Origin of the sequence: Mycobacterium talmoniae (genome assembly GCF_001854525.1) — a bacterium.
GTDB classification, from domain to species: Bacteria; Actinomycetota; Actinomycetes; order Mycobacteriales; family Mycobacteriaceae; genus Mycobacterium; species Mycobacterium talmoniae.
The window spans coordinates 1-49,760 of record NZ_MLQM01000017.1 but is presented as its reverse complement, the minus strand read 5'-3'; the positions used below and the strand labels follow the sequence as shown (position 1 = coordinate 49,760).

Genomic DNA, 49,760 nt, shown 5'->3' with positions numbered 1-49,760 from the left:
ACACCCCCCCCCCCCCCCACCCCCCCCCCACACACACGCCGCCGACAGCGACAGTGGTATAAAAAGACCGGAGCGAGGGGCCCCCCCCCCCCGGGTCCCCCCCCCCCCCCCCTCGGCGCGTTCGACGATCTCGACTATTCCCGCCGCTCCGTCCACTCGGACAACGTCGCCCGTGGCCAGCACTTGGGTACCGTTAGCCACATTCATCACGCACGGAATTCCCAGTTCCCTCGCCACGACCGCGGCATGGCTCATCATGCCCCCGATGTCAACGACCAGCGCCTGGGAGAGAAACATCAAAGAAACCCAGCTGGGATCGGTCGTGTGCGCCACCAGGATTTCGCCGTCCTGCACGTCCACGTCGCTGGGATCGAACACGACGCGGGCCTTGCCGACGACAACGCCGGGCGAGGCACCGACACCGGAGAGCGTTGACGCGTCGGCCGCGGAGACCTCCTTGCGCCTGGTCGCGATTGGTTGCCCAGTCCATGATGAGGGGACATCGAGGGACTGGTAACGCGCACGTAAACTACGCCGCTCGGCGACCCGCGCCCGCAGGTCGTCGTGAAGGTCGCCGGTTATTTCCTCACGGGTGAGGTAGAACGTGTCGTCCGCCTCGTCGAGACGACCTTGCGCCACCAATTCCGCACCGATATGACGGGCGGCGGCGCGGACGACATCGACACCCTGCAGGTAAGCGACCTTGCCAACACCGCGCAACGGTACGAAACGGCGGGCGAGCCGCAGTATCAGGCGTGCCTTGACCCGTCCGATCGCTCCCACCGAACCGAGCAGGCACGCCTCTGCTTCCTCGCGGGCCGCCGCATCCGCGGCGTGGCCCATGCCCGGCGCCCGGTCGTCACCCATCGCCCGGTACTGCTCGATCAGCCGGACCACGGGGGTGGGGTCCTCACGCCAGGATCTCGCCGACAGCTCGCCCTCGCCGGGGCCGTGATAGCCGTGGCGCGCCAAGAATTCTTCCAGCGACAGCCGGTTTCGAGAGACGTCCCACAGATCCTGTAGGACCACGCTCTCCTCATGTTCGCGATGGCCGCGCAGCAACACCGAGGCGTCGACTCCGGCTGCCGACGCCAGCGCGGTCAACTGCTCGAAAACCGGTTGGATGACGCCAGCGGCCATCAGGGATTGCTGCGCGAGCGCTTCGGCGAACCGTTCCACCCCCGCGTTGATCCGATCCTGCGCCTCGGCCACCGACACTGCGGGGGTGGTCGCGATCGCGGAGGTCCACCAGACATCGGTTTCGGCGCGCAGTCGCTCCATGTTCTTCGCTGCCCGAGCCAGCATGCGCGGATACCGCAGCACAATGAACGGGAGCCGCCGCATCGACGGTCGGCTGACAAACGTCGGCGGGACAAAGCCGAAGAAGTCGCGGGAGAGCGCTTCACCTGACTGGCCGGGAATAAGGTCGCCGATATCGCACAGGAAGTCCACCCGCACGGCCATCCGCCCATAGAAGACGTTCGTGATTCGCTCAGCCGGGTCCGCCGGGATATGCCGACGGCGCCTCGCGAGCACACCCATCGCATAAAAAGGCATACGCAGGCCGATCTCGCTCGCCGGAATCCAGGCGCTGGCGCACAGCGGGGTCATGACCCCCGGGACCGCCTCGGCGAGGTTGATGGAACTCCACGACGCCTCGTTCGGTGACACCGAGTGCAGGGCGTTGGGCGGCTCTCCAACGACAGTCTGCGCTGACACGTCGGTCTCGGAGAGTGGCATCCGGTTCTCCTGGGTCATGATCGGTTTAGTCGCCAGCAACCGTTTCGGGGCAGGTATCGCCTGCACAACAGGCCGTGCGATGGCGCCTGTCCGGCACCGCTTGCATGCGGTCAGTATGCGTCCTGCACCACAGCCACGGATCGGGTCGGATACGCAGACCGCTACGTAGATACGGAGCGCCGGGTTGGCTAGCGGTCGCGGTTGCCGGTGATCCATCCCGCTTCGCCGCTGGGCTGCGGGAGATCCAACAGCTGCGCGAGGACCTGGGCCGCCGGGTTGTTCCAGGGCATCGCGTGGCCTTCGGGCAGGAACCCGTGGCTGATCATGAGGTTCCCGACCCGCACGATCAGGCAGGCGCCGCGCAGTGCGGCCCAGGCCTCGAACCATTCCAGGTCGCGGACGGTATGACCGGTGAGCTCCTCGAATCGCGCGACCGTTGCATCGCGCCCCGGGAACCCGGTCAGCCTCGGGATACCCAACCCCGATGAGTAGACCTCGTCGAAAAACAGCCAATAACCCAGGTCGACCTCGCGCCGACCGAGCGTTGCCATCTCCCAGTCGAAGACGCCGGTGACCTCCTGATCCGGGCCGAACATCAGGTTCCCGAAGCGGCCGTCACCCCACGACACCACGAGCGGACCGTCATCGGTGGGCTTCGTCGCCTCCAGCTTTTCAAACGCCGCATCGATCGTCGGGCTCCGCTGGTCACCGGCCGCCCACTGGTAGAAGCGACGCCAGTACGCGAGTTCCTCGTCGAGGACTGTATCGCCGCCGAGGTCGGTGTGGCGCAAGAACCCCAGCCCGTGATCGAGCGGGTCGATGGACTGGATACCGGCGATCGCGCGCAGTCCGGCGTCCCACATCGTCGCGCGCTGCTGGTCGGACAGCTCGACCACGAACCCGGCGGTGGTGAACGGCGGATCGTCGGCCGGTACCTCACCGTGTACCCGATCCACCAGCAGGAACTCCGTACCCAGCACGTCACCCGTTGTCTCATGTGCGACGACGTTCGGGACAGGAACGTCGGTTGCAGTGGCGAGAACCGACATGACCCGAGCTTCGCGGGCCATGTCGTAGTCCGGAAAGACTCCCTCCCCCTCCGGCGGAACCCGAACAACGAACCCGCGCTTCGCGCGCGCGTCGCCATCATCGACGACAGCCTCGAACAGCACCGTCTGACTCGACATCCCGCTCGCTTCGGGGATGACCAGGTCGGTGACGTCGACGGGACCGTCAACGCTGAGGACGCCCGGCAGCCAGTCCGAGAGTCGCCGCCGGGCCTCTGCCAGGTCGAAGGTGTTCTTCAGGGCCATGCGTTGCTCCTCGGGCTGTTTCGCCGCGCTCGCGTCGCGGCATCGGGTCAGGCTCGGAACCGGGTGCGGTCGACCGTCCCTCGACGGGTCGGCCGATGGAGCCGAGTTGCCAACCATCGGCTAGACAATTTTAATCATATTTCAATTTTTACGTCTACCGGACCACCCATGGCTCGATCACAGCAGCTACCGCGCAAGCTCGGCATCGCGTGGGTATCCGGCGCGACCGCCGGCAGCCACCGCGTCGCCGGCCTCAACTCCGGCGCCCTCACGGTGTTCGACGGACCCTCGCGGTAGTGGAGCCGACCTGGTCGGCCATCCACACCATGATCTGGCTACGTGAGGTGAAGCCCAGCTTCGTCAGAATGTTCTCGACATGCGTCTCAGCGGTACGTTTGGATATCACCAGGGTGTCTGCGATGTCCTTGTTGCTCATACTCTGCGCCACGAGTGCGGCGACCTGCTTCTCGCGTGTGGTCAAGATATCCTGCGGGTCACCGCCACGGGCGCGCCCGACCGCGGCCAAGTCCTCCCGTACAGGCTTCTCATTGCTGGAGTATTGAATCGCATCATGCAGGCTACGTGACCGTCCGCGCGCCCACGCATCGTCGCGCGCTGCTTCACCGAGAGACTCGGAGATGGCGGCAACCGCATCCTCATGGTGGACGAACAATCCGCGCAGCGCCGAAGTAGATGTCTGGATGCGGGCCCACACACCATCGGCCGCGCCCAACAGTTCAGCGGCACGCTCGGGCTCCGAGGCGGCAGCGATCCACGCGAGTCCCTCAAAACACAGGCCGATGCCCACCGGATCGTCGATACGATGGCTGATGCCGAGGGCACGCTGATACAGCGTCATTGCCGTAGGGACGTCGCCGCGGCACCAGTGGGTGAAGCCGGCAATCCAGGTCGAGTATCCCCGCGCCCAACTCTCGCCGACGGGTTCGGTGATTTGCAAACACTGTTCGTGGCACGTGAGCGCACGGCCGAAGTCACCGACGAAGCCGTGGGCGAGCTGCAGCAGGTAGAGCGTTTGCACCACTTCGAGGGTGTTCTCCTCGTTGCGGAACCCGTCAAGCGCCTCGTCGAACAGCTCGATGGCGCGCACGAAGTCACCGGAGAAGAGCGCTACAAAGCCCGCGGTCTGGGTGAACAGACTCTCAACTGCACCTCCGACCTCGTCGGCGACCCGCTGCCCCTCAACCAGCAAGCGTAGTGAGCCGGCCAGGTCACCGCTGGCGGCTGACCACCAACCAGCGGTGCGCAGCGCGAGCGCACGCAGTGGTGTCGACTCCGGCACCAACGGCAGTAACCGGTGGAACCACATCAAACCCGGGTAGAACAGACCCTCGGCAAGGCCGAACTCGTGCAGGTCGACGCCCATCCGCAGGCCGGTCTCGGCTTCGCCGGGCTCATCGAAGCAATAGCCCAGAGCCGTCTGCAAATTGCTGGTCTCTCTCCGCAGCTTGTGGATCCAGTCGACCTGACGCGGGCTGATCCAGTCCTCACGCGCCAAGTGCGCCAAGCGCGCATACCAATCCCGGTGGCGGCGGCGGAACTTGCCCAGCTGGCCGGTTTCCTCGAGTCGGCGCAACCCGCGATAGCGGATCGGCGGCAGCAGCCGGAACCTGGTGTACATGTCGTACCTCTGCGCGACCAGAACCGATTTATCAACCAACGCGGCGAAAACGTCGGCGAGCGGCTCATCCAGACTCACACCGGCGCACACCCAATCGGCAGCGTCGAAGTCGAACCCACCGGAAAACGCGGAGACCGCGGCCCAGACATCACGCTCCGCCTCGGAACACAGCTCGTAGCTCCACTCGATGCACGCTGCCATGGTGCGCTGCCGATCGGGTGCGGTTCGGCTTCCCCGGGTCAAGATGGCCCAACGGCCAGTGAGGTTGTCGGCCAACTCTGCCGGCGACATGGTACGTAGGCGCACCGCGGCCAGCTCGATCGCTAGCGGGATACCCTCAAGCTTCGAGCAAATTTTTGCCACCGCCGCACTGTTGACGTCGGACAGCTCGAAGTCGGGGTGAACGGCCCTGGCTCGATCGATGAACAGCCCAACCGCCTCAAACGCGTGTAGTCCCGATGGTGGCCCACTGGCCTCTCGCGGCGGGACGCTCAGGGGCAAGACGGCATAAATAGTCTCGCCGGTGATGCGCAGCGGCTCACGACTGGTAGCCAGGATGCGCAGCCGCGCACATCGAGACAGCAATATGTCGGCGAGTCGCGCTACGGCGTCGACAACGTTCTCACAGTTGTCGAGGACCAGCAGCACCTCCCGCTCGCGAAGGTAGTCGGCGAGTGAGTCGACAGCAGCGCGCTGCGTACGGCCCTGCAGACCGAGAACGGTCACAACGGTCTGCGCCGTCAGCGCAGGGTCACCCACAGCAGCTAAGGAAACGACGTGGACACCGTCGGCGAACACACGGCGTAAGCCGGACGCGACACGCAATGCCAGACGGGTTTTACCGACCCCGCCGAAGCCGGTGAGCGTCACCAGTCGAGCATCACCGAGGAGTTGCCGGATCTTGCCCCGGTCGCGTCGCCGGCCAACAAAACTGGTCGTCTCTAGCGGGAGTCCGGCGGAGGCGTCGGCGCCGACTCCAAGTGTGACCCTGCCCATGGCACCCTCCATCATGGCGTAGATTCGCATGAGCGATCCACCAGCCCCTGCCATCGCCGCATAGCTGCGTTCATCAGACCACTGACTCGACCACCCCGCCCGGCAGCCGATTTCCGGCGAGGTCGGCGGGGATGGTGGTCGGCGGCGGCCAGTGTTGGGTCGCCGACGGCGATGGTGACGGTGCGGTAGCGGCGTGTAGTGCGCATGAATTTCTTGATGCTCCACCCGGTGTGGGTCTCGATGTAGTGGCTGATGGCCATCGCAGCGAACACGATCGTCAGGTGCGCGTCGATGGATTCGCGGGTTCGGTGGTAGATCGGTCGGGCGGCTAGGTTGTGCTTGGACATCCGAAACGCCTTCTCGATGCGCCACAGCCGGTGGTAGGCCTCGATGATGAAGGTGGCGGGCTTGCTGGTCACGTTGGTGGTGGTATAGCCCTTCCAGCCGGCCAGCGGGGGTCTTGGCCTCCAGCGTGCGGTTCATCGATTTCGGCGTCAGTCTCGAAGAACAGGGTCGAGACGTCGGACAACACGAGGCTGGTGGGGCCGAGTTGCGCGTGGGCGGCGCACGCGCTCGAAATACCCTGCCGGAAACTGGGTTTGGCGAACATCGGAAGCCGGCGATTCAACGTCGGGTAGGTCACCGGGGTGATTCCGGCTTCCTCGATCGCCCGCAGCGAGTCGACTTTGCTGGTCGGTTCGATGATCCGGGCTGCCACCAACTGGCGGAACACCTCATCGCCGCCGGTGGCCTGGTCGAAACCGAGCGCGTCATAGACATCTGAGAGGGCTTCCCACGGGTGGGGCGCGGGAGGAGGTGATCGGCAACGGCTCAGCATCGACCGGGGTGTCCCGGTCCGAGATCACGCTGGTCTTGGCCTGTGGCGATCTTCTGCGCCCGGCCGCCTTCAGCGCCGCGACACCGACCTCATCATGGGCCGATCCCAGGTGTTCGATCTTGCAGGCACCACGCCGCGACGACCACACGATCTGCACCGCCGTGGCCCCCGAAGGCGGTCTTCACGGTGCGAACATAGGCCATCCTGGCCGCCTACGGGCCAAAATTATTGCGCAAATTCCGCTTCACCGCCAACCAACACCCCAGGTCACAGCCCTATGGGGTTGCGAACGACGGTCAGCGCGACCGGGATCCACAGTTGTTCAGAGCGTGCCCGGTGGCGCGCTGATGCCGTCGAAGGTGAGGTCGATCACCGCGTCGACTTGAGCTTCGAGGTCGTCGTTATCGTCACGCATCGAACGGTCGAGGGCCAACCAGAAGGCGGCGCCGAACATCGACTGGACAGCGACTTCGACGTCGAAGTCCCGGTGTTCCCACCGATCGAGGTTAAGGCGGGTGGCGTCGATGGCGGCGTCGATCAACGGCCGGATCTGGTCGGCGTAAAACCGGCGCGCATGATCGCGGTCGCCGAAGAGGATCACCCCGAGGGCACCGAACGATTCCACGAACATCTGCAGTAGTGCAGCGAAGAAGTCACGCGTCGACTCACGCTGCGTTGCTCCGCCCGGGTCCGAGGGCAAGGTACGGACGGCATCGATCCGGTCACTCAGCAACTCGTGAACAGGCGCCATGATCGCCTCCTCGAAAAGCTTCTCCTTGGAGTCGAAGTGCTTGTAAATCAACGCGCTGTTGACTCCGGCAGCGTCGGCGACAGACTGGATTCGAGCGCCGGCGAGGCCCTTGCTAAGGAACTCCGACCGCGCCACCTCCAGTATCTGGCTGCGGCGCTGGTCGCCGGTCAGTCGGGGAGGCGGAGCGCTTGACACGAGTGGTACCGTACCCGAGGAATTAGTCAGTAACTAGTTACCGATGTACTCGGGAGGCGCGGTGCCAGAGCAAAGTCCCGGCCGAGCCGATCACGGGTCGGAGTGTGCGATGAGTGGGGCCGTTGACTCCCGGCTTTCTGCGCTAGAGCCCGCGTGGTGCCAGAAGATGTTGCGGTCGCACGGCTTCGGGTCGGTAGTCCTGACGACGGTCCACGCGGAGGCGATGTCGGTCAGCGGAGCGGTAGCGGATATGGCCCGGTTGAGGCTTGGCTACGATCCGCGCCACCCATCAGGTCCGTCCAGCGTGATCGCGAAGATCAGCGCCCGCGAGGGGGTGCGTTTGGCGCTCGATCAGGCGCTGGGGATGCAGGAGCGCGAGATCCGCTTCTATGCCGAGCATGCCGATCAGGTGCGGTTGCGCAGCCCACGCTGCGTCGGCGTCGGCGACGGCACGAGCACGCCGCTGTTGCTCGAAGACCTCGGTGGACTGCGAGCCGGGGATCAGGCCGCGGGTCTGGCGAAGGAGGATGCCGATCGGCTGATGGATGTTCTTGCTGAGCAGCACGCGGCATTCTGGGAGTCGCCGATGTGCGAGGAGTCGTGGCTGGCATCACCCACTGACGAGGCCTACGCCAGTATGGTCGCGCAAGTGGTGAACACCGGCGTCGACGTCTTGGCTGACCGCTACGCCGACCGCGCCCCTGTCGAGGCGATCAAAGCGGTCGAAGCACTCGCACCCCGGTGGCGCCAGGTGATCGACGCATGCGCCGCGGGGCCACGCACCGTCGTCCACAACGACTGCCGTTTGGACAACATCTTCTTCGACGACGACGGCACACCGATCTTCGTCGACTGGCAGTCCGTCGGCGTCAGTCGAGGCATACACGACGTCGCCAATCTTCTGGCCGGAAGCATGAATATCGAGGAGCTTCGCCAGCACTGGGAGAGCCTGCTGAGTCGGTACCACCGGCGACTCTGCGCGCTCGGCGTCACCGACTACGGCTGGCAACAGTGCGTAGCCCACTACCGGCAGTCGATCCTGTTTCCGCTTGGGCAGGGAATCGCCCTTGTGGGCGCGCTGAACCGTCACGACGGTCGAGGTTTGACCGATCCGGCGCTGCTTCGCCCGCTCCTGCACTGTCACGATCTGAACGCCTTCGACACCATCGACCAGCATCCCCGAACAATGGAGACATCGTGCTAGAGACCTGCGTGGGCCTGTGGACCAACCGCTACTTCCCCGCCGCAGTCCTCGCAGAGCAGAGCAAAGTCTTGCAGGACAGCGGAGTCGTCGACGGCGTGCTGGTTCCGGATCAGCTGGCGGGTTTTCTTCCCCGTCAATTGTGGAGGGAGGAAAACACACCCATCGCGTCGATTGTGCGAGACCCGGACTCCGCAATGGATGCGTTCATGGTCGCACCGTACATATACGCGGCGGCCCCGCGGCTGAACATGCACCTGACCACCGACAGCATCCGGCGCGCTCCCTCGGAGCTGATCCAATCGATGCTGACGCTGGCGCATATCACCGAAGGCCACGCCAACTTCCAAATCGGCGGGGGCGAGGTGAAGCAGACTCGGCCCTTCGGTCACCCGTACAAGCAGGGCATGTCCCGGATGCGAGACCTGATGCAGATCTATCGTCGCGCCGTGGAAACCGACGGCCCGTTCGACTATGCGGGCGAGCGGTGGACGTTCGAGAACGCGTTCCTCGGCAATGCCAACGAACATCTGCCGACGCTGTGGGGTCTCGGCGGCGGGCCCAGGCTCACCGACTGCTCCACCTCGTTCGCGGACGGCATGGCCTTCACCCTACCGGGCGCGTTCTCCAACCCCGATCAAGTCGCCGAGGCTGTCGGCTCGATCCGCAAGGAGGTGGAGCAGAAGGGACGAGACCCCGAGGCGTTCCGAATCGGCCTGTGGGCAGCGATATTGTTACACCCCGATCAGAGTGTCCTGGAAAAGGCCTTCGATAACCCGCTGATCAAGTTCTTCAGCGCCGCCAACGGCCGGGTGGAATCGCGTCAGTGGCAGGCGGAGGGGCTCCCGCTGCCCTTCCCGCAGGGCTGGGCCTACTACAAGGATCTGCTGCCGAACGACACCCCAGACGATCTGGTCGACACCATTCTTGCCGCGACCACCCGGGAGCACGTCGAACGCTCCTGGTTCGCGGGGAGCCCGGCCGACGTGGCAGCCCAAATGCGACCGTACCTGGAAGCCGGGATCGACTGGGTCCTGCCCTTCGACTACCTACCTGTCGTCGGTGACCCGGCCGACGCGCCGGCCGCCGTCGGATGGATGGTCGACCTGTGCCGCGAGCTCAAGTCGGCGTCGAAATGACCACTCCCGCCCGGACCGCCGACCTCAGCACATACCTCATCTCCGGGGCCGTAAGCGCCCAGCCGAAAGACCGACAATTCGATACCGAGTACCGCACGGTCGCCGAAGGCATCCAGGACGGCGTGGACGCCGACCGTCTCGGATTCCACCGCGCCTTCTTATCCGAGCGCTACGACATTAAACACGCCGACGTGATCCTCAGCGGCATCGCCGCCCGCACCTCCACAATTCTGCTGGCCACCGGAACCATCGACCCCCAGACCCGCCAGGTGTGGAATGTCGCGGCTTTCGGAGCGACCATGCAGTCTTGTTATGGCCCCCGCACGATGATCTGCCTGGGACTCGGCGACGACATGATCTTCAAACGCATGGGGGTTCGCAAAGCCAAGTACCGCGAAATGATCGAGTACGCCAGCTTGTATCGCGCCCTGTGGCGCGGCGAATCGGTTTCCTATGCCGGGCAGTCCGGATCCTTCGAGAACTTCTCCTTCTCCGAAACCTACGACGGGCCGCCCCCGGAGCTGTGGCTTGGCTCGTTCGCCAACCTCAAAGGTGCGGAGGCCATCGCCGCCGGCTTCGACGGCGTCGTGCTCCCCCCGGTATTCACCCCCCGCGCCACCGAAGCCGCCGTAGCGCGAATCCGTGCGGCCTGCGAACGGATCGACCGCGACCCCGCCACCGTGCGGATCTGCCAGTCGGTGATCACCGCGCCCGAGCTGTCCGAGGAGGAGTTCCGCCAACTCGCGCACGGACGCGCAACGTCGTACTTCGTCTACCCCGGATACGGCGAGAACCTCGCCCGCGTGAACGGGTGGGACGAGAAGGTGGTTCTCGACGTCCGCAACCACCCCATCTTCACCGGGCTGGCGAAGGTCGCGGACATGGAGCTCCACCGCCACCAGATGATGGACGCCGCCGCGCTTATCCCAGACGAATGGATGCTCGACTCCTGCGCCTTCGGAACAGCAGAAGAATGCGCTGCCAACCTCCAACGCTTCGCCGACGCCGGCGCCGACGAGATCACCACTTACGGGTCAACCCCAGCCCAAAACGCCACGCTTCTCGCGGTGTGGAAAGACCGCGCCAACCGGGCGGCCTCCATCTCACGACCCTTGTAGCATCTTGCGGCATATCGGCAGCCACAACGTCCGAGGGAGACGGGCGGCAATCGACACGAAAACCCGTGCGGGTAACAGCGGCACGACAGTACGCCGCCCGTCGGCAAGGGCATCCAGGCCGGCCGTCGCGCACTGCCGCGGGGTCGCGGTGAGGAACGCGGGTTGGCGTTTTGCTTGTTCCGCGCCGTCAGCGATTTCGGAGAACTCGGTGGAGACGCTGGCCGGGCACATCACGGTCACGGTGACCCCGAACGGCTTGAGCTCGCAGTGCAGGGCTTGGGCGATCGAGGTGACCGCAGCCTTGGTCGCGGCATAGGCCGCGAAGTTCGGCATTGGTTGATTCCCGGTCATCGAGGATACGAAGAGCACCGCTCCAGCGCGTCGCTCGACCATCGCCGGCGTCAGCGAGTGGGCCAACGCGAAGGTGGCCTCCACGTTGGTCCGCATCATCAGGGTGATGCGGTCTCGGTCGTTGGCGAGAAACGGTCCGACCATTCCAAATCCGGCGCACAGCACCAGCACGTCGAGCGTAAGCCCCAGCTCGCCCAGCTCGCCCAGCATCCGAGCGCGGTCGTCCCGGTCGGCCAGATCGCACGGTAGGGCCCACGCGCGAATTCCGTACTGCTCGCGCACTTCCGCAGCCAGCTTCTCCAGACGCTCACGGCGGCGGGCGACCACGACAATGTCGTGCCCGCGCGTAGCGAGCTCGCGGGCCAGCTCCTTTCCAATACCCGAGGAAGCCCCCGTGACCAGTGCGGCGTGGCCGGTCCGGGGTACAGGAATCGCCATCGTCTAGTCCAATACATCCGCAGCACCGGTAGCCTGAACGAGATCGGCCGTGCCCCGCATCAGACGCGCCCACATTGCGTCCCCCCGCTCAGTTCGCTCCAGCGTCAGCGACATCGCGACACCGAGCAGGAACGGATAGAGCGCACCGCGACGATAACCCTCCCAGCAGTCGTCCAGCGAGAAGCCCTCAACCCCGGCGGCCAGCAGACCCTCGTGGTAGCTGCGGAGCAGCTCACGCTCGTGAGCACGACGCTCAGCCGGGCTGACGCAGGCGCCCAAGAAGATCGCTACATCGACCAACGGTGGCGCGAGTCGCGCAGCCTGCCAGTCGATGATGGAGACCGGCGGAGCGGCCGGATCGACGCCGAACATCACGTTGTCCAGCCGGAAATCACCGTGAGCCACCACGAATGGGCGCTTCCACGTCTTCGCGGTGTAGTGCACGGCTTTCGGCGCCAGCTGCCGGACCAGCTCGACGTGCTCCAGCTCAAGGTGGTCCGCGAAGCGCTCCAGGAAAGGCTCAAGCGCGGCGGGCACGGCAGCGAAGAGCATCTCGGTGCGCGCGACGTCGGCTATCCATTTGCGGCCGAGCAATTCCGGTTGGTCCCAACTTGAAGACTGCAGCTTGACCAACTCCATCACCGCGAGCCGAGCTTGGTCCGGTGTGCAGCCGGCGACCATGTCGCCCACCATCGAACCGGGTGACAAGTTGTCGATCACCAGGGTGAACCGGCCGGTTTGCGGCTCCAAACCGCCCCAATGCATGCGCGGGACCTGAACCGCCACGAGCGGCGCAATCTCCTGGTAGAAGCGGACCTCGGCCTCGTACACACCCATCGCGGCGCCCAGCTGGCGACTGCTGGCGTCCTGGGACGGCAGCTTCACGATCAACGACGGCGGACCGCCTTCAGCATCGTATTCCAGGTCGGCCCGCGCGACCAGGCCGAGTTGGCCGGTGCCCACCAGTTCGGTCTTCGCCGACGTCACGCTGACACCCGCACCGATCGTGCCGCCTTCGCGGAGCGCACCTGTAAACCACTCCGGCGTTAGATCCCCCACGGTGTCGACAATGTGTGTCATGCTGGCCTCCTTTCGGCCGAGTTGGCGTGTGAAACCCACAGCGGGATGACCGTTTCCGGGTCGCATTGTTCATCGACAATCCATTTCACCATCCGGCGCATCGGCTCGATGGCGTCTTGTGGCAGCGTTACGTCCGGGTCGGCGGCATAGCCGAGCGACACCAGCCGCTGTGCTCCGTGCAGCGCGAGCGCGTCACGCAGCGTCGTCTTCAGCGACTCCGGGTAGATCCCGATCGTCTGGGTGTACGCGTTGACGTACGCGACCGCGTCGGCCGGGTCCTCGATCGGGACTAGGTTGGCTACCCGGCCGGATAGTGAACGGTGGAAATCCACCGGTTCGTCCAGCTGCGAACAGATGACCGCGCCCTCACCGTCACGCCCGCCGTAGACCCGATACCACTCCGGGCTGGCGCGCAACGCGTCCAGGCTGCCACGCAGCTCCGGGTCAAAGGTCTTGGCTGGTGTGCTCAGCATCTCGGGTAAACGTTGCAACTGCTGATAGACGGCCTCGCCGAGCGCGTTGAGGCGGTCCAGGCCCTCCGGCGCGAGCCCGCAAGCCACGTACACCACACGAGCGTTGACGCAACCGAGCTGATTGAGCGCCCCGATGTCGGTGGCCAGCCGCAGTGCCACCTCCTGGAGGGTCTGTTCCGACTCGAACGCTTCCGGCCCGATGATGGTGGCGCTGCGTTTCGGGTCCAGCGAAATCAGCTCAAGCCCGGGTTGGACATAGCGCAGCACATGGGTGACCGACGCGAACCCGCCCCAGGCGATAATCTTCTCGATATTGGTTGGCTGATACAGCGCCGTCTCTACCTGCGTGTCGCCGCCCTTCCAATACGCCACTGAAACATGCCGGGTGATCGGATGACCAGGCGCCATCTCGGCCATGGTCTGCGCAATGGCCAGCGCGGTGAGCGGGTCGTTGGACGGCGTTTTGATCACCGCGTCCGACCGCGCCACCGCGTTGCGCACGATGGACAGCGCCGCGATGAGCGGGCTGTTGCCGGCGATGACGTGCACAGTGCGAGCACCCATCGCGCGGATACTCGCCACCCGCCCGTCGGGCATGGCCCGCTTGACCCAGCCCTCCAGGTAGGGCACGCCAATCGTCGCCTCGGCGAGCTGACGCACCGAGTCGGCGCTGAACAGGGCCGGGAGTTGCTGGAACGACGCGCGAACCAGCGGGGTGGTCATGTCTGACCACTGCGAGGAGTGTTCCAGCGCCTGTTGTAGGTGCGCATTGGATCGCAGTACGAGGTGCCGACCCAGCTCGTCGAGGTAGTCGACGATTTCCGAGAAGGGCAGCTGATGCACATCCGATAGCCGGCGGGGGTCGCGCAGGGGCAGCGCCGATACCACCCGGCTCGCGTCGGGCGCCTGGAAACTCGCCGTACCGCCCCGACCGTCGAACGTGACGAGCGCGTCACACAAGATCTCGCCGCGCACATATGCCGGAACGACGCGCTTCGGCGTGCGGGTATCACGCGGCGTCGCGGTCATCAGGCGAGCCTCTCGTTGAGGAATTCCAGCGCGGCCCGATGGGCATCCTCGGACGCGACGCAGGTGATCTTGTCGTCGCCGCCCTGCTTATCGCTGAATCGCTCAATGCGCCTAGCCAGGTGCGGGGTGGTGCGCCCGCACTCGCAAGCGTCGAATCGGGCGGACACCTCGTCGCCGGTGATGTACCCGCCCCAGTAGCTGGAGGCCAACAGGTCGAACACCGCCGCACGGCCGGTCTGCTCACCTTCCCTGGGCAGCACGCTACCTTCCACCGGGTCCAACACGAACGGGATGATCCACGGCTCAAAGTGGTATCTGCCGTGCTCACACATTTTGTTCATCGCGGTAATTTCGGACATCACGTACATGTGCTGGATGTGGTCGACACCGGTGAACGTGCGAACGGTCTGCTCCCAGTCGTTGGGGACGACCGCACCCTTCGCCCCGCCGCCGGTGCTCACCAGTGAATCGGGCGCGAAGACGTTGGAAATGCCCTTACTCAACGCGGCTTCGGCGATCGAGTAGAGCACATTCCAGGTCGCCAGCACCCACACCCGCTCGCCGCGCAACCGCTCCACGATCTGGTCGACGAACCGGGGCATCGTCTCGGCCATTTCACGCTGCTCACGCTCGAACTGCTCCTTGCGCACGCTCAGTGCCGGATTGATCTCGAGCTGGTCAATCTCGCCGCGGGCCGCTGCAGCCCGTAGCCGGCCGGCGAGGAACATCGAGTCGGAACTCATCCGTCCGGGGCGCAGCGCATGCAACCGCTCCTCAGACCCCAGTAGGTGCGGTAATCCCATCTGCGGCGCGCGCATGATCGCGCTGCGACCGTACCGGTAGAGTGGCCACACCAGGTTGAAGTACTCGCCGTCGTGTCGACCGCCCGTCCCAGCCGGATCGGAGTACTGGAACAGTCCGCAGCGCGCCGCGGCGAACATCTGATCCCATTCACCTATCCCACGTGGCAGGAAGGACATCATCCCGGCGGTGCCGGAGGTGTGCGCCACCCGCAGCGGGGTCTGGGCGTCCAGCACATCCAGCCACGAATCGATGCTGTCGCATCCGCTCACGTCGATCGCGCTCAGGTCATGGGTAGTCAGCCGATCCAGCCACCGGGTCAGCGCGGTGAACCGATTCTTCACCAGCAGCGAGACCGGATAGGACTTGTATACCGAGTGCTGGAATAGGAGCGGCACCACATCGTTAAGGCATTCGATGGCGGTGACACCGGCCTCCGCGGCCATCGCGGTCAGGGTGGGAATCGCATCGCGCAATTGCTCGAAGCGCATCCGCAGTGCCGCCAACTGCAACGCGCCGAGTTCCTCGGCCGGCAGGTGCTGCATGGCGTACCAGGAATGGCCAAAGAACTCGGCTGGCGTGTCGGCAAAGGCCCGAACATCTGCCGCCGAGGGCGGGATCGCAACAGCGGATATCGTCACCCGAACTCCTCCTGCACAACTTCCCCGTATGCCGTACGGAGATATATTGAGCTAAACCGTAAGCTGTACGGTGTAGGCGTGTCAACAGGTTCGAGAAACTCAGACCGGCCGAGCCGACGCGGTCCGCGTCCGCGCTTCACCCGTGCCGAAGTGCTGCGCACCGCATTGCGCTTGATCGACAGCGGGGAGCCGGGAGCATTCAGCATGCGCCAACTCGCCGACGAGATGGGGATGGGCGTGATGACGCTCTACGGGTATGTGCGCGACAAGCAGGAGCTCTACGAGGCCGTGACGGCGCTGGCCTTCGAGGAAATCCCCGCGCGGCCGACGACCAACGGACCGTGGCATGAGCGAGTCGGCGACGCGGTACGCGAACTGCACGCCATCTGCCAGCACCACCCCAACCTGCTGACCATCGCCCTCACCGACGACAAGCTCAAACCCGGGCTGTTCCAACGCCGTGAACTCATCCTCACCGCCCTACGCGATGCCGGCTTTTCCTCCGAAAACGCCTTGCACGTGCTTGGTGTACTCACCAGTTATGCAATCGGATTCGCAGTCGCCCAGGAATCACCGGCGTTACGCCAGCTTCCCTTGGAAATCCGCCACAAGCGCGCGGAGGGATTTCCGGGCCTGAGCGCAGACGCCGCGAACTATGCGGCGCATCTCGACCCAGCCGCTTTCGAGTACGGGCTGAGCCTCATCATCCGCGGCCTTCGCGCTGACCTTTGACCGCCGACCGAGCGCGGCCGGTGACTGGGGATCTCGCTTCCTCGGTGACCCGGATCCGGCGGGCTGATCACCCCGGCGTTATCATCAGCTGATGGTCAGCGGGACAGGGAACGGCTCGTCTCCGACCGTCTCTCCCGCGGGCCGTGATGCCACCGGCGATTCGAAGGCGGCGCAGACACGCACCCGAATTCTTGACGCAGCGGCGCACGTGCTCAGCACAAAGGGCTATGCCGGCCTTCGCCTGAATGCCGTGGCCGCACACGCCGACCTGCAGACGCCGGCCATCTACTACTACTATCCATCCCGCGACGATCTCATCGAAGAAGTCATGTGGGTTGGGATCGCCGATATCCGCAAGCACGTCGCTGCGGTGCTTGACGCCTTACCCCCCGATGCCACCGCGATGGACCGCCTACTCGCAGCGGTCGAAGCGCACTTGCGTCACGCACTCGAGATATCCGACTACGCAACCGCTTCCATTCGAAACGCGGGTCAGGTGCCGCTGAAGATCCGCAAGCGCCAGATTGAGGAGGAAGAGCGCTATGGCGAGATTTGGCGCAGGATCATCAACGACTTGGCCCGCTCCGGCGAACTCCGCGCCGACTTCGATCTTTACATCGCGCAAATGCTGGTTCTGGGCATGCTGAACTGGGCCCTTGAGTGGTGGGATCCGCGCCGCGGCTTACCGGAGGTCGTGGTCGCCAACGCCCAGTCGTTCGTCCGTCACGCACTCGGTGAGCACGCATAGCGTCGCGGGTCAGCATCGAAGATGATCATGTGCCCGACAACAGGGCAGGTCGATGGGTGGCGATGATCTTGTCGACCACCAGTTTGGCGGTTTCAGCGCAGGCTGTGGTGCCACCGTTGGCGTATTCCTTCACGCCGTCGCCGACATTCCACAACCCCGCGAACGGTGTGTCGTGTGGAAGGTCGAATCCCGCTACGGCCCGCTGTGGCGGCCAATCGTCACGCGTGACCGCAACGTTCAATATTCTTGCGCGGTCATTGAATCGATCGATCTGATCCTGCAGATCCTGCAGCAGGAGCTCTGTTTCGGCGGCCTCGTCGAAATCGCCGAGAGACGGCTTTGGCACAGAGGTGCCGACGTAGAGATTCCAGCCGTCGGGGGCCATCTCAGGGCAGGTGTCGGTGAAGTTGGCGATGTAGGCTAGCCGTCGCGACCTGGCAAAGCTGAGCATGCCCGGAACGTCGATCAGCCGCTCCCGGCTGGCGAAGTTCACTGAGATCATCGAGGTGGGGCGGTCACCCCGTTGCACCAGTTCCAGATAGTCGTTCGGCACAGCGTGCTCACCGAGCAATGCGACAGTGGCCGCCGGACCCACATCACTGACCACAACCGGCGTTGCAATGGCTATCTTCTCGCCGTTACGCAGCACTTCGACGCCGGTTACCGCACCGTTGTCGGAGATGATCTTGACCGCGGGAGTGGACAACCAGACCCTGCCCCCGCGTGACTCAACGACTTCCGACAGAGCCCGCCACAGGCCAATCGTTCCCTCCGGATGGAAACCGAACCGCTTGAACGCGCTCTTTCGGGTGAAGTAGGTCAGAAACACCCGCGCCGGTAAGTCCTCAGACCCCACCGCGAACACCGACGCACACATATTACGGAAGATTCCGTGTACACCATCGTTTTTCGTGTATTTGGCTACCCATTGCTCGGTGGAGAGCTCGTCGGTGGGCAGGCCGGAATCGTTGCGTGCGGCACCGATTCCCTTGACCAATTTCGCGCCCTGGCGAGTGAGCTTGCTCAGCAGAAATCCCCAACCGCCTCCGGTGACGTCCACATCTTTGCCCGCGATGCGGTACAGGATCGGTGGTTTCGGCTCGCGGACGTCGAACCGCGCGCCCACCTCTTCAAAGGTCTGCTGGGTTATTCCGCCAACCTCGATGACGATGGCACCGTTGTTGACCTTGAATCCGTCGATGTCGTCGGTGGATGCCCGCCCGCCGACCTTGTCGAGGCGCTCGACGACCAGGGTGCGGTAGCCGCGGTGGGCCAAGCGGGCCGCTGTGAACAGGCCCCCCGCTCCGGCGCCTATGACGACGGCGTCAAACTGCTGTTCTTTGCTCATCTGCCACCACCTTCGTCGGTTAGTAGGAGCGAGGCAGACCTAACGAAGTCTGCGCAATGAAGTTCAGGGTCATCTCACGGCTGACGGGCGCGGTACGCATCAACCGGGTTACGAACCAGAGTTCGGATAGCCCGTATTCGTTGGAGAGCCCGTTGCCGCCGTGGGTTTGGATGGCTTGGTCAAGAGCTTTCAGCGCTGCTTCCGACGCAGCGAACTTCGCGATGTTGGCGGCTTCGCCGGCCGGCTGGCCGGCATCGAACATTTCGGCGCTGCGTGCCGTCGCCATCCGACTGAGCTCGACGGCGATGTGGGCTTCCGCCAGCGGATGGGCGATACCCTGATGCGCCCCGATAGGTGTGGACCAGACACAACGCTGCTTGGCGTACGCGCACGCCTTGTCGATGGCGTATCTACCAATGCCGCCGCACAACGCGCCCACGAGAATTCGTTCCGGGTTCAGCCCGTCGAACACTTGCCGCAATCCGTTGCCGGCCACGCCGATCAGCGCCTCCTCACCGACCTGGACTTGATCTAGGTAGACAAGGAATTGCTTGTCGGGCGACACGATCGACGTATCGATAGGCCGGTAGGTCAAGCCAGGGCTGTCGGTGGGCACCACGAACAGTGACAGCGCGTTCTTCTCCGGCGTCGAATGATCGGCATCGCGGGCCACGATCAGGATCGCACTGGCTTGGTCCACTGCGGAGATGTAGTATTTGCTCCCCGTAATCGTCCATCCGGCCCCGGTCCTCCGCGCGGTCGTCTTGAGGTTGTGGCTGTTGGATCCGGCATCGGGTTCGGTCAGACCAAATGCCATTTTCTTGCTCCCGTCGGCGATCGACGGCAGCCATTGCTGCTTCAGCGAAACCGACCCGTGTTGGGACAAGATGTTGCCGCAGATCGCCGGCGAGATGACCCAGATGAGCAACGGCATGCCGTGGGCGCCGAGTTCCTCGACGACGACGACCGCTTCGGTCATTCCTCCTCCCCCGCCGCCGTACTCCTCGGGCAGGTGCAGTCCCAGCAGTCCCGCGGCACCCAAGTCCTTCCAGAGATCCTCGATCCCCTCGCCAGCGCGGCCGCGCTGCAGAAAGTAGCGCGACCCGTAACGCGCAGCGATACCGGCCACACTGTCACGGACCGCCCTGTGTTCGACGGAATCGTTGATCAATCCGGCCATGCCTTACCTTCCTGTGAAACTGGGCCCTCGTTTTACCGCAAATGCGGCCAGCGCGTTCGCTGCGTCAGCGGTGTTCCCGGTAATCTCGAGCGCTTCGGTCTCGGCGTGCAATTGTGTCGACAAGTCGTTGTTCCACGAGTCCCGCAACAGAGCACGCATTTTCGCGAACCCCCTGGTGGGCCCGTGGGCAAGTTGATTCGCCAGCGCTACGGCTCGATCACGGAGTTCGTCGGCGGCCACGATCTCGTTGATCAGTCCCCACTCGAGCGCCTCGGCCGCCTCGATCGGCGTATTGCGCAGATAAGCCTGCGCTGCCCGACGCGGCCCAACTAGTCGCGGCAGGTGCCAGGTGCCACCACCGTCGCCGGATAAGCCCAGACCCGCGAAGCCTGTCACGAATCGGGTGCCCTCGGCCGCCAACACGAGGTCTGCCGCGTATACATACCCCAGGCCGCCACCGGCGACAGCGCCGTGCGCAGCGGTCACGATCGGGGCATCGATGTGGCTCAGCACGCGAAACGCCTCGTGGAACCGAGTGGTCATCTGCCTGAACAGATCACCCAGGTCTGCCGGACGACGTTGCCGGAAATAGTCGATGTCGCCGCCGACCGTCAAGGCGGCCCCGTTTCCGCAGATCAACACCGCGCGAACGGAGTGATCGGCGGCGATCCGGCGAGCGATCTCCAAGGTCTCCTGCGCCACTTGTAGATTGATGGCGTTGCGCGCATCGGGTCGGTTCAGGCAGACGGTGGCCACACCGTCGATCACCGAGTAATCGATCGTTTCCGGTGCAGCGTCGGCGCCCAGGGCTTCCACCCAGGCAGCACTGTCGGTCAATTGGTCCAGTGACACGATCCGCCCGTCGGACGCGAAACCGATCACATGAATGAATGCCGCATCGAGCTGCCGTCCTGACGCCCGCGCAGTGCCACGATATCGGCCCGCGACGAAGAGCCTGCCGTCATCGAGCATTTTGAATTCCTCGGCCCGCGCTTCCACACAGTAATGACGACCGATTCGCCACCACAAATTGGTCTGCATGGCTTCGGCACCGATGTGCTCACCACCCATGTCGAGCGGTAGTCCCTCGGTGACACGGCCGACAAAGTCCGGATGCAGCAGCGACACCACGTGATCCCGGTCTCCGGCAGCCAGCGCACGATAGAGCTGCTGCGCCACCGATAATTCCGACTCGTAGTGGCTATCCGACATAGCGGACGATGGATTCCACGACGGCGGCGGGCTTCTGTGCTCCGTCAGCCTCGACGGTGGTGACCAAAGTGGCCTGTACCGCACCCTCCAGCTTTGTGATATCGGCGATCTCGGAGTGGGCTCGCACTCTGGCACCGACGGGAACCGGAGTGATGAAGCGGACCTTGTTGAAGCCGTAATTGATCGCCATCGTAATGTTTTCGACACGGTAAAGCTGGTGCATGAAATGCGGCAACAGCGACAACGTCAGTAGGCCATGCGCGATGGTGCCACCGAAGGGGCCTCCGGCGGCCCGGTCAGGGTCAACGTGAATCCACTGATGATCGTTGGTGGCATCGGCGAACAAATTGACACGGTCCTGCCGAACCTCCATCCAGTCGGTCGGCCCCAGTTGCTCACCTTGGGCATGAGCCAACTCGTTGAGATCATTGAATATCTTCACCTTCTGCTCCTCTTGATCGAACGCGCAACCCGACGGTCACGCCATCACTCTCACAGGCGTCACCTCCACGATGAGGTGACGCACAGTGCGACATCTGCGTGACGATGCGATCGACATCATTCCTTGAGTTGGACCGCAGCAGACGTCAGCAAGGTGGCGATCGACTCTTCGAGCACGCCACAGTCGATCGCACCGTGGTCACCCATCGACCCCGTCCGATATCTCATGACCGCAGCCTGAAGCAGGCTAGCCTGGCGCCACTGCGTGAATCCTCGGTAGTAGCCGAGCTGGTCGACGTCAAATCCTGTTTTGTTGCGGTATATCTCGATCAACTCTGACCGTGTCGGAAATCCGCCCGCGCGGGTGGGGGCACGTATCGACATCGGCGGCTCCTCGGCGGACCGCCAATCGTCGAGCAGCCAAGCGAGGTCGAGCAATGGGTCACCCACCGTACCGTGTTCCCAGTCCAGCACCGCCGAGACGCGGCCGCCGCACACCAACAGGTTGGACAGCCGGAAATCACCGTGCATGATCACGGCCGGGTTCTGCGGGTGCGGCAGTCGTTCGATCAGTCTCGAGCGGACGGCACGCCACGCGGCGTCATGGATACAGCCGGAACCCACCCGCAACCACACATCACTCACCCGTCGTGCCTGGTGGTGCAGATACGGAGATTCCGAGGTGTCAAGGCTCAGCAGCGCCGGGTCGAGCCGGTGCAGCCGGGCCAGTGTCGCGATCACTGCGACGCCGATCTCGTAGCGCCGGTCCGGATCGATCAGCTGTGCATCGTCCTCGAGCGCCAGCGCCCTACCAGCCATTCGCTGCATGACAAAAAACGCCCCGCCACTGCGGGACTCCCCGATGCCGATGATTCTGGGCACCGGGATGCCGCTGTTCGCCAGGGCCGCGATGACCCCTGCTTCCCGCGCCACGGCGCGGGCGTTGGTCGCCTCGTTTCCCGGCAGTGGTTCCCGCAGCACCCACTGCCGACCCTCGCCATCGGCCACGATCGAGGTGACGTTCGACTGACCGGCGCCAACACGCTGGATCTCGACGGGAGTACAGACACGTTCACCGTTTGCGACCAGCCAGGCGACCAACGCGCGGGGCTGCGCAGACATCAATTTGGGCGACGCCGAGCGGCGATGCCGCACCGAAACACCGGTCGCCATGACGCACTACCCCTTCACAACACCCAACCGTAAAAACGCCGGCTGAATCCTAGTATTTAATCGATGTCATCAGATGTTATCGCAGTTCATTCATCTGTTGTAGGGGTTTTCTAGTCGTGGTTAAGCTCAGTCGTGAGGCCGCCGCACGCTCTTGACCCCGTGGCCGCCTGCCGGGAACGGGCGTGCCGCGGAACGCCAGAGACTATCTCGGTGACGCGGCAGCGAGCTGCTGCACGAGCCTGAACTTCTGCACTTTGCCCGTCGGTGTTGTGGGGAGATCCTCCGCCCGGTAGAACACCACACGTTTGGGGACCTTGAACGCAGCCAACCTCGCGCGACACATCGCGATGACATCGTCCTCGGTCAGGGCCGCAGTTGGTGCGGGCACCACCACGACACAGCCGATCTCGCCCCATCGCTCATCGACCAGGCCGACGGCGAACACCTGGCTGATCTCATCGTGAGAGGCCAGCAGGTCCTCGATCTCCTTGGGCATCACCAGCTCGCCGCCGCTCTTATACAACTCCTTGCTGCGCCCGGTCACCTCCAGGTAGCCGTCGTCGCGAACACGACCGAGGTCACCGGAGAACAGCCAGCCGTCCCGCAACGTTGCCGCGGTTTGCTCGGGTTGATTCCAATAGCGCAGCATCGCGGTCGGCCCCGAGGAGACCAACTCCCCCTCCTCTCCCGGTGCACAATCCTTACCGCTGGCAGGGTCCACCGTCTTGTACAGCACCAAGGAATCGCTCCCCGGAACAGCCGCGGCACCGGCGAGTTTCGGCCTTCCTACCGTCTCCGATGTCAGCGACAATGGATCCTCAGGAAAGGTCAGCGTCATCGCGCCGCCACATTCGGTCATCCCGTACCCGGTCACGATCTCACTGACGCCGAATTCATCCTCGATCTGTCGCCACAACCAGATTGGCGCGGGCGCGGATCCGCAGAGGATCGCTCGCAACGAGGAGAGGTCATAGTCTCTGCGAGTGGCGCTTTCGAGCATAGCTACGGCCATGGTCGGCACACACAGGATATCGGTGGCGCGGTGCCGTTGAATGCCCGCGAAGTAGCCGTCGGCGCTGAACGTCGTCTGCGGAATGATCGCACCGCCCACGAACATGACCGAGAGGAGACCTTCGATGTAGCCGAACATGTGGTAGCAGGGCAACGAAAACAGAATTCGCCGACCATCTTCATAAGCTCGGGTCAACGCGGAAGCATAGGCGGTCCGCAACACCGCATCATGCGACGTCACCACTCCCTTGGGCGATCCCGTGGTCCCCGAGGTATACAACATATCCCCGGGGTCGTTGGGGTCCGGCTCCAAACCCGCGCTGGCACCATGGTTCTCATCACCAATCGCGGCGAGGTCGTCAATCGTCAGGCAACCCGGCCGGGCCCGACCTTCGATGTTGAACTGCACCACTGTCGGCTTCACGGATGTCACCGGCGAATCCCACCCGGGTATGATGGTGTCGAGCATCGACGGATAATCGAGTCCCCGAAAACCGGTCATGGTGACCAGCACTCGGCACCCCGAGTCCGCGAGGACGTACCGCAACTCATCGTGCCGGTAGAGGTAGTTGAACGGAACGGCGATGGCCCCTACTCGCGCGATCGCAAACTTCACAGCGGCGAACTCGGGGTGATTGGCCATCACCATGCCGACCCGGTCACCGCGCCGAACCCCGAGCACCACCAGGCCATCGGCGAGCCTACGCGACTGCGTGGCGACGTCGGCGTAGCTGTGTTCGCCCTCGTCGGTGAGCACGAGTGGTCGATCGGCGTAGTGGCTGGCGCAGTCGTCGAGCCAGCCGGCCAAGGTGTGGGGACGCCAGGCCGGAAAGCGGTCACGCAGCTGGCTTCGGCGCCAGGCGATACCGGTTTCCATCACAGCTCGGGGAGTTCGTCGGCCAAGATCGCCTCGCGCAACTCGAACTTACGCACCTTCCCTGTCTGCGTCACCGGCAGTCGGCTGGCCACGAACCACCGACTCGGAACCTTGAACCGAGCCAGCCGGGCACGGGTGTGGTCGACCAACCGTTGTTTCAGGTCCGGGGCCGACTCACCCCGCAGGAGAATCACTGCGACAACGACCTCTCCCAGACGCTCGTCCGGAAGCCCGAACACCGCCACCTCTACAATCGACTCATGTTCGACCACAACGGATTCGATCTCGGCCGGGGCGATGTTCTCGCCGCCACGAATAATGAGTTCCTTGAGCCGCCCGGTGACCGTGAGATACCCCCGGGAGTCCATTGTCCCGAGATCTCCGGTGTGGACGAATCCGTCTTCGTCAACCGCGCGCAATGTCGCCTCGGGATCGTGCAGATACCCCAGGAACTGTTGGTATCCCCTTGCGCAGATCTCCCCCTGTTGGCCGACCGCGACCGTCTGGTTGGTGCCCGGATCGACGATCTTGCAGTCGACCTGTGGTAGGGGGCGGCCGACCGTTGTCAGTTGATCGTGTCGTGAATCACCGGGGCGGGTGGTCGACAGCACCGGCGACAGCTCGGTCTGTCCGAACAGGTTGATCACGGTCGCCCCAAAAATCTGTTCGGCGTCGACGATCATCGCCGCGGGCACGTTCGATGCCCCGCCCATGACGGTGTGCAATCGCGGAGCCGGTTCGTGGCCGGCACGCTGACATTCCAGCAATGCGCCGAGCACGGTAGGTACGTAGAAGAGCACTGAAACGTTCTCGTCACGTAACGACTTCAGGACCGGGCCGGGGACAAACCGGTCGACCAGCACCACCGTACCCGCCAACCACAGCGGACCCAGTGTCGCGATCACACATCCGGCGGTGTGGAACAGCGGCAGCGGGTTGAGGCACACCGCCCCCGGCGGTGCATTCACCGATTCCAACGTCAACTTCGCCACATTGACCAAAGACCGGTGCTTGAGCAGCACCCCCTTGGGGCGGCCGGTCGTTCCCGAGGTGTACTGCAGCATGGCGACCTCATCCGCGTCTGGTGAGGCGCACGAGCTCAGGTCACCGTCAACTGCTCGCCACGTCGAGGTGTCCGACAGCGACACGCACCGCAACCCAGGCAATGCGCGGCTCAAATTCGCTGCCACCTCGCTCATCCGGTAGTCGCGGCTGACGTCGGCGTGCAGCAGGATCGAGGCGCCTGAGTGCGATAGGGCGTACTCGAGCTCCTCCTCGCGGAGTGCCGGATTGAGTGCCACCAGCACCACTCCGGCCAGCGCCGCGCCGTATTGCACGACCGGCCACTCAATGACGTTGGGCGCCCACAGTGCGACGTGAGTTCCCCGCTCAGCGAGTTGCGACAAGGCGACGGCGACTCGGCATGCCTCATCAAGCAAGTCGGCATAGGTCAACCGAACAGTTTCGTGAGTACCGTGGCGCACTCCAATAAGTGCGATCCGGTCAGGGTGCGCCCGCGCGCGGTCGGCAAGCAATTCACCCACGGTGACATCGACCAGCGACATCCCGCGGTCTGCTTCCCAATACGCCCGCTCGAGGGTCCTCGGCGACGTCGGCTGCGTGCCCGTCACGGCCATGGTTCAGACAGGATTGCTGCCCAATTTCGCGTACGACATGTCGCTGATCTCCGGCCACCGGCGGGTGATCTCGGCCAGGCTCGGCGGTGCCGAGAATGTCACCCCCTCGTTCTGGAACTGGGCGACGCGTTGGACCAGACCGCCGCCGACGACGAACACCGATCCGGAGTCGTGGTTTTCTTCCGAGAGCAAATACCCGACGGCCGGCGCGACTTGCGCAGGATCCAGCCTGTCGAGCACTTCCTGGGGTGCGATATCGACGGTCATCCGGGTGGCCGCCAAGGGCGCGATCGCGTTGGCGGTGATCCCGTACTTGGCGCCCTCGATCGCCAGCGTGTTGATCAGGCCCACCAGCCCCGATTTCGCGGCGCCATAGTTGGCCTGGCCGAAGTTCCCGTACAGGCCACTGGTCGATGTCGCGACCACGATGCGGCCGTATTTCTGTTCGCGCAGGTGCGGCCATGCTGCACGGCTGACGTTGTAGCCGCCGTACAGGTGGATTTTCAGGACGGCATCCCAGTTCTCGTCTGTCATCTTGTGGAATGCACCGTCCCGCAGAATGCCGGCGTTGTTGACGACGCCATGCACCGCTCCGAACCGCTCGATCGCCGTCGTGACGATGGCCTGGGCGCCCTCCGGGGTCGCCACTGACGAGTAGTCGGCGACGGCCTGCCCGCCGGAGTTGCGTATCTCCTCGACGACGGCGTCCGCCATACCGGTACCAGAGCCCGTCCCGTCGCGCGCACCACCAAGGTCGTTGACCACCACGAGTGCGCCGTTATCGGCGAGGAACCGCGCATAGGCACGCCCCAATCCGCCGCCGGCACCGGTGACGATCACAACCTTGTCCTGCACTCCGGGCACGTGAATTCCTTTGGGTCGGCGTCTAGCGGCCTACGCTCGATTTGAATATAGTTTCAAAATATGCCGACCGTCAAGCCGCGGCAACACATCCAGGACGCCCGCCCGCTGCCGACACCCCCGCGTCTTACGTATAACTCACGAGAGGATCGCGGGTCTTCGACACGCGGCAACGGATTCACAAGCCGGCGGCTTTGCGCGCCAATCCCTGGGAGAACTGCCGATAGAGCCTGGCGATTGCGAGCTCGGTGAGAAATCCGGTGCCCGGCTTTGGCAGCCACGATCCTGACCAGTTGATGACCGTTCCGCCCTCCGCCGAGGGGGCAAGGTCGACGACGGCACGGTAGTCCGGCAGGGGAAGTCCGGACACCAGTTCATAGCCGAAGCGACGACTCGGGGCCAGCTCAACGATGCGCTCCCGGGTCGTGAACTTCAGTCCCAGGCGTCTGAACCGAAAAACCCGGACTGCGCCCACGCTTTCGCCGCCGTCACGGCCCTCCGCCTCGAGGTTCACGGAATCCACATCGATCCATGTTGGCCAACTCGACGCGTCACACAGCAGCGCGTAGACGGTGTCCGGGGTGGCGCCCGTGCGCGCTTGGGCAGCCGCGGATGCGGGACGCATAGCCCCTCCTCCTATAGGAGTAAGTCCTACGATGATAGCTAAACAATGAAGGGAACGGCATGGCGGAATCCCCACCGGTCACCGATGGCCCGCAGCAGTCGACGCGGCTACGCCGGATGCAGCGCGGCCGTCGGGAGCTGGCGCTGGAGGCTCTCAAGCAGTACGAGTTGAAGGGTTTCACTCAGACCACGGTCGAAGAGATCGCTCTGGCGGCCGACTACGCGCCGAGCACGTTCTTTCGGCACTTCGGAACCAAGGAGAACGCCGTCTTCTACGACATCGACGAGCGGATGATGTCGTATCGGGCGCTTCTCGCCGATCCGCCACCGACGGGCGAGGGTTGGTCTCGCACCCGCGAGGTTCTCCTCGAGAACGCCGTCTACTGGCTGGAGTCGGATCCGGAGTTCGCGCCGGCGAGGACCCGGTTGTGTCATACCGAACCGGCGTTGCACAACCGCTATCTCGAATACTGCGCCGAGGTGGAGGACATCATCAAGCAGGTGCTGGCCGCGGACCGAGGCCGGGATCCCCAGACCGACATCGTCGCCGGGGTGGTCGCGGGCGCCGCCGTCGCGGCCTTCCGCACGGCACTGCGGGTGTGGCTGGCCCACGGCGGAAGGGTCGTCGATCACTTGAGGACCGGGTTGGATGCCATGGAAGCCGGCCTGCCGCCGGGCCGGTACCGCTGAATCGGTCGTGCCCGCCATCCGCCCACTCGCCGCGTAGCTAAGAGAGTCACACTCTTGACAGGAGTAACTCTCACGAAAGAATCCTCGCACCGGCATCAGCGCACGAGTGTGGAGGTTGGATGTGGCCACCAAACCAGTGAAGTTCGGCTTGTTCGGGAACGAATTCCCGCCGATGGAGGCCGCGCTGGAGTCGTTCCGGCGAGCCGACAGGCACGGATGGCAGTTCCTCGATCTACCCGACCAGATCATGTCGACCCATCCACTCGGGATGCTCACGGCGCCGGTGCCATCGGCGGACCCGGCCGCGCCGACAAGTTTCTACTCCGAGGCGTGGTTCGGTTCCATGGAGATGTGCGCGGCGGCATCGGTGCTCACGGAGAACCTCGAGATCCTGCTTGCCGTGATCGACCCGTTGCGGCGCAGTCCTGCGGTGATGGCGCAGGAGATGATGACGCTGCAACACATGTCCAAGGGCCGCATGACATTCGCGATCGGGGCCGGCGAGGAAAAGCAATTCAAACCGTTCGGCGAGGTCCGCACCAAGCCGTTCACGCGGCTGGAGGAGGCCGCGGCGATCTGGCAGACGCTGTGGCAGTCCGGGGGTGAGCCGATCACGCGCGAATCCGAATTCTGGCCGCTCACGGATGCGATCTTCCCAATTCCGGCGTGGGAGGGTGGCCCGCCGCAGCTGCTGTTCGTCGGCGGCGGCCCGCGAATCCAGCGGCTCGCCGGAACGGTCGGCAACGGCTGGCTGACGTACTTGCCGGGCGGGTCCGGCAACGACAACGCCTGGTTGGCCGATTACATCCGCGGTATCAGGGAGCACGCGGAAAAGGTCGGGCGCGACCCCGAAGCGCTGCGCTTCAACGCCCAAGTGGTGACGGTACTCGCCGAGGACGATAAGACCGCCTGGGAACTCGCCCGCCACCCCAACCCCGGCTGGATCGCGGTCACCGCCGCCAGCATCGACGCGAGCAAGACCTGGGAGAAGTGGGGTTTCGAACACCCGTTGGGCAACTTCAACTGGGCGCAGGACATCAACCCGATGCTGGCCACGCCGGAGCGGGTCGCCGAGATGACGGCGGAAATCCCCGAACAGGTCACCGACTTCGCCCTGGTGTGGGGCGGACCGCAACGGGTTGCCGGCCGTGTGCAGGAGATGATCGACGCCGGTATCAACGAGGTCAGCTTTTTCAACATGGCGGCCAGTGCCGAACCCGAATACGGGCGTCATTGGGCCGAGCAGATCTCCCAGGTGATCACCCTGCTCGGCGGAGAGCCGCTGCGGCCATGAATTTCACGGATAAGGTTGCCCTGGTCACCGGCGCAGCATCGGGCATTGGGCGCGGGGTCGTCACGATCCTGGCCGCAGCGGGGGCCAATGTCGTGGTCAGCGATATCAATGCGGAAGGGGCCGCCGCCGTCGCGCAAGGTCTCGAACGCGCACATCCCCTCCGCTGTGACGTCAGGGAACCCGACGATGTCCACGACGCGGTGCAGGCGACAGTCGAACGGTTCGGGCACCTGGACATCCTGGTCAACAATGCGGGGATGGAGGTGACCACACCACTGGTCGAGACCACCCCGGATCAACTCGTAAACATCCTGCGCGTCAATATCGCCGGTGTTTTCAACGGCATCCGGTACGCAGCACCACGGATCTCGGAGGCCGGCAGCGGCGCCATCGTGTCCGTCGCGTCGGTGGCCGGGCTGCGCGGCGTCCCGTTGATGTCTGCCTACGGCGCCACCAAAGCCGCCGTCATCAACCTCACGCAGTCGGCCGCGTTGGAGTTGCGACCGACGAATATCCGGGTCAACTGCGTGTGCCCGGGCCTCATCGCGACACCGATGATGGATCAGATGAAGTCGCGTTTTGAGGCCCTCTCGCCGGTACCGATCAACGAGCTGGTCACCGCGAAACAAGGTCGCATGGGCGAACCGGCCGACATAGCGCGCGCCGTCGCCTACCTCGCTTCGGATGCGGCGGAATTCGTCAGCGGTGTCGCGCTGCCCGTCGACAATGCGATGGCGGCAAGCCTGTTCTGAGCGCTGGTGCGACGGGTCGGCGGAGTACACCGGTTATTCGATGCTCCCGTCTTGCGGATATCCATCATTTCCGTATAACATACGGAAATGATTCGCGCCGCCCGATCGCGGCGATTCGGCGTTTGGTAGCCCGGTGGCTCACGCCGCCGCGTTGGTAACCGATCGGGCGTCGAAACTGTTGTCGACTAGGAGATAAAGCTGTGACCATTAACGAGAAGTCCACCGACACCGCCCTTGCGCCCGTCGCTGAGGACATGAGCGCCTTCGTCATCGCCGGTGCGGTGACCTCCCAGCAGGAGGAGTCCGAGTACGACACCGTGTCCCGCACACCAGCGCAAGGAATCCAGGACGGCGTGGATGCCGAACGCCTCGGCTTTCGCCGCGTCTGGCTGTCCGAGCGCATCGACATCAAATGGTCCGATGTGATCCTCTCCGGCATCGCCGCGCGGACCACCCGCTTGCAGGTGTGCACGGGTGTCATTGACCCAACCACCCGACACCCGTGGACCGCGGCCGCGTTCGGCGCAACCATGCAAGCCTGTTACGGGGAACGCTTCATCATGGGTCTGGGCCGCGGTGACAACGGCTATTTCAAAGGCACCGGCATCCAAATGGCGACCTTTCGCCAAATGTATGACTACACCGACATTTTGCGTGACCTATGGGCCGGGAAGCACGTTACCTACGACGGACCGGTGGGGACCTTCGAAGACCTCTCCTTCGCGGAGAGCTACCACGGCGCTCCTCCGCCGATCTGGTTCGGTGGATTCTGCGGTCCCGCCGGCGCCCGATACGCCGCCGCAAAAGCCGACGGAGTGATCCTCATCCCCATGATGAACCCGACCGCCGTTGCCGAAGCCAAGGCCCGAATCGTCGAATCGTGCGAGCGAATCGGCCGTGATCCCAACTCGATCCGTGTCGGTGCCCTGGTCGTAACAGCGCCTAATCTGTCCGATTTCGAAGCACGTGCGATCGCGCACGGACGGATGGTCACCTACCTGCAGTACCCTGGCTATGGCGAGCAGTTGTGCACTGCGAACGGCTGGGATCAGGGCTTGCTGGACAAGATCCGCAACCATAAGCGGTTCGCGAACATCTCGCAGGTCGCCGACAGAGAGTTCCAGCGCCACGAGATGATGGATGTCGCCAGCGTTATTCCCGACGAGTACATGTGGGACTGCAGTGCGATCGGAACGGTCGACGAGTGCGTTGCCAATCTCCAGCGGTTCATCGATGCGGGAGCCGATGAGATCGTCACCTACGGATCGACGCCGGCGCAGAACGCCGAATTGGTGGCCGCCTGGCGTAACCGAGACCGTTGACGGTTCCCGGCCCGGTCCGTCGGCCCGGGCGCCCCTCGTTGCTGACCCCGAGCCAGGTTGCACACGCGGCCTTCGACCTTGTCGACGCGGAAGGTCCCGGTGCCCTGACGATTGCCCGGTTGGCCAAGGAACTCGGCGTCCGGCCGATGACCATCTACGGCTACGCGGCGTCCAAGGATGAGATCGTCACCATGGTCGCCGACCTGCTGCTGGCGGATCTGCCGCCGGTCGACCTACGCCAACGCTGGCAGACGGTGTTGGAAAAGGTGTTCTTGTCCATCTACCGCCGATTCCTCGACCACCGCAACGTCACCCTGGCGGTCGCCGATGCACCGGTATTCGGTCGCGCCCAGGCTGAGGTGATCGAACGGGTGCTGATGCGGCTGCACCGGGCCGGATTCAGTCCCGAGGCGGCATTCCATCTGCAGCGCACCCTTGCCACCTACACGTTGGGGTTCGCGATCTTTGCCATCGTCGAGTCGAGGGCCGGCGCCGACCGGCCGCGCGCCGCCTGGTCACATCTCGACGTGTCCGAATTCCCCCACCTGTCGGCGGTGTCCACACTATTCGGTACCGAGGTTACCGAGGCACAGTACCTGCGCGGATTGTGTCGGATCATCGGTGACTGACTCCGTCTGATGTACCGGGCCAGTGCTGCAGGGTGTCGACGTAGAGCTGACGGACCTCCGCGATACGCTCGTCCAACTCCGCGACGGTCCACCCGTCAACGGCGATGGGCCGCAGCACGGCAACGTCGACGCTGCCGGATCTGAGCGTCTTGGAGTGCCTGTCCCCAATCGCCTCCGCATTGCGGATCACGATGGGTACGATCGGTATCCCGGCCGCCATCGCGATGCGGAACGGACCCTTTTTGAACGCGCCGACGGCACTCCCGTCCGCACGGGTGCCCTCGGGCGCAATGATCACCGAGATGCCCCTGCGGGCCAGCGCTTCGACCTTGCGCAAACCCTCGACCGACCGCTGGGGATCGTCGCGATCGATGAACGCTGCGTCCACGAACCTCCCGATCGTGCCCGCGACCGGGTCGTTCTCGAGTTCCTTCTTGCCCACCGCCGTCCAGTCATCACGAACAAGGGCCGCGGCTATGAACACATCGAAGCTGTTGCGGTGATTAAAGATAAACACGGCCGGACGCTGGGACCTCAAGTTCTCTGCGCCGAACGTACGGATGCTCACGCCGCCGGTCGTCAACATCAATTGCGGCCACGTCGACGTAAAGAAGTTCACGCCACGGCGTCTGTCACCGGTGAGCAGACCTATCCCGACGGCACCCGCGGCGACTGGGACCAGCGATCCAAGACCGACGAATGTGCGCAACTGCGCCAGGGGGCTGTCACCCATGACCCACCACGAGCTAGCTGCCCGCCGAACCGAGGGCCCGACCGACAATTGAGACAAAGGAGACACATCCTCCCGGCCGACCGCCGAGGTTGTGTGTCAGGGCGGTACGTGGGTCGGGCAGCTGCCGGTCACCGGCCTGTCCGCGGAACTGCAGCCATGCTTCGTAGAGCATCCGTAGACCGCTGGCGCCGACCGGGTGGCCGAACGACTTGAGGCCGCCGTCCGGATTCACCGGGAGCCGCCCCTCGGCGTCAAACTCACCGCCCATCACGTCCTTCCACGCGTGCCCGGGCTCGGAGAAGCCGAGGTCTTCCATCAGCACGAGCTCGGTGGGGGTGAAGCAATCATGCACCTCCGCCATCGAGAGCTCGATACTCGGACGGTCGATACCGGCTTGGGCGTACGCGTCACGGGCCGACCGGACCACTTCGGGGAAGGTGGTGAAGTCGAAATCGGGGTCCATGGAGCCGCGTGCCGAGCCAGCCACCAGTGAAAGCGCTTTGACGTACATCGGGGAGTCCGTGTAGTCGAGGGCGCGCTCGGCCGGCACAATCAGCGCACAGGCCGCGCCGTCGGAGACCCCCGAGCAATCAAAGACGCCCAGTCTGCCAGCCACTTTCGGCGCGTTAGCAATGGTTTCTTTGGTCACCGGGGAACGGAACTGCGCCTTGGGGTTCCGCGCACCGTTCGTGTGGTTCTTCCATGCGATATGAGTCATCGCCTCGCGCATCTCGTCGGGATGCACACCGTGCTTGGCGCAATACGCCGGATCCAACAACGAGAACGCCGCGGGCGCGGTCAGCGACAATTCAGGTGCGGTTCCGTCGCTGGGCGGGTCGGCCCGCAGCAGGCCGGAGAAACCCGAATCCTTGAGCTTCTCGACACCGACCGCCATCACCGCGTCATACGCCCCGGCGGCCACCGCGTAACATGCGTTGCGGAACGCCTCCGAGCCGGTCGCGCAATAATTCTCGACGCGAGTGACCGGCTTGTCCTCGGTGCCCAGCGCACGGCTCAATGTCAGGCCGGACTGCCCGGAGCCGAGTGTGCCAAGCCAGTAAGCGTCGACATCGTCTCGACCCAGCCCGGATACCGATCCCAGGCATTCGTCAACTGCTTCGAGGATCAAGTCGTCGGTGGAACTGTCCCAACGCTCACCGAACCGGGTACAGCCCATCCCGACAACCGCCACCCGGTCGATAATGCCGTGGCTGGTCATGAGGCCTCCGCTCCGGCGTCGCCGAGCAGACGCGCCTTCCAGAAATAGTCGTGTACCCCGCCTGCGGTGAACAGCCGACGGAATGTGAAACCGACCCGCGTGCCAACGCGCAGCCGGTCCGGTTCGGCATCAGCGATCTCGAGAGTGCACCGGCCACCGCCGTCAACGTCGATAACCGCTTGCACCACCGGCGGTGAGGGTGAGTACGCGAGGTGGTCCACCGTGTAGGTAGCCACCGTGCCGTGCAGTGTCGCGATCTGTGCCCGGTGCATGTGGTCGGCGGTGCCGCATCTCCGGCATACACGCACGGGTGGTAGGTGCACGAACTGGCATTCAGCACATTGAGTCCCGGTGAAGCCAAACTTCCACTGCTCGGCCCGTGCCGACGGCGGCGCCGCGGGACGATCCGGTTCTGGGCGCCGCGGCGGCTCCATCTCGACCAGACCGCGCCAAGAAAGATAGGTGAGGTGTTGCACCGGTAGACCATCCGCGAGTTGCTCGCCGACCCGATGTTGTTGTCGGTTGCGCGGCAGCTCGGCGGTGGTGCGCCACAGTACAGCGTCGCAGCCGTCGACCGCGGAAAGCACCAGGATTGTCTCGCCGGCATCCGCGGTGTCGAGCATCGAGCACAGGGCGATGGCCGCATCGCTCGCCCCTGCGAACCCAATCGGCGAGGTGACGGTCGACTTCAGCCCTTTCACCAACTTTCCGGCCCGTTTGACGATCGCGGGATTGGGACAGGCGAGCACGACGTGGTCGACGCCAGACAATCCGCTGTCGCCGAGCATGCGGTCGAAGGCGCTGCCGATCAGCGCAGCATATCGTTCGGCACCGAAGCGCTCCTCCCATTGTTCACCGGTGATCGAAGACGGTTGCCGCCAGCGGTCGAGGAACTCCGCCGTCAGCGATGTCATACCCACCATCTCGGCGATGGCGGGACCATCGCCGAACAGCAGCGCCGTCGCACCGTCTCCGCCCCGCTTTTCGTCGAGCGAACCCGGCCGGCCCACCCGCACATCGGCCGATACCACAACTCCGCCGGTCGATGCCGCAGCTCGGCAGGCCGCGACCCAGCTCCGCCCGGTACCGCAGAGGTCTGCAGCGAACCCACCGACCGGCAAGCCCAGCGCGGAATGTATCGCGGTGGCGTTGGTCTTATCGGCATAAGCCGGGCTGCTGGTGGCGAAATACAGATTTTCGGGGGGCCGGTGCCCCCTTGTCGCGGCGGCTGCCGCGGCCACCGCCATGGTGGTGCTGTCCTCGTCGAACGAGGCCACGATCCGGTCCTTGGGCAATCGGAACCGCGGTAGGTAGGCGGCGTAGCCGATTAAAGCAGCGGTCATGACGTCGGCCCGCGGAATAGTGCGGCAATGCCCTGACCACCGCCAATGCACATCGTTTCCAGCGCGAACCCGCCGCCCCGACGGCGCAGCTCGTGCAGCATCGTCGTGAGAATCCGCACCCCGGTGGCGCCGATCGGATGGCCCAGCGAGATACCCGACCCGTTGACGTTGAGCCGATCGTCAACATCGCCAAGCTTAAAGCCCCACCCGGACAGCACCGCGAGTACCTGGACGGCAAACGCCTCGTTCACTTCAATCAGAGCAAGATCGTCGAAACCGAAATTAGTTCGGCTGAAGAGCTTTTCGACCGCACCCACCGGACCGATGCCCATCCGCGACGGCTCACAACCGACGGCGGCCCAGCCCTCCAGATACCCAAGGGGTTGCAGCCCCAGTTTGTCGAGCCGATCTTCGGCTACCACCAAGCAGGCGGCGGCGGCATCGTTCTGCTGGCTGGAATTGCCGGCAGTCACCGTCCCCTCCGGCACGATGGTGCGCAGCCGCGCCAAGGTCTCCGGTGTGCTGTCGGGCCGGACGCCCTCGTCGCGATCAAACACCACGGCATCACCACGGCGCTGGGGTACTTCTATGGCAACGATCTCGTCGTCGAACAGGCCCGATTCCTGGGCCGCGGCGGCTCGCTGGTGGCTGCGGGCCGCGAACGCGTCGGCCGCGTTGCGATCGATGCCATAGTCCGAGGCTAGGTTCTCTGCCGTTTCGATCATCCCGCTGATCGGACCGAATCGCCATATCGGCTGCGACATCTCGCGGCCCCGATCGAGCCGGTCGTACAGTACCTGGTTACCAGACCGGGCTCCCCACCGGACGCTGGTGGTGTAATGCTCGATGTTGCTCATCGATTCCACACCACCGGCCAAGACTACGTCGGCCGCGCCCGTCTGCACCATCATCGCGGCAGTGACCACCGCCTGAAGGCCACCGCCACAACGCCGGTCGATCTGCAGCCCGGGCACGCCTACCGCCAACCCGGCGTTCAACGCCGCCCACCGGCCGATGCAGGGCGCCTCGGAGTTGGCGTAGGACTGGGCGAATACGACATCGTCCACGAGCCCGGGATCGGCGCCGCTGCGTTGCAGCACCGCCTCGATGACGCGGCTCGCCAAATCCTCGGCACGGAGCGGCCGAAGCGTCCCGCCGAAAGTACCAACCGCCGTGCGCAGCGGAGCCACGATCGCGGCGCGCCTCATGCGTCACCCCGCCACCGGTCGGCCGACGGATCAAGCAGGCTGCTCAGATGATCTTGCTGCAGCCAGATGATCGTCTCCAGTTCCAGCGCATCCAGATACCGAACCCGCCCACTGCGCAGGTCCTCAAGGCGCAGCCGCGGAGAGTTCCCTTCGGTGTCGAAATTCACTGATACCTCGGCGAACTCACTTCCGATCACCGGACCGATGCCCGGCATGTCGATGCTGTCGCTCCCACCAAACTCGATAGACATGAATCCTCAGATCAGGAAACTGAGCGTCGGCAGGGGCTTGTCATTGTCCACCAGGACAACTTTCTTGTACGTCAGCCGCAAAGAGCCGTCCACACGGCGCAACCGATACGTGGTGCGTCCTCCCCACAGGTTGTTGCCGCGGTCCCGTGATTCAAGCACGAGAAAATTAGCCGCCACCTCGAGGTCGATACCGCCTTCAGGATTAGCCCTACCGCCTAGGAACTCGATGTTGGACAGCAATCTGCGTAGGTTCGACGGCGGTGCCTGGGCATGACGCTTTCCGGTCCGCACCTGCTTGAGCCGGGTGGAGATCCGGCTGCGGTTGTCGTAGATCACCGACATCTGCCGCAGCGGGTCGTCCGTCGAGGCGACCGGAACCCAGTACAGTGCGTCATCGGTCCACAATGCCTCCCACGCGTCATAGTTCAACTCGTCGGCATACCGGGCCTCGCGGTACAGGAATTGTTCGACTTCCCAGCGGTCGAAGTCCTCGGGTACGGGGCCCAGATCCTGAACGGCTGCGGCAGTGGCGGTCATGGCTGCTCCATCAGTGTCTTGTAGTGCGACCAGAACCCGCGCATCCCGGTTTCATCGGTGGCCGCCCCGATCGTGAATCCGTTCTCGTCGACGCTTTCACGGTTGAGCCCGCGGCGGACGTCGAGCCATTCCGGCTCCAGTGATTCGATGCCGCGCTGGTTGCGCTCGTACATCTCGGTGTCATCAGCCAGCAGCATGCCGGCCGGCCCCACCGAACCCATGCACTGCGAGACCATCCGCGTGTTGAGCTCGTGCCCCTCCGCCAGCTGAATCGCGGTCGAGAATTGGATACACTCACTGACCGCAACCGGTTGGATATTGAACACCTGGATCTCGGCGATGAATAGGTTCGGGAAGATCATCACGTGCGGCCCGCCCTCGATAAGGATCTGCTCAGCCTCCGCGCCGTAGCGTTCGCGCATCGCGGCAACGTAGTCCGGAACCCGCGCCTCGGTGGTGCCAAACCACCGCATCGGCTCGCCGAACTTGCGGAACTCCGGCCGCAGGTCGTTTTCGCTGTGACCGTTGCCCAGATCGCGGGTGACGGCGGTGGACGAGTCGCTGTACAGGGCACCGATGGGACTGCCCGTGACGCCGAAGATGGATCCATGCACGAATTGTGGGTGGTAACCATCGGTTTCGTTCTCGGCCAGCAGCTTCCAGTTGGCTCGCGTCTTATGCTGCAGCCATCCGGCGGTGAGCTCCACCCTGCCTTTCGGCGACAGTCGGGCTAGCCGGTCGATCTCACCAGCGGCGGCGCCCAGGTGTTCGACCAGGCTCGGTCCGTCGTGAGCGAAGCTACCGAAAACGAAACCGTGATAGGAGTCGACCCGCGGCACCCGACCCAAGTTCAAGTCAAGTTTGCGTTCGCCGTAGCCCTTGAAGAACGGGAAACCGATGAGCTCGCCGTCGTTGTGGAAGGTCCAGCCATGGTACGGGCAGCGAAACGTCGACGCGTTCCCCTTGGCGTCGTGACAGACCTGATTGCCGCGGTGAGCGCAGCGGTTCAGCAAGAGGTGCAGTTGACCATCGCGGCCGCGGGTCATGATCACTTCCTGCGGCCCGAGCCGCCTGCGGACATAGTCGCCCGGCTGCGCTACCTCGCTTTCGTGTCCCACGAAGACCCAGGTGCGGTACCAGATTTTGCTTACTTCTTCGGCGAAGATGCTGGGATCGGTGTACAACGACCCGTGGACTTTGTCGCGCCTGATCAGCCGGTCATAGCGGGTTTGGGTTTCGATCGCCGAGCTCACAATCGCGCTCCTCTCTTTGAGCCGAACAACGGAGGGCGTTTGTCACGGAAGGCGGCGACGCCCTCGGCGAAGTCATCTGTGTCGAAAAGCTTGGACTGACAGGCTGCCTCGCGCTGCAGCATGTCAAACGGGTTAGCCGTGCCCGATTCCGACAGCAGCGTCTTGATCACCCCATAAGCGGCTGCGGGGCCGTCGGCCAGCCGCTCGGCGTCCCGACACGCGGAATCCAGCGACTCGCCGGGTTCGACCACCGCGTCGACCAACCCGAACTCCAGCGCCTCCGCCGCCGAAAGGGATCTGGGGAACAAGAGCATCTGCCGCGCCCGCGCCATCCCGACCCGTGCCGGCAATGAGACGAAGGTGCCCATGTCGCCGGCGAGGCCGACGTTCGTGAACGTCGTCGCGAACTTCGCGTCGCGCGCGGCGACGACGCGATCGCACGCGGCCGCCAGCGCCGTTCCGGCGCCGAATGCGGACCCTTCAACCGCCGCCAACACCGGCTTAGGCGTACTCCAAATCGCACGAATCACCCGCTGCGCCAGCTCGGCGCGCTCGATCGCGCGATCGACGGGCATCCGCTCCATGGTGGTGATATCACCACCAGAGCAAAATGCCGGGCCGGCGCCCGTGATGACTATGGCATGGATCTCTTGGTCGGAGCCTGCTGCCTCGATCGCCTGAGCGAGCGCGACGCGCAGCTCGAGATCAATGGCGTTGCGCTTCTCAGGACGGCTCAACGTGATGGTGCGCACCGCGCCGTTGTCGTTGATTAGAACTGTGGTGGCGGTCATTGGAACCTCGGCTTGCGGTGTTCGATGACGGCTCGTAAGCCCTCGAGCGCGTCATCAGTGCCAGACAACTCGGACACTGTCCGTGCCTCCTCAGCCAGCCGCTGCTCCACCGACGCCCCGAGTCCACTCCACACCAGCCGCTTGGTCGCCGACAGTGCACCGGTAGGCAATGCGGCCAGCGATGCCGCGATTTCGGCCGTCCGGTCCGCCAATGCATCGTCCGACACGACCTCGGTGACCAGCCCGATATCGCGCGCTTCGACTGCGGACAGTGTCGGATTGGTCAGAAGGATGCGCAGCGCCTGGCGCAGTCCAACCAGCTGGGTCAGTGTCACCGACGAACCACCGTCGGGGGCCATCCCAACCCGCACCGCGCCGGAAAAGAACTTGGCCGAATCCGCGGCGACCACGATATCGGATGCGCATACAAGTCCCAATCCGCCGCCGCCCGCCGCGAATCCCTGGACCGCAGTCACCACGGGGACCCGGAGCTGGATCAGCGCTGCAGTGGCCAATTGCAGCCACGCGGTGGCCTCGCGCAGATAGTCGGGCAGATCGGCGCCCTTGGACTCGAAGGTGTGGACGTCGCCGCCTGCACAGAAGTTTCGGCCTTCGCCGGTCAGCAGCACCACCCTCGCCCGCGGATCGGCGTGGCAGCGCAGGATCTCCTCATGCAGCGCCCTCAGCAACTCTACGTTCATGCCGTTGGACACATCGGGCCGGTTCAGCCGTAGGCGCGCGATCCCGTCATCGTCAACGTCCAAGGTAACCGGCGCAGTTGCGCTGGCGGTTGTCATCAACTCTCACCTTTCTCAGCGAACGCATTGATCGCGCGCTCCCCGGTCTGGCCGCTGATATGCGCGACAACAGCGTCGCTCTCGTCGTTCAGGCCAACAGCTAGGGATCTCCCCATGCCCGCATATACCAGCCGCTTGATCGCGGTCACCGCCGAGCGTTGCCGGCCAGCCAATCTTGACACGAATTGCTCCACCCCTTCGTTGAATTCGGAAGGTGCGAAACTGCGGTAGGCCAGCCCGTATCGGACAGCTTCTTGTCCCGACATCCGGTCACCGCTAAGCAAGATGCCCAACGCTTGCTGGCGTCCCACCAATCGCGGCATCCGCTGGGTGCTGCCACCACCGGGGATCATGCCGAAGTTGATGTGGTTGTCCGCGATTCGGGCGTCGTCACTGACCAGAACGACATCGGCGGACTGCATCAGCTCGAAGCCACCGGCCATTGCGACACCTTCGACCGCCGCCACGACCGGCACATCGACGTTAGCAATGGCTTCACAGGCACGCCGAAACGCGATGAAAAGCGACCGTAGCTCATCGGGACCATCTGAACGCAGGCGTTGCACCTCATTGAAATCGCCGCCAGCGCAAAAGTTCCCGCCTAGCCCGCGGATGAGAACCACGTTGGCCCTCGGATCATTGCCCAAGTCGAGGATCGCGCGCTCCAATTCTCGACCGAGTGCGACAGTGATTGCATTCATCTGGCCCGGGCGATTGAGTGCGATCCGCCCCACGCCGTCGGTGATGGTGTGCAGGACGGTGCTCACATGAACCGTCCGCCGCCGACTTCGAGTACCGTCCCCGTGACATAACTGGATAGCTCCGAGGCCAGGAAGACCACCGCACCAGCCACCTCGGCGGGCTCCCCGGCCCGCTTCATCGGCACAGCCGCCTCACGCTCGGCGAAGATCTCCGGCGGCATCGCCGCAGTCATCGGCGTCCGGATCAGCCCCGGCTGAATCGCATTCACCCGGACGTTGTGATGAGCCACCTCTTTGGCCGCGGCCTTGGTCAACCCGACGATGCCAGCCTTAGCCGCACTGTAGTTGGTTTGCCCCGGATTGCCCGACTTGCCAGACAGTGAGGAGATGTTGACGATGCTGCCCGACTTTTGCTCCCGCATCACCGCCGATGCCTCTCGCACACCGAGCCAGGCGCCTCGCAGGTGCACCCGTACCACCATATCGAAGTCTTCGACCGACATTTTCTTCAACGACGCGTCGCGGGTGATACCAGCGTTGTTGACGAACACATCCAAACGACCCAGGTCGGTCGTGACACCGGTGACCAGATCGTGCATCTGCTCGGGTGAGGTGACATCGCAGGCCACACCGATTCCGCCGACATCGGTAGCCGCGTCACCGGCCAGGTCCCCGTTGATGTCGGCCAGAATCACCCGGGCGCCATGGGTGACGAGCGTGCGCGCGATCTCCCGACCAATGCCCTGGCCAGCGCCCGTCACGACAGCAACACGCTCCGCGAGCAACAGCTCTGTCATGCTCCTCCGTTCCGCTGCTCAATATTTCTAATCTAGGTTAAACTACGTCCGCAGTGGCCACAAGCAGGCTCCAGGAAGGGAGCAGTGATGGATCTGGGATTGACCGGGGCACGGGTCGTGGTTACCGGCGGCGCGTCGAACATCGGCCGCGGCATCGTACACGAGTTTGCCGCCGAAGGTGCCCGTATTGTGATCAGCGATATCGACGGGCCGCAGGCGGAGAAAGTTCGCACCGAGGCACTGAACCTGGGCGCCCCGGCGGTTGAACTCGCGATCACAGATCTGACGACGCCGACCGGGGCCGACACCGCGATCGGGCGCAGCATCGAAGCCTGGGGCGGCATTGACGTCCTGGTGAACAACGCCGGCTGGAGCGTGCCCGGCTTCATCGCGAGTGATACCGACCGCGAGAAATGGCAACGGACCATCGAGATCAATCTGTTCAGCGCGATCGCCGCCACCCAGGCCGCCCTCGGTCCGATGAAGGAGGCCGGAGGGGGCTCGATCGTTTTCATTGCTAGCGACGCTGCTTTCGGCCAAATTCGGCAGGGTGTCTATGGTGCATCGAAAGCAGCAATGGTCGCCTTAGCTCGCACTACCGCCCGCGAACATGGACGTCACGGGATCCGATCCAACATTGTGTGTCCGGGTCTGGTTATCCCCGAGGGCCCCGATGCGGTGGGTTCCGCGAGCCTGTGGGCGGTCGGCCAAGAGGCGGTCTTCAACCAAAACCAGATCGATTACATGATCAAGGACACGCCGTTGCGGCGGCTCACTACGGCCGAGGACGTCGGACGCGTTGTGCTCTGGTTCTCCTCGCCGCGGGCCGCCCGCCAGGTCACCGGCCAGCTGGTCTCGGTCAGCGGCGGTTACACCATGCCGTAATGGCCGGTCCCACCCTGTCGTTGCTCCGCCGGTGGTGAACCGTATTATTAAACGATGCCTAAAAAACCACGGGATAAGGCTGGTGCGCGCTCCGACAAGCAGGATTCCAAGTACGCCCGCACGCGCGCCCGCATACTTGATGCCGCGGCGCACATCCTCAGCGTCAAAGGTTATGCGGGTACCCGCCTATCCGACGTCGCGGAGCAAGCTCAAATTCAGGCACCTGCGATTTATTACTACTTCCCGTCCCGCGACGATCTGATCGAAGAGGTGCTGTATTGCGGCATCGCTGATATGAGCAGGTATCTCCAGGAGGTTCTCGACGCGCTACCTCCTGAAACGTCGCCGATGGATCGCATCCTGACAGCGGTCGAGGCCCATTTACGCCACGAGCTGGAGCTATCCGACTACACAACCGCATCGATCCGCAATTCCGGGCAGGTTCCAGAAAAGCTGCGCAAGCGCCAAATGAAGGAGGAGGCGCGCTACGGCATGATCTGGCGTCGGTTGTTCGACAATGCCGCTGCCGATGGTCAAATCCGGCCCGACCTCGATCCGCGCCTGGCCCAGTTGCTGGCGCTGGGAGCCCTCAACTGGACAGCTGAGTGGTGGGACCCCCGAAGGGGCTCGGTCGATGCGGTCGTGCGAAACGCGCAGACGCTGGTCCGCCATGGCCTGAGCCAAGCCCCCGAAGAACTGACTGCTGGCCCACGTAAGAAGAGGAGTTCCGCGACCCGACCCTGACGCTTCTGGTCGGTAGCGATCCCCGTCGATAGGCCCTCGATCGTGCCGCCCGAGATCTTTTGAGTCCAGGTTTTGATTCTGTGTTAAATTATTCCCTATGGCTGAGGCATACATAGTTGACGCGGTTCGCACCGCGGTGGGGAAGCGTGGCGGTGGACTCGCTGGGGAACACCCGGCGGATATGGCCGCCCACGTGATCACCACACTTGTCACCAGGAACGACTTTGATCCCGCTGCGATCGATGATGTGATCTTGGGCTGTCTAGACAACATCGGTTCGCAGGCCGGCGATATCGCCCGCACCGCAGCGCTCGCGGCAGGTCTGCCCGACTCGGTGCCCGGAGTCACCATCGATCGGCAATGCGGATCGGCCCAGCAGGCTGTGCATTTCGCTGCGCAGGCGGTGATGAGTGGTACCGCGGATCTCATTATCGCCGGCGGTGTGCAGAAGATGAGCCAGTTCCCGATCCTCAGCGCGTTCGGTGCGGGAGAGCCGTACGGCTCGACCGATCCGTGGACCGGATGCCGAGGGTGGGAAGCGCGCTTCGGTACTCAGGAGATCTCCCAGTTCCGCGGTGCCGAACTCATCGCCAAACAATGGGGGCTCAGCCGCGAAGACAACGAACGGTTCGCGCTGACCAGTCACCAACGTGCCGTCGCCGCGATTGCCGACGGTCGCTATGAGCGCGAGATCACCTCATACGCTGGTGTCAGCGTCGACGAAGGTCCGCGCGCCGATACCTCGCTGGAGAAGATGGCGGCTCTACCGTCGTTGGTCGAGGGGGGTGTACTGACCGCCGCGGTGGCAAGCCAGATCTCCGACGGCGCCGCCGCGCTGCTAGTTGCCTCACCGGATGCGGTCGACCGGTTCGGCCTGACGCCCCGCGCCCGCGTCCACCACATGTCGGTACGAGGCGCCGACCCGGTGATGGTGCTGACCGCCCCGATCCCGGCAACCCAGCACGCACTCAAGCGCACCGGGCTGTCCATCGACGACATCGACCTCGTCGAGATCAACGAAGCATTTGCTCCTGTCGTCCTGTCCTGGCTGGCCGAACTTGGTGCCGACCCGGACCGCGTCAACGTCAACGGCGGAGCCATCGCGCTGGGCCACCCGATCGGCTGCACCGGTGCACGCCTGATGACGTCGCTGCTGCACGAGTTGGAGCGAACCGGCGGGCGGTACGGGCTGCAGACCATGTGCGAGGGGGGCGGGCAGGCCAACGTGACAATCATCGAACGGCTCTAGATCATGCGCCGCGAACTATATGGCTCCGACCACGAGGCCTACCGAGAGACGGTCCGGGAATTCCTGGCGCGTGAAGTCGTCCCTCAACAACATGCCTGGGATCGTGATCGGTGGATCGATCGCTCGGTGTTCGCACGAGCTGCCAAGGCCGGGATCTACGCGCTGCAGATCGACGAACGCTATGGTGGCTCGAGTGAATCTGACTACCGCTACCGCATGGTGGTGTGCGAGGAAGTAGCGCAAATCAACGCGTTGTCCTTTGGTCTGACAGTCAGCCTGCAGGACGATCTTGTGCTGCACTATCTGTTGGACCTGACCAATGAGGAACAGCGCCAGCGCTGGCTGCCCGGTTTCGCGTCGGGTGAACTGATCGGCGCGTTGGCGATGACCGAGCCCGGCACCGGCAGCGACCTGCGCAACATCCGCACCAGCGCCCACCGGGATGGTGACCGCTGGATTCTCAACGGCCAGAAGACGTTCATCTCCAGCGGCATCATGGCTGACGTCGTGGTGGTCGCGGCCCGCACCGACCCCGCAGGTGGATCCGGTGCGTTCAGCCTGTTCGTAGTCGAGCGCGACACGCCCGGATTCGAACGAGGCCGCAAGCTCGACAAGATCGGGCTGCCGGGGCAGGACACCGCCGAGCTGTACTTCCTGGACGCCCAGGTGCCGCAGGAAAACCTGCTCGGCGAGGAAGGCCGCGGACTGCAATATTTGATGAGTCACCTGCCGCGCGAACGGCTCGGGGTGACAGCCATGGCGATGGCCACGTCCCGCGCGATCTTCGATCTCACCGTCGACTACTGCCGCCAGCGCACGGCCTTTGGCCAACCGCTGACCGCCCTACAGAACACCCGATTCGAACTAGCAGACATGGCCACCGAAATCGACATCGCCGAAGCCTACGTCGACAAGTCGGTACTGGCGTTCAACGCGGGTGAACTGGCCCCCGTCGACGCCGCCAAGGGCAAATGGTACGTCAGCGAACTGCAGAAACGAGTGATCGACCGCTGCCTGCAGCTGCACGGCGGGTACGGCTACATGGCGGAGTACCCCGTCGCGCGAGCCTTTCTGGACACCCGGGTACAGACCATCTACGGCGGCACCACCGAAATCATGAAAGAGATCATCGGTCGCGACATCGCGGCCGGGTAGCCGCCCAGCGCATGCCGAGACGCGGTCAGAAGCGGAAGCCGATCTGGGCGGGGACGTGGCTGACGAACGCGGCGTCCAGCCGCGCGATCAGCTCGGGATCCTTGCACCGCAGCCGCTGTGCGCCCGCCAGCGCCGCGGCGCGGTGCGCACCCAGATACAGGCTGCCCAGCACGTCGAGGTCCATCGCCACCTCGACCGGGTCGTCGGTGCGGGTGCAGCGGGCGCGGCCGTCGCGGATCTGCAGCGCGAACCGGCCGCCGTCGCCGCGGAAGCCGTCGGCGACCTCGATCACCGTCGACAAGTCGGCGGCGTAGCCGCGGGCCTGCAGCGCGGCGGGCACGTCCATGATCCGCAGCCACAGGGCGTCGTGGCGGGCGGTGGTGCGGGCCAGCCGGGTGTCGGTCAGCAGGTACGGCAACGGGTCGTCGGGGTGGGTGGCGATGGTGACGGTCCGCATCAAGTCCAGCCCGAGCAGCGTGCGCCACAACGCGCTGTGCGCGTCGGCGGTCACCGCCCGGAACTCGCCGACCTGCACCGTCTTCGGGTCGGTGCCGTGCACCCGGTACAGCACGTAGCCGTCGGGGTGCAGCAACCCGAACCAGGCGGTGCCGCCGCCCCGGGTGCCCTCCCGGTCGGCGAGCAGGTCGTCCCACAGCGCCGCCGGGCGCGCCAGCCCGCCGGGGGTGCGCCGACGCCAGCGGTCGAAAATCGCCGCCAACTCCTCGCGCCGCTCGACCGGTGTGACCAGCCGGACCCCGCCCGGATCCGGGGCGTCGGGATGGAACCGGGCAAACCGGCGGTCCAGGGTCAGCTCGTGATCGACGGTGGCCGGCCCGTAGCCGAACCGACCGTAAATGCCGCCCTCGCTGGCGGTCAGGGCCGCGATCGGATACCCGGAATCGGCGATGCGCCGGTGCAATTCGTCATACATGGCCCGCAGCACGCCGCGGCGGCGGTGGGTGGGCGCGACGACCACGCCGCTGACCCCGGCGGTCGGCAGCACCGCCCCGCCGGGCACGGTCAGCTGCAGGTCCGCATACAGCGCGACGCCGACGACGTCGTCGCCGTCGCAGGCCACCACCGCGCCGTCGGACGGGATCAGGGTGCGGAAGGCGCCGACCTGCTCCGGGTCCAAAAACACCCCGAAGCCGGTGGCGTCCAGCCGCAAGATCTTCGGCCAGTCGTCGTCGGTCGGGGTGCGCAGGGTCAGGGGACTCACGAGCTTCGACGGTGCCACAATCGCCGGCGCACCGCATCCGAATAAGCTGGGCGGACCACCGTCGCCGAGGAGCCTCATGACCGTCAATCCCCCGCTGCGCGTAATCCAGTGGACCACCGGCAACATCGGCCGCCGCTCGCTGCACGCGATCATCGGCCGACCCGATATGGAGCTGGTCGGGGTGTACGCGCACGGCGCCGACAAGGTCGGGGTGGACGCCGCCGAGCTGGCCGGCTGGCCGCAGCCCACCGGGGTGACGGCCACCAACGACATCGACGCGCTGCTGGCGCTGCGGCCCGACGCGTGTTGTTACAACCCGCTGTGGCCCAACATCGACGAGCTGGTCCGGTTGTTGGAGGCCGGCGTCAACGTGTGCTCCAGCGCGGCCTGGATCACCGGCGGCAAGCAGACCGCCGCCGACCGGGAGCGCATCCTGGCCGCCTGCGCGGCCGGGCGGTCGACCATGTTCGGCAGCGGGGCGCATCCGGGCATCACGAACATGGTCGGCATGGTGTTGTCCGGTGCGTGCGAGCGGGTCGACGAGATCCGGATCACCGAGTCGGTGGACTGCTCGACCTACGAATCGGCGGGCACCATGACCGCCATGGGGTTCTCCCAGCATCCCGACACCGCGGGGCTGGCCGAAAGTGTGCGCCGCGAAAGCGAAGTCTTCGCCGAGGCCGCGGCGATGATGGCCGACGCGATCGGCGCGCAGCTGGACAAGATGACCTTTGACGTGCAGTTCACGCCCGCCACCGGCGACACCGATCTGGGCTTCATGCAGATTCCGGCCGGAACCGTCGCCAGCGTCTACGGGTATCACCGCGGCTGGGTCGGTGAGCGCAACGTGGTCAGCGTCGGGTTCAACTGGATCATGGGTGATCAGGTGACGCCACCCAAACCGGTGGCCGACGGTCACGTGATTCAGGTGTTCGGGATGCCGAACATGCGCACCGTCATTCACTGCCTGCCGCCGAAGGACTGGAGTGAGCCCGGTTTCGGCGGGCTGGGCGGGATCTACACCGCGATGCCGGTCACCAACGCGGTCCCGGCGGTGGTGGCCGCCGAGCCCGGCATCGTCACGCTGGCCGACCTGCCGCCGAACACCGGCCGGGCGGCCGTCTGAGCGCTAGTCGGGCACGTCGGCGCACACCGCCAGCGCTCCGCCACCGACGTGCAGCGCCAGCACCGGACCCAGGTCGGTGACGATCGCCGGTTCGCAGGCCGGCAGCCGCTCGGCGAGCGCCGCCGCGACCTGATCCGCCCCGTCGGGGTTGGCGACGTGGTGCACGGCCAGCGCCGCCGCCCGGTCGCCGACGATGTCGCTGACCCGGTCGATCATCGCCGCTACCGACTTGCTGGCGGTGCGGATCCGTTGCGCCAGCACAAGTTTGCCGTCATCGATGCGCAGCAGCGGCTTGAGGGACAGCGCGGTACCCAGCCACGCGGCGGCGCTGCCGATCCGTCCGCTGCGCCGCAGGTTGTCCAGCCGGTGCACGACGATGTAGCCGTGGCTGCGGCCCACCGCCGCCGACGCCGCAGCCGCCACGGTGTCCACGTCGGCGCCGTCGGCCGCGGACCGCGCGGCGGCCAGGGTGACGAAACCGGTTGCCATGGCGGTGGTTTTGGAGTCGACGACCCGCACCGCGGCACCCAGGTCGGCCGCCGCCGTCTCGGCGGCGGCCAGCGTCCCCGACAACGCCGCCGACAGGTGCACCGCCACCACGCCGTCGCCGCCGCTGTCGGCCAGCGCCCGGCGGTAGGCGGCCCGCAGCTCGTCCGGGGTCGCCGCGGCGGTGGTCACGTGCTCGTGCAGGTGGATGTCGTCGGGCACCGGGTCGACGCCGTCGCGCAGGTCGGCGCCGTCGAGCAGGATGTGCAGCGGCACCACCCGGATGCCCCAGGTGTCCCGCAGTTCGGCCGGCAGCCGCGACGCGGAGTCGGTGACCACCACGACGCTCATCGGCGCCACTCCTCGATCCCGGCTACGCCGGCACCATCGTCGTCGGCGCGGCTCATCGGCGCCCGGGGACCCCGGCCTGGGCCAGCGCCTTGAGCATCAATTCGGCGACGGCCTGGTGTGCTTCGAAGTTCCAATGGATGCCGTCGGGGTTCCCGCGGCCACCGAGCACCTCATCGCCCACCGCCGCCTTGAGGTCCACCAACGGAATATCGTGCTGCTGCGCCCATTCGGTGATCGCGGCCGCCGTCCCGGCGCGCCCGTGGTGCGCCTTGCCGTACGTCTCGGCGACGTGCACCGACGGCAGCGACGCCACGATCGGGATCCCGGGCCGGTTGAAATCCAATGCGCCGCGGGTCTCTTCGAGGTACTGCGCGGTCAGATGCGGCGGCAGCGCGGACCGCGCCACCGGCGACAGCCGTGGCTGCAGCCAGCCGTAGCCGTCGCGCACCCAGCGCCGCAGCCGGGGTGGGCGCACGTAGCGGATCAGCTCGCGCAGCGCGGTCGGCAACACCGACGGCAGCGAGTCCATCCCGCCGGTGGCGAAGATCACCGCACCCGCCCGCGGCAGCGCCGCCCAGGCGCGGGGGTCCTGGGTGGCCGCCCACCACACGTCGCGGCAGGTCCAGCCGATCCGGCCGATC

The 49,760-nt window shown here is 64.9% G+C and carries 45 protein-coding genes and 2 pseudogenes; 15 read left to right on the top strand and 32 right to left on the bottom strand.

Going from position 1 to position 49,760, the window contains the following annotated elements; translation table 11 throughout:
• From BKN37_RS05830 to BKN37_RS05805, 5 genes and pseudogenes are all read right to left on the bottom strand, one after another.
• The coding region (locus tag BKN37_RS05830; protein WP_083341596.1) for a PEP-utilizing enzyme at positions 1-1,584 on the bottom strand (1,584 nt) is incomplete at its 3' end.
• Between the two features lie 344 nt (positions 1,585-1,928).
• Positions 1,929-3,053, bottom strand: a complete 1,125-nt coding sequence (locus BKN37_RS05825) for a phosphotransferase family protein (protein WP_071023080.1) — start codon at positions 3,051-3,053, stop codon at positions 1,929-1,931.
• 268 nt (positions 3,054-3,321) lie between these two features.
• Entirely contained in the window at positions 3,322-5,718 is a 2,397-nt protein-coding gene (locus tag BKN37_RS05820) for a LuxR C-terminal-related transcriptional regulator (protein ID WP_158260394.1), read from the bottom strand.
• Positions 5,719-5,825: 107 nt separating this feature from the next.
• Positions 5,826-6,729: pseudogene (locus BKN37_RS27590) on the bottom strand (IS1634 family transposase); the annotation flags it as partial.
• A gap of 119 nt (positions 6,730-6,848) precedes the next feature.
• Positions 6,849-7,472: a TetR/AcrR family transcriptional regulator gene (locus BKN37_RS05805; protein ID WP_165618296.1), complete on the bottom strand. Its 624-nt coding sequence runs from the start codon at positions 7,470-7,472 to the stop codon at positions 6,849-6,851.
• A 166-nt stretch (positions 7,473-7,638) separates the two neighbouring features.
• Between BKN37_RS05805 and BKN37_RS05800 the strand changes: the two genes are divergently transcribed.
• From BKN37_RS05800 to BKN37_RS05790, 3 genes are read left to right on the top strand one after another with little or no spacing between them, the layout of a single operon-like run.
• Positions 7,639-8,676 carry a phosphotransferase gene (locus tag BKN37_RS05800; protein ID WP_165618295.1) on the top strand — a complete coding sequence of 346 codons (1,038 nt, stop codon included), beginning with the start codon at positions 7,639-7,641 and terminating at the stop codon, positions 8,674-8,676.
• Positions 8,670-9,812: an LLM class flavin-dependent oxidoreductase gene (locus BKN37_RS05795; protein WP_165618294.1), complete on the top strand. Its 1,143-nt coding sequence runs from the start codon at positions 8,670-8,672 to the stop codon at positions 9,810-9,812. Before BKN37_RS05800 ends, BKN37_RS05795 begins: the two co-directional genes overlap by 7 nt.
• Entirely contained in the window at positions 9,809-10,930 is a 1,122-nt protein-coding gene (locus BKN37_RS05790; RefSeq protein ID WP_071023063.1) for a TIGR03857 family LLM class F420-dependent oxidoreductase, read from the top strand. Before BKN37_RS05795 ends, BKN37_RS05790 begins: the two co-directional genes overlap by 4 nt.
• Here BKN37_RS05790 and BKN37_RS05785 read toward each other — a convergent pair.
• The 4 genes from BKN37_RS05785 to BKN37_RS05770 are packed head-to-tail and all read right to left on the bottom strand — an operon-like array spanning position 10,916 to position 15,743.
• Positions 10,916-11,719 carry an SDR family NAD(P)-dependent oxidoreductase gene (locus BKN37_RS05785; protein WP_071023060.1) on the bottom strand — a complete coding sequence of 268 codons (804 nt, stop codon included), beginning with the start codon at positions 11,717-11,719 and terminating at the stop codon, positions 10,916-10,918. The two genes, BKN37_RS05790 and BKN37_RS05785, sit on opposite strands and share 15 nt — an antisense overlap.
• A 3-nt stretch (positions 11,720-11,722) precedes the next feature.
• Positions 11,723-12,799 carry a phosphotransferase gene (locus tag BKN37_RS05780; protein WP_071023102.1) on the bottom strand — a complete coding sequence of 359 codons (1,077 nt, stop codon included), beginning with the start codon at positions 12,797-12,799 and terminating at the stop codon, positions 11,723-11,725.
• On the bottom strand, positions 12,796-14,301 hold the full coding sequence (locus BKN37_RS05775) for an acyl-CoA reductase (RefSeq protein WP_071023057.1): 1,506 nt from the start codon (positions 14,299-14,301) through the stop codon (positions 12,796-12,798). The genes BKN37_RS05780 and BKN37_RS05775 overlap by 4 nt, the downstream gene beginning before the upstream one ends.
• The gene (locus BKN37_RS05770) at positions 14,301-15,743 is read right to left on the bottom strand and encodes a hypothetical protein (protein ID WP_242657100.1); all 1,443 of its coding nucleotides are present in this window, start codon (positions 15,741-15,743) and stop codon (positions 14,301-14,303) included. Before BKN37_RS05770 ends, BKN37_RS05775 begins: the two co-directional genes overlap by 1 nt.
• A gap of 78 nt (positions 15,744-15,821) precedes the next feature.
• On the opposite strand from BKN37_RS05770, the gene BKN37_RS05765 reads away from it, so the two are divergent.
• On the top strand, positions 15,822-16,475 hold the full coding sequence (locus BKN37_RS05765; RefSeq protein ID WP_242657099.1) for a TetR/AcrR family transcriptional regulator: 654 nt from the start codon (positions 15,822-15,824) through the stop codon (positions 16,473-16,475).
• A gap of 91 nt (positions 16,476-16,566) precedes the next feature.
• Positions 16,567-17,223, top strand: a complete 657-nt coding sequence (locus tag BKN37_RS05760; RefSeq protein ID WP_071023053.1) for a TetR/AcrR family transcriptional regulator — start codon at positions 16,567-16,569, stop codon at positions 17,221-17,223.
• Between the two features lie 25 nt (positions 17,224-17,248).
• Here BKN37_RS05760 and BKN37_RS05755 read toward each other — a convergent pair whose 3' ends face one another.
• From BKN37_RS05755 to BKN37_RS05715, 9 genes are all read right to left on the bottom strand, one after another.
• Positions 17,249-18,571 carry a phytoene desaturase family protein gene (locus BKN37_RS05755; RefSeq protein WP_071023050.1) on the bottom strand — a complete coding sequence of 441 codons (1,323 nt, stop codon included), beginning with the start codon at positions 18,569-18,571 and terminating at the stop codon, positions 17,249-17,251.
• 19 nt (positions 18,572-18,590) lie between these two features.
• Positions 18,591-19,751, bottom strand: a complete 1,161-nt coding sequence (locus BKN37_RS05750; RefSeq protein ID WP_071023045.1) for an acyl-CoA dehydrogenase family protein — start codon at positions 19,749-19,751, stop codon at positions 18,591-18,593.
• Between the two features lie 3 nt (positions 19,752-19,754).
• Positions 19,755-20,963 (bottom strand): enoyl-CoA hydratase-related protein, encoded by a 1,209-nt coding sequence (locus tag BKN37_RS05745; RefSeq protein ID WP_071023042.1) that lies wholly within the window; start codon positions 20,961-20,963, stop codon positions 19,755-19,757.
• On the bottom strand, positions 20,953-21,405 hold the full coding sequence (locus tag BKN37_RS05740) for a MaoC family dehydratase (RefSeq protein WP_071023038.1): 453 nt from the start codon (positions 21,403-21,405) through the stop codon (positions 20,953-20,955). Before BKN37_RS05740 ends, BKN37_RS05745 begins: the two co-directional genes overlap by 11 nt.
• Positions 21,406-21,521: 116 nt before the next feature.
• The gene (locus tag BKN37_RS05735) at positions 21,522-22,577 is read right to left on the bottom strand and encodes a phosphotransferase family protein (protein WP_071023034.1); all 1,056 of its coding nucleotides are present in this window, start codon (positions 22,575-22,577) and stop codon (positions 21,522-21,524) included.
• A gap of 202 nt (positions 22,578-22,779) precedes the next feature.
• Entirely contained in the window at positions 22,780-24,465 is a 1,686-nt protein-coding gene (locus BKN37_RS05730; protein ID WP_071023030.1) for a class I adenylate-forming enzyme family protein, read from the bottom strand.
• Positions 24,465-26,102: a class I adenylate-forming enzyme family protein gene (locus BKN37_RS05725; protein ID WP_071023027.1), complete on the bottom strand. Its 1,638-nt coding sequence runs from the start codon at positions 26,100-26,102 to the stop codon at positions 24,465-24,467. The genes BKN37_RS05730 and BKN37_RS05725 overlap by 1 nt, the downstream gene beginning before the upstream one ends.
• Before the next feature lie 3 nt (positions 26,103-26,105).
• A complete protein-coding gene (locus BKN37_RS05720) occupies positions 26,106-26,966 on the bottom strand; it encodes an SDR family oxidoreductase (protein ID WP_071023024.1) in 861 nt (286 codons plus the stop codon).
• A gap of 175 nt (positions 26,967-27,141) precedes the next feature.
• Entirely contained in the window at positions 27,142-27,588 is a 447-nt protein-coding gene (locus BKN37_RS05715) for an SRPBCC family protein (protein WP_071023021.1), read from the bottom strand.
• A gap of 59 nt (positions 27,589-27,647) precedes the next feature.
• Here BKN37_RS05715 and BKN37_RS05710 point away from each other — a divergent pair, with 59 nt between their 5' ends.
• The 5 genes from BKN37_RS05710 to BKN37_RS05690 all read left to right on the top strand — a co-directional run bounded on the left by BKN37_RS05710 (position 27,648) and on the right by BKN37_RS05690 (position 32,274).
• On the top strand, positions 27,648-28,277 hold the full coding sequence (locus tag BKN37_RS05710) for a TetR/AcrR family transcriptional regulator (protein ID WP_071023018.1): 630 nt from the start codon (positions 27,648-27,650) through the stop codon (positions 28,275-28,277).
• Between the two features lie 121 nt (positions 28,278-28,398).
• Entirely contained in the window at positions 28,399-29,571 is a 1,173-nt protein-coding gene (locus tag BKN37_RS05705) for an LLM class flavin-dependent oxidoreductase (protein ID WP_071023014.1), read from the top strand.
• On the top strand, positions 29,568-30,323 hold the full coding sequence (locus BKN37_RS05700; RefSeq protein WP_071023009.1) for an SDR family NAD(P)-dependent oxidoreductase: 756 nt from the start codon (positions 29,568-29,570) through the stop codon (positions 30,321-30,323). The genes BKN37_RS05705 and BKN37_RS05700 overlap by 4 nt, the downstream gene beginning before the upstream one ends.
• A 200-nt stretch (positions 30,324-30,523) precedes the next feature.
• Positions 30,524-31,645, top strand: coding sequence for a TIGR03857 family LLM class F420-dependent oxidoreductase (locus BKN37_RS05695; protein ID WP_242657097.1), 1,122 nt, complete (start codon positions 30,524-30,526; stop codon positions 31,643-31,645).
• Entirely contained in the window at positions 31,642-32,274 is a 633-nt protein-coding gene (locus tag BKN37_RS05690) for a TetR/AcrR family transcriptional regulator C-terminal domain-containing protein (RefSeq protein WP_083341590.1), read from the top strand. The genes BKN37_RS05695 and BKN37_RS05690 overlap by 4 nt, the downstream gene beginning before the upstream one ends.
• A 16-nt stretch (positions 32,275-32,290) precedes the next feature.
• On the opposite strand, the pseudogene BKN37_RS05685 reads toward BKN37_RS05690, so the two are convergent.
• From BKN37_RS05685 to fabG, 11 genes and pseudogenes are all read right to left on the bottom strand, one after another.
• Positions 32,291-33,004 (bottom strand): annotated as a pseudogene (locus BKN37_RS05685) (lysophospholipid acyltransferase family protein); the annotation flags it as partial.
• Positions 33,005-33,020: 16 nt separating this feature from the next.
• Positions 33,021-34,226 carry an acetyl-CoA acetyltransferase gene (locus BKN37_RS05680; protein ID WP_071023000.1) on the bottom strand — a complete coding sequence of 402 codons (1,206 nt, stop codon included), beginning with the start codon at positions 34,224-34,226 and terminating at the stop codon, positions 33,021-33,023.
• Positions 34,223-35,569, bottom strand: coding sequence for an OB-fold domain-containing protein (locus BKN37_RS05675; RefSeq protein WP_071022997.1), 1,347 nt, complete (start codon positions 35,567-35,569; stop codon positions 34,223-34,225). The genes BKN37_RS05680 and BKN37_RS05675 overlap by 4 nt, the downstream gene beginning before the upstream one ends.
• Complete coding sequence (locus tag BKN37_RS05670) at positions 35,566-36,777, bottom strand: acetyl-CoA C-acetyltransferase (RefSeq protein ID WP_071022993.1); 1,212 nt, start codon at positions 36,775-36,777, stop codon at positions 35,566-35,568. Before BKN37_RS05670 ends, BKN37_RS05675 begins: the two co-directional genes overlap by 4 nt.
• On the bottom strand, positions 36,774-37,028 hold the full coding sequence (locus BKN37_RS05665) for a hypothetical protein (protein WP_071022990.1): 255 nt from the start codon (positions 37,026-37,028) through the stop codon (positions 36,774-36,776). Before BKN37_RS05665 ends, BKN37_RS05670 begins: the two co-directional genes overlap by 4 nt.
• 6 nt (positions 37,029-37,034) lie before the next feature.
• Positions 37,035-37,565: an aromatic-ring-hydroxylating dioxygenase subunit beta gene (locus BKN37_RS05660; protein ID WP_071022986.1), complete on the bottom strand. Its 531-nt coding sequence runs from the start codon at positions 37,563-37,565 to the stop codon at positions 37,035-37,037.
• The gene (locus BKN37_RS05655; protein WP_071022981.1) at positions 37,562-38,818 is read right to left on the bottom strand and encodes an aromatic ring-hydroxylating oxygenase subunit alpha; all 1,257 of its coding nucleotides are present in this window, start codon (positions 38,816-38,818) and stop codon (positions 37,562-37,564) included. Before BKN37_RS05655 ends, BKN37_RS05660 begins: the two co-directional genes overlap by 4 nt.
• Positions 38,815-39,609 carry an enoyl-CoA hydratase/isomerase family protein gene (locus BKN37_RS05650; protein WP_071022976.1) on the bottom strand — a complete coding sequence of 265 codons (795 nt, stop codon included), beginning with the start codon at positions 39,607-39,609 and terminating at the stop codon, positions 38,815-38,817. Before BKN37_RS05650 ends, BKN37_RS05655 begins: the two co-directional genes overlap by 4 nt.
• The gene (locus BKN37_RS05645) at positions 39,606-40,406 is read right to left on the bottom strand and encodes an enoyl-CoA hydratase/isomerase family protein (RefSeq protein ID WP_071022972.1); all 801 of its coding nucleotides are present in this window, start codon (positions 40,404-40,406) and stop codon (positions 39,606-39,608) included. Before BKN37_RS05645 ends, BKN37_RS05650 begins: the two co-directional genes overlap by 4 nt.
• Positions 40,406-41,173 (bottom strand): enoyl-CoA hydratase/isomerase family protein, encoded by a 768-nt coding sequence (locus tag BKN37_RS05640; protein WP_071022969.1) that lies wholly within the window; start codon positions 41,171-41,173, stop codon positions 40,406-40,408. The genes BKN37_RS05645 and BKN37_RS05640 overlap by 1 nt, the downstream gene beginning before the upstream one ends.
• Entirely contained in the window at positions 41,170-41,904 is a 735-nt protein-coding gene (gene fabG / locus BKN37_RS05635; RefSeq protein ID WP_071022966.1) for a 3-oxoacyl-ACP reductase FabG, read from the bottom strand. The genes BKN37_RS05640 and fabG overlap by 4 nt, the downstream gene beginning before the upstream one ends.
• Positions 41,905-41,991: 87 nt before the next feature.
• Between fabG and BKN37_RS05630 the strand changes: the two genes are divergently transcribed.
• The 4 genes from BKN37_RS05630 (at position 41,992) to BKN37_RS05615 (ending at position 45,937) form a co-directional block, all read left to right on the top strand.
• Positions 41,992-42,789, top strand: a complete 798-nt coding sequence (locus tag BKN37_RS05630; RefSeq protein ID WP_071022963.1) for an SDR family NAD(P)-dependent oxidoreductase — start codon at positions 41,992-41,994, stop codon at positions 42,787-42,789.
• 54 nt (positions 42,790-42,843) lie between these two features.
• On the top strand, positions 42,844-43,533 hold the full coding sequence (locus BKN37_RS05625) for a TetR/AcrR family transcriptional regulator (protein WP_083341589.1): 690 nt from the start codon (positions 42,844-42,846) through the stop codon (positions 43,531-43,533).
• 97 nt (positions 43,534-43,630) lie between these two features.
• On the top strand, positions 43,631-44,782 hold the full coding sequence (locus tag BKN37_RS05620; RefSeq protein ID WP_071022961.1) for an acetyl-CoA C-acetyltransferase: 1,152 nt from the start codon (positions 43,631-43,633) through the stop codon (positions 44,780-44,782).
• Positions 44,783-44,785: 3 nt separating this feature from the next.
• Entirely contained in the window at positions 44,786-45,937 is a 1,152-nt protein-coding gene (locus tag BKN37_RS05615) for an acyl-CoA dehydrogenase family protein (protein WP_071022957.1), read from the top strand.
• 25 nt (positions 45,938-45,962) lie between these two features.
• Here BKN37_RS05615 and BKN37_RS05610 read toward each other — a convergent pair whose 3' ends face one another.
• On the bottom strand, positions 45,963-47,147 hold the full coding sequence (locus tag BKN37_RS05610; protein ID WP_242657103.1) for an enhanced intracellular survival protein Eis: 1,185 nt from the start codon (positions 47,145-47,147) through the stop codon (positions 45,963-45,965).
• An 85-nt stretch (positions 47,148-47,232) separates the two neighbouring features.
• On the opposite strand from BKN37_RS05610, the gene BKN37_RS05605 reads away from it, so the two are divergent.
• Positions 47,233-48,282: an NAD(P)H-dependent amine dehydrogenase family protein gene (locus tag BKN37_RS05605; RefSeq protein WP_071022951.1), complete on the top strand. Its 1,050-nt coding sequence runs from the start codon at positions 47,233-47,235 to the stop codon at positions 48,280-48,282.
• Between the two features lie 3 nt (positions 48,283-48,285).
• On the opposite strand, the gene BKN37_RS05600 is transcribed toward BKN37_RS05605, so the two are convergent.
• Positions 48,286-49,119, bottom strand: a complete 834-nt coding sequence (locus BKN37_RS05600) for a DegV family protein (protein WP_071023086.1) — start codon at positions 49,117-49,119, stop codon at positions 48,286-48,288.
• A 52-nt stretch (positions 49,120-49,171) separates the two neighbouring features.
• The coding region (octT, locus tag BKN37_RS05595) for a diglucosylglycerate octanoyltransferase (protein ID WP_071022947.1) at positions 49,172-49,760 on the bottom strand (589 nt) is incomplete at its 5' end.

What these genes read in the sequence shown, in the direction of transcription:
- BKN37_RS05825 (WP_071023080.1), bottom strand. Translation starts at nt 3,053, where the DNA reads ATGGCCCTGAAGAACACCTTCGACCTGGCAGAGGCCCGGCGGCGACTC.
- BKN37_RS05820 (WP_158260394.1), bottom strand. Translation starts at nt 5,718, where the DNA reads ATGCGAATCTACGCCATGATGGAGGGTGCCATGGGCAGGGTCACACTT.
- BKN37_RS05800 (WP_165618295.1), top strand. Translation starts at nt 7,639, where the DNA reads ATGTTGCGGTCGCACGGCTTCGGGTCGGTAGTCCTGACGACGGTCCAC.
- BKN37_RS05790 (WP_071023063.1), top strand. Translation starts at nt 9,809, where the DNA reads ATGACCACTCCCGCCCGGACCGCCGACCTCAGCACATACCTCATCTCC.
- BKN37_RS05785 (WP_071023060.1), bottom strand. Translation starts at nt 11,719, where the DNA reads ATGGCGATTCCTGTACCCCGGACCGGCCACGCCGCACTGGTCACGGGG.
- BKN37_RS05780 (WP_071023102.1), bottom strand. Translation starts at nt 12,799, where the DNA reads ATGACACACATTGTCGACACCGTGGGGGATCTAACGCCGGAGTGGTTT.
- BKN37_RS05775 (WP_071023057.1), bottom strand. Translation starts at nt 14,301, where the DNA reads ATGACCGCGACGCCGCGTGATACCCGCACGCCGAAGCGCGTCGTTCCG.
- BKN37_RS05760 (WP_071023053.1), top strand. Translation starts at nt 16,567, where the DNA reads ATGGTCAGCGGGACAGGGAACGGCTCGTCTCCGACCGTCTCTCCCGCG.
- BKN37_RS05755 (WP_071023050.1), bottom strand. Translation starts at nt 18,571, where the DNA reads ATGAGCAAAGAACAGCAGTTTGACGCCGTCGTCATAGGCGCCGGAGCG.
- BKN37_RS05750 (WP_071023045.1), bottom strand. Translation starts at nt 19,751, where the DNA reads ATGGCCGGATTGATCAACGATTCCGTCGAACACAGGGCGGTCCGTGAC.
- BKN37_RS05745 (WP_071023042.1), bottom strand. Translation starts at nt 20,963, where the DNA reads ATGTCGGATAGCCACTACGAGTCGGAATTATCGGTGGCGCAGCAGCTC.
- BKN37_RS05735 (WP_071023034.1), bottom strand. Translation starts at nt 22,577, where the DNA reads ATGGCGACCGGTGTTTCGGTGCGGCATCGCCGCTCGGCGTCGCCCAAA.
- BKN37_RS05730 (WP_071023030.1), bottom strand. Translation starts at nt 24,465, where the DNA reads ATGGAAACCGGTATCGCCTGGCGCCGAAGCCAGCTGCGTGACCGCTTT.
- BKN37_RS05725 (WP_071023027.1), bottom strand. Translation starts at nt 26,102, where the DNA reads ATGGCCGTGACGGGCACGCAGCCGACGTCGCCGAGGACCCTCGAGCGG.
- BKN37_RS05715 (WP_071023021.1), bottom strand. Translation starts at nt 27,588, where the DNA reads ATGCGTCCCGCATCCGCGGCTGCCCAAGCGCGCACGGGCGCCACCCCG.
- BKN37_RS05710 (WP_071023018.1), top strand. Translation starts at nt 27,648, where the DNA reads ATGGCGGAATCCCCACCGGTCACCGATGGCCCGCAGCAGTCGACGCGG.
- BKN37_RS05700 (WP_071023009.1), top strand. Translation starts at nt 29,568, where the DNA reads ATGAATTTCACGGATAAGGTTGCCCTGGTCACCGGCGCAGCATCGGGC.
- BKN37_RS05680 (WP_071023000.1), bottom strand. Translation starts at nt 34,226, where the DNA reads ATGACCAGCCACGGCATTATCGACCGGGTGGCGGTTGTCGGGATGGGC.
- BKN37_RS05675 (WP_071022997.1), bottom strand. Translation starts at nt 35,569, where the DNA reads ATGACCGCTGCTTTAATCGGCTACGCCGCCTACCTACCGCGGTTCCGA.
- BKN37_RS05670 (WP_071022993.1), bottom strand. Translation starts at nt 36,777, where the DNA reads ATGAGGCGCGCCGCGATCGTGGCTCCGCTGCGCACGGCGGTTGGTACT.
- BKN37_RS05665 (WP_071022990.1), bottom strand. Translation starts at nt 37,028, where the DNA reads ATGTCTATCGAGTTTGGTGGGAGCGACAGCATCGACATGCCGGGCATC.
- BKN37_RS05660 (WP_071022986.1), bottom strand. Translation starts at nt 37,565, where the DNA reads ATGACCGCCACTGCCGCAGCCGTTCAGGATCTGGGCCCCGTACCCGAG.
- BKN37_RS05650 (WP_071022976.1), bottom strand. Translation starts at nt 39,609, where the DNA reads ATGACCGCCACCACAGTTCTAATCAACGACAACGGCGCGGTGCGCACC.
- BKN37_RS05645 (WP_071022972.1), bottom strand. Translation starts at nt 40,406, where the DNA reads ATGACAACCGCCAGCGCAACTGCGCCGGTTACCTTGGACGTTGACGAT.
- fabG (WP_071022966.1), bottom strand. Translation starts at nt 41,904, where the DNA reads ATGACAGAGCTGTTGCTCGCGGAGCGTGTTGCTGTCGTGACGGGCGCT.
- BKN37_RS05630 (WP_071022963.1), top strand. Translation starts at nt 41,992, where the DNA reads ATGGATCTGGGATTGACCGGGGCACGGGTCGTGGTTACCGGCGGCGCG.
- BKN37_RS05625 (WP_083341589.1), top strand. Translation starts at nt 42,844, where the DNA reads ATGCCTAAAAAACCACGGGATAAGGCTGGTGCGCGCTCCGACAAGCAG.
- BKN37_RS05620 (WP_071022961.1), top strand. Translation starts at nt 43,631, where the DNA reads ATGGCTGAGGCATACATAGTTGACGCGGTTCGCACCGCGGTGGGGAAG.
- BKN37_RS05615 (WP_071022957.1), top strand. Translation starts at nt 44,786, where the DNA reads ATGCGCCGCGAACTATATGGCTCCGACCACGAGGCCTACCGAGAGACG.
- BKN37_RS05605 (WP_071022951.1), top strand. Translation starts at nt 47,233, where the DNA reads ATGACCGTCAATCCCCCGCTGCGCGTAATCCAGTGGACCACCGGCAAC.
- BKN37_RS05600 (WP_071023086.1), bottom strand. Translation starts at nt 49,119, where the DNA reads ATGAGCGTCGTGGTGGTCACCGACTCCGCGTCGCGGCTGCCGGCCGAA.